This window comes from Halomonas sp. S3-1-1 (assembly GCF_023757625.1).
GTDB lineage: Bacteria > Pseudomonadota > Gammaproteobacteria > Pseudomonadales > Halomonadaceae > Vreelandella.
The window spans coordinates 861045-916309 of record NZ_JALGBZ010000002.1 but is presented as its reverse complement, the minus strand read 5'-3'; the positions used below and the strand labels follow the sequence as shown (position 1 = coordinate 916309).

At 63.0% G+C, this 55265-nt stretch carries 57 protein-coding genes and 1 other RNA gene (2 of these 58 cut by a window edge); 19 read left to right on the top strand and 39 right to left on the bottom strand.

Features of this window, described 5'->3' with window-relative positions:
- From ftsZ to rsmI, 16 genes are all read right to left on the bottom strand, one after another.
- Positions 1-1008, bottom strand: partial view of a cell division protein FtsZ gene (ftsZ, locus tag MQW23_RS09155; protein ID WP_252107575.1) — the 5' portion only. Its footprint begins 168 nt before the window's first position; the window shows 1008 of its 1176 coding nt (coding positions 1-1008); the start codon lies at positions 1006-1008; the stop codon falls past the left edge of the window.
- A gap of 34 nt (positions 1009-1042) precedes the next feature.
- Positions 1043-2332, bottom strand: coding sequence for a cell division protein FtsA (gene ftsA / locus MQW23_RS09150; protein WP_252107574.1), 1290 nt, complete (start codon positions 2330-2332; stop codon positions 1043-1045).
- 506 nt (positions 2333-2838) lie between these two features.
- The gene (locus tag MQW23_RS09145) at positions 2839-3552 is read right to left on the bottom strand and encodes a cell division protein FtsQ/DivIB (protein WP_252107572.1); all 714 of its coding nucleotides are present in this window, start codon (positions 3550-3552) and stop codon (positions 2839-2841) included.
- A gap of 22 nt (positions 3553-3574) precedes the next feature.
- Positions 3575-4510, bottom strand: a complete 936-nt coding sequence (locus MQW23_RS09140; protein ID WP_252107570.1) for a D-alanine--D-alanine ligase — start codon at positions 4508-4510, stop codon at positions 3575-3577.
- Positions 4507-5967: a UDP-N-acetylmuramate--L-alanine ligase gene (gene murC / locus MQW23_RS09135; RefSeq protein WP_252107683.1), complete on the bottom strand. Its 1461-nt coding sequence runs from the start codon at positions 5965-5967 to the stop codon at positions 4507-4509. The genes MQW23_RS09140 and murC overlap by 4 nt, the downstream gene beginning before the upstream one ends.
- A 5-nt stretch (positions 5968-5972) precedes the next feature.
- Entirely contained in the window at positions 5973-7070 is a 1098-nt protein-coding gene (gene murG / locus MQW23_RS09130; protein WP_264297475.1) for an undecaprenyldiphospho-muramoylpentapeptide beta-N-acetylglucosaminyltransferase, read from the bottom strand.
- Positions 7071-7084: 14 nt separating this feature from the next.
- On the bottom strand, positions 7085-8266 hold the full coding sequence (ftsW, locus tag MQW23_RS09125; RefSeq protein ID WP_252107568.1) for a putative lipid II flippase FtsW: 1182 nt from the start codon (positions 8264-8266) through the stop codon (positions 7085-7087).
- Positions 8263-9636, bottom strand: coding sequence for a UDP-N-acetylmuramoyl-L-alanine--D-glutamate ligase (murD, locus tag MQW23_RS09120; protein WP_252107566.1), 1374 nt, complete (start codon positions 9634-9636; stop codon positions 8263-8265). The genes ftsW and murD overlap by 4 nt, the downstream gene beginning before the upstream one ends.
- A 34-nt stretch (positions 9637-9670) precedes the next feature.
- A complete protein-coding gene (gene mraY / locus MQW23_RS09115) occupies positions 9671-10753 on the bottom strand; it encodes a phospho-N-acetylmuramoyl-pentapeptide-transferase (protein ID WP_252107564.1) in 1083 nt (360 codons plus the stop codon).
- Positions 10754-10772: 19 nt separating this feature from the next.
- Entirely contained in the window at positions 10773-12116 is a 1344-nt protein-coding gene (locus MQW23_RS09110; protein ID WP_252107563.1) for a UDP-N-acetylmuramoyl-tripeptide--D-alanyl-D-alanine ligase, read from the bottom strand.
- Positions 12116-13609 (bottom strand): UDP-N-acetylmuramoyl-L-alanyl-D-glutamate--2,6-diaminopimelate ligase, encoded by a 1494-nt coding sequence (locus MQW23_RS09105; protein WP_252107561.1) that lies wholly within the window; start codon positions 13607-13609, stop codon positions 12116-12118. The genes MQW23_RS09110 and MQW23_RS09105 overlap by 1 nt, the downstream gene beginning before the upstream one ends.
- Before the next feature lie 15 nt (positions 13610-13624).
- Positions 13625-15331: a peptidoglycan D,D-transpeptidase FtsI family protein gene (locus MQW23_RS09100; protein WP_252107559.1), complete on the bottom strand. Its 1707-nt coding sequence runs from the start codon at positions 15329-15331 to the stop codon at positions 13625-13627.
- Positions 15328-15660 (bottom strand): cell division protein FtsL, encoded by a 333-nt coding sequence (ftsL, locus tag MQW23_RS09095; RefSeq protein ID WP_252107555.1) that lies wholly within the window; start codon positions 15658-15660, stop codon positions 15328-15330. The genes MQW23_RS09100 and ftsL overlap by 4 nt, the downstream gene beginning before the upstream one ends.
- Positions 15661-15662: 2 nt before the next feature.
- A complete protein-coding gene (gene rsmH, locus MQW23_RS09090) occupies positions 15663-16613 on the bottom strand; it encodes a 16S rRNA (cytosine(1402)-N(4))-methyltransferase RsmH (RefSeq protein WP_252107548.1) in 951 nt (316 codons plus the stop codon).
- A 45-nt stretch (positions 16614-16658) separates the two neighbouring features.
- Positions 16659-17006: RNase P RNA component class A (rnpB, locus tag MQW23_RS09085), an RNA gene on the bottom strand.
- A 76-nt stretch (positions 17007-17082) separates the two neighbouring features.
- Positions 17083-17940, bottom strand: coding sequence for a 16S rRNA (cytidine(1402)-2'-O)-methyltransferase (gene rsmI, locus MQW23_RS09080; RefSeq protein WP_252107546.1), 858 nt, complete (start codon positions 17938-17940; stop codon positions 17083-17085).
- 128 nt (positions 17941-18068) lie between these two features.
- Between rsmI and MQW23_RS09075 the strand changes: the two genes are divergently transcribed.
- From MQW23_RS09075 to MQW23_RS09060, 4 genes are read left to right on the top strand one after another with little or no spacing between them, the layout of a single operon-like run.
- Positions 18069-19571 (top strand): penicillin-binding protein activator, encoded by a 1503-nt coding sequence (locus MQW23_RS09075; protein WP_252107544.1) that lies wholly within the window; start codon positions 18069-18071, stop codon positions 19569-19571.
- Positions 19561-19932 carry a YraN family protein gene (locus MQW23_RS09070; protein ID WP_252107542.1) on the top strand — a complete coding sequence of 124 codons (372 nt, stop codon included), beginning with the start codon at positions 19561-19563 and terminating at the stop codon, positions 19930-19932. Before MQW23_RS09075 ends, MQW23_RS09070 begins: the two co-directional genes overlap by 11 nt.
- Positions 19933-19951: 19 nt before the next feature.
- Entirely contained in the window at positions 19952-20545 is a 594-nt protein-coding gene (locus MQW23_RS09065; protein ID WP_252107541.1) for a phosphoheptose isomerase, read from the top strand.
- A 45-nt stretch (positions 20546-20590) separates the two neighbouring features.
- A complete protein-coding gene (locus MQW23_RS09060) occupies positions 20591-21163 on the top strand; it encodes a BON domain-containing protein (RefSeq protein WP_252107539.1) in 573 nt (190 codons plus the stop codon).
- 101 nt (positions 21164-21264) lie between these two features.
- Here the strand turns inward: MQW23_RS09060 and MQW23_RS09055 are convergent, their stop codons facing one another.
- The 5 genes from MQW23_RS09055 to zapE all read right to left on the bottom strand — a co-directional run bounded on the left by MQW23_RS09055 (position 21265) and on the right by zapE (position 24867).
- Positions 21265-21747: a ClpXP protease specificity-enhancing factor gene (locus MQW23_RS09055; RefSeq protein WP_252107537.1), complete on the bottom strand. Its 483-nt coding sequence runs from the start codon at positions 21745-21747 to the stop codon at positions 21265-21267.
- Positions 21748-21795: 48 nt separating this feature from the next.
- Positions 21796-22422 carry a stringent starvation protein SspA gene (gene sspA, locus MQW23_RS09050; protein WP_252107536.1) on the bottom strand — a complete coding sequence of 209 codons (627 nt, stop codon included), beginning with the start codon at positions 22420-22422 and terminating at the stop codon, positions 21796-21798.
- Positions 22423-22625: 203 nt separating this feature from the next.
- On the bottom strand, positions 22626-23015 hold the full coding sequence (gene rpsI / locus MQW23_RS09045) for a 30S ribosomal protein S9 (RefSeq protein ID WP_252107534.1): 390 nt from the start codon (positions 23013-23015) through the stop codon (positions 22626-22628).
- A 13-nt stretch (positions 23016-23028) separates the two neighbouring features.
- Positions 23029-23457, bottom strand: coding sequence for a 50S ribosomal protein L13 (gene rplM / locus MQW23_RS09040; protein WP_252107532.1), 429 nt, complete (start codon positions 23455-23457; stop codon positions 23029-23031).
- 228 nt (positions 23458-23685) lie between these two features.
- Positions 23686-24867 (bottom strand): cell division protein ZapE, encoded by a 1182-nt coding sequence (gene zapE, locus MQW23_RS09035; protein WP_252107531.1) that lies wholly within the window; start codon positions 24865-24867, stop codon positions 23686-23688.
- A gap of 222 nt (positions 24868-25089) precedes the next feature.
- On the opposite strand from zapE, the gene MQW23_RS09030 reads away from it, so the two are divergent.
- The gene (locus MQW23_RS09030; protein ID WP_252107530.1) at positions 25090-25605 is read left to right on the top strand and encodes a ZapG family protein; all 516 of its coding nucleotides are present in this window, start codon (positions 25090-25092) and stop codon (positions 25603-25605) included.
- Between the two features lie 68 nt (positions 25606-25673).
- Here the strand turns inward: MQW23_RS09030 and MQW23_RS09025 are convergent, their stop codons facing one another.
- Positions 25674-26435: a Nif3-like dinuclear metal center hexameric protein gene (locus tag MQW23_RS09025; protein ID WP_252107529.1), complete on the bottom strand. Its 762-nt coding sequence runs from the start codon at positions 26433-26435 to the stop codon at positions 25674-25676.
- A 178-nt stretch (positions 26436-26613) separates the two neighbouring features.
- On the opposite strand from MQW23_RS09025, the gene MQW23_RS09020 reads away from it, so the two are divergent.
- Complete coding sequence (locus tag MQW23_RS09020; protein ID WP_252107528.1) at positions 26614-27855, top strand: S1C family serine protease; 1242 nt, start codon at positions 26614-26616, stop codon at positions 27853-27855.
- Positions 27856-27909: 54 nt separating this feature from the next.
- On the opposite strand, the gene hisD is transcribed toward MQW23_RS09020, so the two are convergent.
- The 9 genes from hisD to MQW23_RS08975 form a co-directional block, all read right to left on the bottom strand.
- Positions 27910-29223, bottom strand: coding sequence for a histidinol dehydrogenase (gene hisD, locus MQW23_RS09015; protein ID WP_252107527.1), 1314 nt, complete (start codon positions 29221-29223; stop codon positions 27910-27912).
- 10 nt (positions 29224-29233) lie between these two features.
- Positions 29234-29890, bottom strand: a complete 657-nt coding sequence (hisG, locus tag MQW23_RS09010; protein ID WP_252107526.1) for an ATP phosphoribosyltransferase — start codon at positions 29888-29890, stop codon at positions 29234-29236.
- A gap of 27 nt (positions 29891-29917) precedes the next feature.
- The gene (gene murA, locus MQW23_RS09005; RefSeq protein ID WP_252107525.1) at positions 29918-31180 is read right to left on the bottom strand and encodes a UDP-N-acetylglucosamine 1-carboxyvinyltransferase; all 1263 of its coding nucleotides are present in this window, start codon (positions 31178-31180) and stop codon (positions 29918-29920) included.
- 10 nt (positions 31181-31190) lie between these two features.
- On the bottom strand, positions 31191-31442 hold the full coding sequence (locus tag MQW23_RS09000) for a BolA family protein (RefSeq protein WP_252107524.1): 252 nt from the start codon (positions 31440-31442) through the stop codon (positions 31191-31193).
- Between the two features lie 103 nt (positions 31443-31545).
- Positions 31546-31884: an STAS domain-containing protein gene (locus MQW23_RS08995; RefSeq protein WP_252107523.1), complete on the bottom strand. Its 339-nt coding sequence runs from the start codon at positions 31882-31884 to the stop codon at positions 31546-31548.
- Complete coding sequence (locus tag MQW23_RS08990; protein WP_252107522.1) at positions 31881-32540, bottom strand: MlaC/ttg2D family ABC transporter substrate-binding protein; 660 nt, start codon at positions 32538-32540, stop codon at positions 31881-31883. Before MQW23_RS08990 ends, MQW23_RS08995 begins: the two co-directional genes overlap by 4 nt.
- 68 nt (positions 32541-32608) lie before the next feature.
- Positions 32609-33073: an outer membrane lipid asymmetry maintenance protein MlaD gene (mlaD, locus tag MQW23_RS08985; RefSeq protein ID WP_252107521.1), complete on the bottom strand. Its 465-nt coding sequence runs from the start codon at positions 33071-33073 to the stop codon at positions 32609-32611.
- 15 nt (positions 33074-33088) lie between these two features.
- Positions 33089-33889: a lipid asymmetry maintenance ABC transporter permease subunit MlaE gene (gene mlaE / locus MQW23_RS08980; RefSeq protein WP_252107520.1), complete on the bottom strand. Its 801-nt coding sequence runs from the start codon at positions 33887-33889 to the stop codon at positions 33089-33091.
- Entirely contained in the window at positions 33889-34710 is an 822-nt protein-coding gene (locus MQW23_RS08975; RefSeq protein WP_252107519.1) for an ABC transporter ATP-binding protein, read from the bottom strand. Before MQW23_RS08975 ends, mlaE begins: the two co-directional genes overlap by 1 nt.
- Positions 34711-34982: 272 nt before the next feature.
- Between MQW23_RS08975 and MQW23_RS08970 the strand changes: the two genes are divergently transcribed.
- The 11 genes from MQW23_RS08970 (at position 34983) to MQW23_RS08920 (ending at position 42826) form a co-directional block, all read left to right on the top strand.
- The gene (locus MQW23_RS08970) at positions 34983-35969 is read left to right on the top strand and encodes a KpsF/GutQ family sugar-phosphate isomerase (RefSeq protein ID WP_252107518.1); all 987 of its coding nucleotides are present in this window, start codon (positions 34983-34985) and stop codon (positions 35967-35969) included.
- 35 nt (positions 35970-36004) lie between these two features.
- Positions 36005-36535 carry a KdsC family phosphatase gene (locus tag MQW23_RS08965; protein ID WP_252107517.1) on the top strand — a complete coding sequence of 177 codons (531 nt, stop codon included), beginning with the start codon at positions 36005-36007 and terminating at the stop codon, positions 36533-36535.
- An 83-nt stretch (positions 36536-36618) separates the two neighbouring features.
- Complete coding sequence (gene lptC, locus MQW23_RS08960; protein ID WP_252107516.1) at positions 36619-37257, top strand: LPS export ABC transporter periplasmic protein LptC; 639 nt, start codon at positions 36619-36621, stop codon at positions 37255-37257.
- 2 nt (positions 37258-37259) lie between these two features.
- Positions 37260-37751 carry a lipopolysaccharide transport periplasmic protein LptA gene (lptA, locus tag MQW23_RS08955; RefSeq protein WP_252107515.1) on the top strand — a complete coding sequence of 164 codons (492 nt, stop codon included), beginning with the start codon at positions 37260-37262 and terminating at the stop codon, positions 37749-37751.
- Between the two features lie 10 nt (positions 37752-37761).
- A complete protein-coding gene (lptB, locus tag MQW23_RS08950; protein ID WP_252107514.1) occupies positions 37762-38511 on the top strand; it encodes an LPS export ABC transporter ATP-binding protein in 750 nt (249 codons plus the stop codon).
- A 105-nt stretch (positions 38512-38616) separates the two neighbouring features.
- A complete protein-coding gene (locus tag MQW23_RS08945; protein WP_252107513.1) occupies positions 38617-40029 on the top strand; it encodes an RNA polymerase factor sigma-54 in 1413 nt (470 codons plus the stop codon).
- Positions 40030-40110: 81 nt separating this feature from the next.
- The gene (gene hpf / locus MQW23_RS08940) at positions 40111-40419 is read left to right on the top strand and encodes a ribosome hibernation-promoting factor, HPF/YfiA family (RefSeq protein ID WP_252107512.1); all 309 of its coding nucleotides are present in this window, start codon (positions 40111-40113) and stop codon (positions 40417-40419) included.
- Positions 40420-40423: 4 nt separating this feature from the next.
- Positions 40424-40888, top strand: coding sequence for a PTS sugar transporter subunit IIA (locus MQW23_RS08935; protein WP_252107511.1), 465 nt, complete (start codon positions 40424-40426; stop codon positions 40886-40888).
- A gap of 89 nt (positions 40889-40977) precedes the next feature.
- Complete coding sequence (gene rapZ, locus MQW23_RS08930; protein ID WP_252107510.1) at positions 40978-41877, top strand: RNase adapter RapZ; 900 nt, start codon at positions 40978-40980, stop codon at positions 41875-41877.
- 68 nt (positions 41878-41945) lie between these two features.
- A complete protein-coding gene (locus MQW23_RS08925) occupies positions 41946-42215 on the top strand; it encodes an HPr family phosphocarrier protein (RefSeq protein ID WP_252107509.1) in 270 nt (89 codons plus the stop codon).
- A 71-nt stretch (positions 42216-42286) separates the two neighbouring features.
- Entirely contained in the window at positions 42287-42826 is a 540-nt protein-coding gene (locus tag MQW23_RS08920) for a BUD32 family EKC/KEOPS complex subunit (protein WP_252107508.1), read from the top strand.
- 69 nt (positions 42827-42895) lie between these two features.
- On the opposite strand, the gene pmbA is transcribed toward MQW23_RS08920, so the two are convergent.
- Positions 42896-44236, bottom strand: a complete 1341-nt coding sequence (gene pmbA, locus MQW23_RS08915) for a metalloprotease PmbA (protein WP_252107507.1) — start codon at positions 44234-44236, stop codon at positions 42896-42898.
- Positions 44237-44329: 93 nt separating this feature from the next.
- Between pmbA and yjgA the strand changes: the two genes are divergently transcribed.
- Positions 44330-44860 carry a ribosome biogenesis factor YjgA gene (gene yjgA, locus MQW23_RS08910; protein WP_252107506.1) on the top strand — a complete coding sequence of 177 codons (531 nt, stop codon included), beginning with the start codon at positions 44330-44332 and terminating at the stop codon, positions 44858-44860.
- A 22-nt stretch (positions 44861-44882) separates the two neighbouring features.
- On the opposite strand, the gene tldD is transcribed toward yjgA, so the two are convergent.
- The 7 genes from tldD to MQW23_RS08875 are packed head-to-tail and all read right to left on the bottom strand — an operon-like array spanning position 44883 to position 54782.
- The gene (gene tldD, locus MQW23_RS08905) at positions 44883-46334 is read right to left on the bottom strand and encodes a metalloprotease TldD (protein WP_252107505.1); all 1452 of its coding nucleotides are present in this window, start codon (positions 46332-46334) and stop codon (positions 44883-44885) included.
- Positions 46334-50176 carry a YhdP family phospholipid transporter gene (locus tag MQW23_RS08900; protein ID WP_252107504.1) on the bottom strand — a complete coding sequence of 1281 codons (3843 nt, stop codon included), beginning with the start codon at positions 50174-50176 and terminating at the stop codon, positions 46334-46336. The genes tldD and MQW23_RS08900 overlap by 1 nt, the downstream gene beginning before the upstream one ends.
- Positions 50176-51639 carry a ribonuclease G gene (gene rng / locus MQW23_RS08895; protein ID WP_252107503.1) on the bottom strand — a complete coding sequence of 488 codons (1464 nt, stop codon included), beginning with the start codon at positions 51637-51639 and terminating at the stop codon, positions 50176-50178. Before rng ends, MQW23_RS08900 begins: the two co-directional genes overlap by 1 nt.
- A gap of 54 nt (positions 51640-51693) precedes the next feature.
- Complete coding sequence (locus tag MQW23_RS08890; protein ID WP_319022798.1) at positions 51694-52296, bottom strand: Maf family protein; 603 nt, start codon at positions 52294-52296, stop codon at positions 51694-51696.
- Positions 52293-52787 carry a rod shape-determining protein MreD gene (gene mreD / locus MQW23_RS08885; RefSeq protein WP_252107502.1) on the bottom strand — a complete coding sequence of 165 codons (495 nt, stop codon included), beginning with the start codon at positions 52785-52787 and terminating at the stop codon, positions 52293-52295. The genes MQW23_RS08890 and mreD overlap by 4 nt, the downstream gene beginning before the upstream one ends.
- Entirely contained in the window at positions 52780-53721 is a 942-nt protein-coding gene (mreC, locus tag MQW23_RS08880; protein WP_252107501.1) for a rod shape-determining protein MreC, read from the bottom strand. The genes mreD and mreC overlap by 8 nt, the downstream gene beginning before the upstream one ends.
- Positions 53722-53744: 23 nt before the next feature.
- A complete protein-coding gene (locus tag MQW23_RS08875; protein WP_018915723.1) occupies positions 53745-54782 on the bottom strand; it encodes a rod shape-determining protein in 1038 nt (345 codons plus the stop codon).
- 238 nt (positions 54783-55020) lie between these two features.
- Here MQW23_RS08875 and gatC point away from each other — a divergent pair, with 238 nt between their 5' ends.
- Positions 55021-55265, top strand: partial view of an Asp-tRNA(Asn)/Glu-tRNA(Gln) amidotransferase subunit GatC gene (gene gatC, locus MQW23_RS08870; protein ID WP_252107500.1) — the 5' portion only. 43 nt of this gene lie beyond the right edge of the window; only the first 245 of its 288 coding nucleotides appear in the window; it begins with the start codon at positions 55021-55023; its stop codon lies beyond the right edge, outside the window.

Here is a 55265-nt window from a genome sequence, read left to right as displayed (position 1 = left end):
CTCGGAAGCAGCGCGGCGAGCCGGCTCGCGGGCAGCCTGCTTGGGCTTGGTGCCGTCGAGGCCCGCGGCGACTACGGTCACGCGCAGCTCGTCGGACATTTCCATATCAATGGAGGTGCCCACCACGATGGTCGCTTCCTGAGAGGCGAACTCCTGAACCGTTGCGCCGACATCGTTGAACTCGCCGATCGACAGATCCGGGCCAGCGGTGATGTTGACCAGAATACCGCGAGCACCGTGCAGGTCGATATCCTCGAGCAGGGGGCTTCGAATCGCCTTTTCGGCGGCTTCGCGAGCGCGGTTCTCGCCGGTAGCCCCGCCAGTACCCATCATCGCCATGCCCATCTCGGACATGACCGTGCGCACGTCGGCGAAGTCGACGTTGATGATACCGGGGCTGGTGATCAGCTCGGCAATGCCTTGAACGGCGCCAAGCAGCACGTCGTTGGCCGCGCTGAAGGCGGTCAAGAGCGTGGCGTTCTTACCCAACACCGACAGCAGCTTCTCGTTGGGAATGGTGATCAGCGAGTCGACGTGTTCGGAGAGCTCTTTCATGCCCTCTTCAGCAGCGCGCATACGCTTGGGCCCCTCGAAAGGGAACGGACGCGTGACCACCGCCACCGTTAGAATCCCCAACTCCTTGGCAACCTGCGCCACCACCGGCGCGCCGCCGGTACCGGTACCGCCACCCATGCCGGCGGTGATGAACACCATGTCTGCACCGTCGAGAAGCTCGGCTATACGCTCGCGATCTTCCATCGCGGCCTGGCGCCCGACTTCCGGGTTCGCCCCGGCCCCAAGACCCTTGGTGATTTCGCCGCCCAGCTGCAAAACCGTTTTGGCGGAAACGCGCTTGAGCGCCTGGGCATCGGTATTGGCGCAGATGAACTCGACGCCTTCGATGTTGCTTTCCACCATGTGGTTGACGGCGTTACCGCCACCGCCGCCCACACCCACTACTTTGATGACCGCACTGCTCGAGGGTGCGTTATCTACCAATTCGAACATAAGCCCCGTCTCCTGAACCGCGCTTGCGGCCCTATCAGAAATTTCCTTTGAACCAGCCTTTGATTTTCGCTAGCGCCGAATGATCGTCCCTGCTATCACGCTGGACGTGCTCGCCGCGCCCCTTGTGGGGTGCGCTTGCCCGTCCATGGCTCTCAAGACCCTGTCCGTGGCGGGACTCCTGCAGTGCATAGTGCAAAAGCCCAACGCCTGTCGCATAGATGGGATTGCGAACCACGTCCGCCAATCCCCGCACGTTCTGCGGGCAGGCGATACGCACCGGCATATGGAAGATCTCCTCCGCCAGCTCACTCACCCCTTCCATGCGCGATGTGCCGCCGGTCAACACGACCCCGGCGGCCACCATGTCTTCGTAGCCACTACGGCGTAATTCATCGCGTACCAGCGTAAAGAGCTCTTCGTAGCGCGGCTCGACCACTTCCGCCAATGCCTGGCGCGAAAGGTCGCGCGACGCTCGATCGCCAACGCTTGGTACCTTGATCATTTCATCGCTTGCGGCCAGCTGGGTCAGCGCGCAAGCGTACTTGACCTTGATCTCCTCGGCGTGCTGCGTCGGCGTTCGAAGCGCCATCGCAATATCGTTGGTGACCTGGTCACCGGCGATGGGAATGACCGCCGTATGGCGAATCGCCCCTTCGCTGAAAATGGCCATATCGGTCGTTCCCCCACCGATATCCACCATGCAAACGCCCAGCTCGCGCTCGTCTTCGGTCAGTACCGCCATGCTGGAGGCCAACTGCTCCAAAATGATGGCGTCGACTTCCAGCCCACAACGGCGCACGCACTTCTCGATATTTTGCACCGCGTTCAAAGCCGCGGTGACCAGGTGCACCTGCGCCTCCAGGCGCACGCCGGACATACCCAGCGGCTCGCGAATACCGCCCTGGGCATCGATTGAGAACTCCTGGGGCAGCACGTGAAGCACCCGCTGACCTTCGGAAATCGCACGGGCGCGGGCCGAGTCGATAACACGATCAATGTCAGAAGGAGTGACTTCGCGTTCCTTGATCGCAACGACGCCATCTGAATTCATCGAGCTAATATGACTACCGGCAACGCCGACGTAGACCGAATGAATATCGCAGCCGGCCATGAGCTCGGCTTCTTCGACCGCCCGCTGAATCGATTGAACCGTCGATTCGATATTGATCACGACGCCGCGCTTCATTCCCCTTGATGGGTGAGAACCTATACCCGCAATTTCGATGCCGCCATCGTCGGTGGGTTGACCGACAATCGCGACGACCTTGGACGTTCCAATGTCCAGCCCGACAACCATATTGGATGCGTTGGGTGAGCCTGCCATGAGTCGGGTTATCTCCTTATAGTAATCTTTTAACCGATAAACGATCGATGGTCGGCAACCGTTTATCTACCAATGAACATCAATATGGATCGGATGAAACGATCAGGGGCGTCTGCCTGACCCGTTAAATCCAAAAAGCGCCGCGTTTATAAACGCCTTGTTAAAAACAAATCATCACCACTATCACGACTTTTCTCTAAAACACACTGTACATCGACGCCAACACATGTTTATTTATACATGCTTTTATAAAAAGCGAGCTTGAACGCATCCCCCGTTAAAGCCGCCCCAACTCGATCATCTCTCGTCTTGAACCGCTTGACTGGCCAAAACGCGTTATAAGAGACGCTCGAAAGCCATCATATAGAAACGTCCACCAATATACGACTGGTCCCGCCCACGATAATGGGCTTGGCGAAGAATTTAAACCCCAGTAATGGCTTTTCCTTGTTGGCAAACGCTCACTTTTAAGTAAACGTCGGCAACGTTTAATAATGAAGGTGTCGCTACTCTTCGCCGCCGTCGAATTCGGTTTCGCCGTGCCAAGCGACCGCCACACCGTTGGGATAGCGCAAATCGATATAGCGAATCTGGTCGCCCTGACGCGAAAGCTCGCGCTGCCATGAGGCGGTGAGCCGCGCCAAACGCGTGCCGTGTTCGCGCCGCCCAAGCATCACCCAAGCACCGTTATCGAGCTGGAGCCGCCAGGCACCGCGCGGCTCGAGACGCAGCTGAGAAAGCGAAAGTGACAATGTCGCGAAGTGGTTCGTCAGGCGCTGGTAGTAGTCGAGCACCTCTTCACTGCTGCCCACGGGACCCGCCAGGTCGGGGAGGTTCGGCGGCACCTCGAGAGGGGCAAACGCGAAGGGCTCGCCTTCCGGGTTGAGCAGGAAATCGTCGTTCCAGCGCGCGATCGGCTGCTGCTCGACGAGTTCGAACACCAGCGCGTTGGGCCACTCACGCGAGATACGCACCTCGAAAAGCCAGCCGATGGTGAGTGCGCGCTCACGAAGCTCGCCAAGATCCGCCGATAGCCAAGTGGCGTTTTGTACCAGCGGCGCCAGCTGGGTGCGCAGATAGTCGGCGCTGACATACTCCCACTCGCCGCGAATCGAGACGCGCTCGATGGGCCGGTCGAGCCAGAGCCACAGCGCCCTGCCCCCGCCGCCGAGCAGCAGCGCGAGCAGTACGATCCCAAGCCAGGCGTTACGCTTTTTCATATGGTTTCTTCACCGGAACGTCTCACCGGGCTGCGGCGGTCTGGAGAATGTCGAGGACCAGCTCGTCGAAGCCGATGCCGGCGTGAGCCGCCGCCTGGGGTACGAGGCTGTGATCGGTCATGCCGGGCACGGTGTTGACCTCGATGAGCCAGAACGCGCCGTCCTTGTCGCGCATCACGTCGATACGGCCCCAACCGCGGCCGCCCATGGCGCGAAACGCCTTTAGGCACAGCGCCGCCAGCGCCTGCTCGTCGGCATCAGAAAGCCCGCAGGGCAAATGGTAAAGCGTGGTGTTCGAGTGGTACTTGGCTTCGTAGTCATAAAACCCGCCGGGTACCTCCACGCGAATGGCGGGCAGCGTTTGTTCGCCCAGAATCGCGACGGTGTACTCCTCGCCTTCGATGAAGCGCTCGGCCATCACCTGGGCGTCGAAGCGGGCCGCCTCCGTGTAGGCGGCTTTGAGCTCGGCCTGGCTTTTGACGATGCTGATGCCCAGCGTCGAGCCCTCGTGTACCGGCTTGACGATCATCGGCAGACTCAGCGCATCGACCACCGCCGACCAGTCGGCGTCGTCACTTAGCGTGATGCTCTCCGGCGTCGGCAGACCCTGGGCGCGCCACACCTGCTTGGTGCGCTCCTTGTCCATACCGAGCGCCGAGGCGAGTACGCCGCTGCCGGTGTAAGGGATATTCAAAAGCTCCAGCGCCCCTTGCAGGGTACCGTCCTCGCCGCCGCGCCCGTGAAGCGCGATGAACACTTTTGAGGGTGCCAGCGCTTCCAGCCCGGCAAGCCCGCCCTCGCGCGGGTCGTACCCCTGGGCGTTGACGCCCTGACGCTTGAGCGCCTCCAGGACCGCCGCACCACTTTTGAGTGACACCTCGCGCTCGCCGGACGTGCCGCCCAGCACCACCACCACCACCACGTTATCTGTCGCGCTGCCCACTGCCGTTACGCTCATAGTTCAACCTCATCCAACGCAAGCCCGGCCTTCGCCAGCGCCAGCGAAATACCGCCGACGTCCCCGGCGCCCTGAGTAATCAAAATGTCGTCCGGGCGCAGCACCCGTTTCAAAAGCGCCGCCAGTTCCTGTTTGTGCTCGACGAACAGCGGATCGACCTCACCGCGCTGGCGAATGGAGCCGGCAAGCGTTCGCCCTTCCGCGCCTGGAATCACCGCCTCGCCAGCGCTGTAGACGTCCAATAGCACCAGCGTATCGACCTGGGAGAGTACGCGCACGAAGTCCTCGAACAAGTCGCGTGTGCGGCTATAGCGGTGCGGCTGGTACAACATCACCAGCCGCCGTTTGGGCCAGCCCGCGCGCACTGCCTGAATCACCATGTCGACTTCCCGCGGGTGGTGGCCGTAGTCGTCCACCAGCATGACCTCGCCGCCTTGATTCGGCGCGGGAAAGTGGCCGTGTACCTGAAAGCGGCGTCCAACCCCGGCAAAACTCGCCAGGCCCGCGAGAATCGCCTCGTCGCTGACGCCGGCGTCGGTGGCTACTACGATCGCCGCCATGGCGTTCTGCGCGTTGTGGCGGCCAGGCATCGCCAAGCGCACGTCAAGCGGGGCGGCGCCGTCGGGCCGTTGCGCGGTGAAGCTCACCTCGCCTTCGCGCTGGCTGAAATCGGTAATGCGGTAGTCCGCCTCCTCGTTAAAGCCGTAGGTCACGAACTGGCGCTTGACCTGCTCACACAGGCCCTGAACGTGCGGGTCGTCAGTGCAGAGTACCGCAAGGCCGTAGAACGGCAGGTTGTGCAGAAACTCGATGAAGGTGGTCTTGAGCCGCTCGAAGTCGTTGCCGTAGGTCGCCATGTGGTCGGCGTCGATGTTGGTGACGATCGAGACCATCGGCTGCAGGTGCAAAAACGACGCATCGGACTCGTCCGCCTCTGCCACCAGGTAATCACCTTCACCCAAGCGCGCGTTGGCGCCGGCGCTGGTGAGCTTGCCGCCGATCACGAAGGTCGGGTCGAGCCCGCCTTCGGCCAAAAGCGTTGCGGTGAGGCTCGTGGTGGTCGTTTTGCCGTGGGTGCCGGCCACTGCGATGCCGTGGCGAAAGCGCATCAGCTCGGCAAGCATTTCGGCGCGGCGCACTACCGGCACCCGGTGCTCGTGGGCCCAGCGGATTTCCGGGTTGGTCTCGTCGATCGCACTCGACACCACCACGACGTCGGCGCCTTGAACGTTCTGCTCGGCGTGGCCGATGAAGACCTCGACGCCGCAGCCGCGCAGGCGCTCGATAACGGTCGACACGCGCATGTCGCTACCGCTGACCGCGTAGCCCTGATTGGCGAGCACTTCGGCGATACCGCACATGCCCGCCCCGCCAATGCCCACGAAGTGCAGGCGCTTGATGCGCCGCATGCCGGGGCCGCTGGGGCGTACGCTGTGCGATGGCTTGTCGGTAATCATATCGGTCACGCCGAATCTCCTTGCTTCACTAACGAAAGGCATCCTGCCGTCAAACGCTCCAAAGCGTCCAGGTGCGCCGCCTGGCGCGCGCAAGCGGCCATCTCGACCAGGGTGTCACGGGTCAGTAGCTCGTCCAAAAGCGCGGTCAGCCGCTCCGGGGTCAGCTCACTTTGCACCACGCAGCGCGCCGCCCCGGCCTCGACCAGCACCTCGGCGTTGACACGCTGATGATCGTCCACGGCGAAGGGAAACGGCACCAACAGCGCCGGTTTGGCCGCCGCGGCAAGCTCCGCCACGGTCAGGGCGCCGGCGCGGCAAACGACCAAGTCCGCCCAGTTGTAGGCCGCCGCCATATCATTGATGAATGGCTCGACCCGTGCCTTTACGCCAAGCGCTTGATAGCTCTCGAGTGTCGCCGCGTCGCGCTCCCGCCCCGCCTGGTGCCATACCTCGGGGCGATTACCCTCGCCGAGTGCTGCCAGCGCTACCGGCAGGCGCTCGTTGAGGGCGACCGCCCCGAGCGAGCCGCCCACCACCAGCATTCTAAGCGGGCGCGTGCTGAACTCCACAGCGGTGCGCGGGGTCTCGCCAAGCGCGGCGATTTGGCCGCGCACGGGGTTGCCGATCACCTCGGCTCGGGGGCCAAAGGCATTGTCGAAGGCGGCGTAGGTTTTGCTGGCCAGCCGCGACAGTACCCGATTGGTTAACCCCGCCACGGCGTTTTGCTCGTGGATCACCAGCGGTACGCCGCAGAGTTTGGCCGCAAGCCCGCCGGGGCCACTGGCGAAGCCGCCCAGACCCACAACGACGTCCGGCTTGAAGCGCTTGATGACGCGGCGGGCATCCAGCACGGCGCGGCTCAAATTCAGCGGCGCCTTGAGCCAGCCCGCCACCCCCTTCCCGCGAAGCCCGCTGATCGCCACGGTATTGAGCGGTATGCCGGTTTCCGGCACCAGACGGTTCTCGATACCGCGGGGACTACCCAGCCACTGTACTTCCACGTTTTGGGCCATGAGTGCTTGGGCGAGTGACAGCGCGGGGATGACGTGGCCGCCGGTCCCGCCGGCCATGATTAACATGCGTCGACGTGCGTTCGTCGTCACAAACGACTCCTTACTCAAGATAAACGCGGCTCGAAGCGTGATTTATAGGGGGTAGAGGCGCGCCGCGGGCGGTGGCGGGTTTCCGCGTCCACGCGCAGCAGCAGGCCGATCATCATGCCGGTGACCAGAAGGCTCGAGCCGCCGTAGCTAATCAAGGGAAGCGTCAGCCCCTTGGTGGGTAAAAGCCCGGAGCTCACCGCCATGTTGATAAAGGCCTGGGCGGCGATTATGAAGCCGATGCCGTAGCTCACATAGGCGCCAAAAAGGTGGCCGGCGAGCTCCGCCTTTCGGCCAATGAGCATCGCGCGGGTAACGAACAGCGTGAACAGCGCCACCACGCAAACCGCGCCGATCATACCCAGCTCCTCGGCGATGACCGCGAAAATGAAGTCGGTGTGCGCCTCGGGCAGGTAATGAAGTTTTTGTACGCTGTTGCCAAGGCCGGTGCCGGAAATGTGGCCGCGGCCAAAGGCGATCAGCGCCTGAGTCAGCTGATAGCCGGTGGCGAACTGATCCGCCCAGGGGTCGAGAAAGCTCGTCCAGCGCGCCAAGCGGTAGGGTTCCATCACGACCATCATCACCGCGCCGAAGGCTAGCACGCCGCCGCTGCCGATCAACAGCACCATCGAGGCGCCGCTCATCATCAGCATGCCGATCACGCAAACGGTATAAACCACCATGCCGCCGAAGTCCGGCGCAAAAAAGAGCAGCCCAGCAGGCACGGCAAGCACCGCGATCGGCCGCCACATGCTGAACGCACGGGTGCGAAGCTCGTAAGTGAAGCGCGACATGAACGCCGCCATGTAGAAAATCAGCCCCACCTTGCCAAGCTCGGAGATCTGCAGGCTCGGCAAGGGACCGGGCAGCGAAATCCAACGCTTGCTGCCGTTGACCTCCTGGCCTACCAGCAACACCATGACGAGCATGAAAATACTGGCCACCAGAATTAGCGAGGCATTTTGGCGCCAGGCCTCCAGCGGTACGCACAGCATGAACAGACACGCCGCCCCGGAAACCAGCAAAAACAGGGCGTGCTGGCGTGAGTAGTAGTAGCTGTTCTCCAAAAGCCCGACGGAGGCGGAGCTCACCATCACCCAGCCAAGCCCGGCGAGGGTAACCACGGCCACGATCAGCCATAGGTCGCAGGGCAGATTTTTCGTACTTATTGCATTCAAGAAGCGCTGGCGCCGGCTCATGCGTTCACCTCACTACGTTGTCGTGACACCCACTGGCGAAACGCCTCACCGCGCGCCTCGTAGTTGGCAAACTGATCCAGACTCGCGCAGGCCGGCGATAGCAGCACGCAGTCACCAGACTTTGCCACTTCGAGCGCGGCTTCCAACGCCTGCTCCAGCGTCTCGACCTCACGAACCGCCACCGTCGGCGCCAGGGCGGCCTTGAGACGCTGGGCGTCGGCGCCGAACACCAGCACCTGGCGGGCATAGCGCGCCAGGGGAGCGGCCAGCGGCGTAAAATCCGCCCCCTTACCGACGCCGCCGGCCAGCAGCACCAGCCGGCCTTCTAGCGTAGCGCCGATGCCTTCGATGGCGGCAAGTGTGGCGCCGACGTTGGTACCCTTGGAGTCGTTGACGAAGCGCACCCCGTTCAGGGTGTCGATCACTTCGCTACGATGGGGTAAGCCCTTGAACATTTCGAGCACCGCGCACATCGGCGCACGGGAGAACCCAAGCGCCTCGCCAAGTGCCAGCGCCGCTAGGGCGTTCATGTAGTTGTGCCGCCCGGCCATGCCAAGCGCGTCAACGCGCATCACGCGATCAGTTCCCTTGGCAAGCCACTGGTGGCCCTCGAAGGTGACTAGCCCCCACTCGCCTTCACCCGGGGCATCGCCGGTAAAGCGCACGACCGGAACGGTGTCATCAGCCCAAGTGAGCGGGTCGTCGGCATTAACGACGGCAAGCCCTGCATCGATGAAGATACGCGCCTTCGCCTGGCGGTAGCGCTCGAGGGTGGCGTGGCGGTCGAGATGATCTTCGCTCAGGTTCAAAAATGCCGCCGCCGCCGCGCCCAAGCGCGGCGTGGTTTCGAGCTGAAAACTCGAAAGCTCGAGAATGTAAAGCTCGCCGTCAGGATGGGCTTCCAGCAGATCGAGTGCCGCGGTCCCCAGGTTACCACCCACCGCGGCTTTGACGCCCGAGGCCCTGGCCATCTCGCCCAGTAGCGTCGTGACGGTAGATTTGGCGTTGGCGCCGGTGATAGCGGCGACAGGCGCGCTCACCGCTCGCTTGAACAGCGCGATTTCGCCGACAAGCCTGGGCTCGTTGGTCGCCGGGTTGTGCTCGTCCAAAAGCCCTTCCAGGCCCGGTGTGAGCGGATCGACGCCCGGGCTTATCACCACTTCGAAAGCACGGCTGAAATCGACCGCGTCGAGCGGGCCGCAGTAGGTGGCAACGCCCGGGTACTCGACCTTGAAGGCGTCCAGCCCGGGCGGCGTGGCGCGGGTATCGAGCAGCGCAAAGGGTCGGCCCAGGCGCGTCAGGTGGCGGCAAATCGCCCGCCCCGAAACGCCCAGGCCGATCACGGCGGTCACTCCCTCGGGTATGTGCATGGGTTGGCTCCTTGCGTTACGACCCGCGTGAAGGCTAGCGCACCTTGAGGGTGGCAAGCCCCAGCAGCACCAGTACCACGGTGATGATCCAGAAGCGCACGATCACGCGCGGCTCAGGCCAGCCCTTTAGCTCGTAGTGGTGATGAAGCGGCGCCATGCGGAAAATGCGCCGGCCGGTGAGCTTGAACGAGCCCACCTGCAGGATGACCGAGAGGGTCTCGACCACGAAGATACCGCCCATGATGAACAGCACGATCTCCTGACGCACGATCACCGCGACCACGCCCAGCGCCGCCCCCAGCGCAAGCGCGCCCACGTCGCCCATGAAGACCTGAGCGGGATAGGTGTTGAACCACAAAAAGCCCAGACCCGCGCCGGCGATGGTCGCACAGAACACCGCGATTTCGCCGGTGCCGAGAATGAAGGGAATATGCAGATAGTTGGCGAACACCGCATTGCCGCTGGCGTAGGCAAACACCGCCAGACCCATGGCGACGAGCACCGTCGGCATGATCGCCAAACCATCCAGACCGTCAGTCAGGTTGACCGCGTTGGAGCTGCCGACGATGACGAAATAGGTCAGCACGATATAGAAAAGACCCAGCGGCAGCGCGAAATCCTTGACCAGCGGCAGCAGCAGACTGGTCTCGGCGGCGCTAGTGGCATTGAGATAGAGAATCAGGGCAGCGCCCAGCCCCACCACCGACTGCCAGAAATATTTCCAGCGCGCGGGCAAGCCCCGAGGATTTTTCTCGACCACCTTGCGATAGTCATCGACCCAGCCGATCGCGCCGAAACCCAGCGTCACCGCCAGCACCACCCAGACGTAGTAGTTGGCCAGATCGCCCCACACCAGCGTGCTGATCGCGATCGACATCAAAATCATGACCCCGCCCATGGTCGGCGTACCGGCCTTGGAAAGGTGCGACTGCGGGCCATCGTCGCGCACCGATTGGCCGATCTGACCCTCGACGAGCCGGCGAATGACCCAAGGGCCTAGCCACAGGCAGATCATCAGCGCGGTGATGGCGGCAAGAATGATGCGAAGCGTGAGGTAATTAAAAACCTGAAAGGCGCTTTGATATTGAGCTAGAAAGTTCGCCAGGTGAAGTAACATGAACGGCGTTTACCCTGTTTCAACCGAGCAGCGCGGCAATGACGCGTTCCATGCCCGCACTGCGTGACCCTTTGACCAGCAGCGTGGCGTTGGGCGGCAGCGTATTAATAAGATGACGCGCAAGCGTCTCGTGGTCGTCGAAGTGGTGCCCGCGACCAAAGGCATCGCTCGCTGCTCGCGTGGCGTCGCCGCAGGTCAGCAGCGTATCAACCCCCAGCGCTTGTGCGAAGCGGCCGACCTCGGCGTGAAGCGCCTCGCTCTCATCGCCAAGCTCGCCCATTGCCCCCATGGCGAACCAGTGCGGACCGGGAAAGCGCGTGAGCGTCTCGAGCGCGACCTTCATCGCCCCCGGGTTGGCGTTGTAGGTGTCGTCCAGAAGCGTCGTGCCGTTGGGGCCTTCGATCACGCTGAGCCGCCCTTTCAGCGGCGCGAAAGCGCACAGCGCCTCAACAACGCGCCTTGGCGCCACGCCCACGGCAAGCGCAGCGGCGGCGGCGGCCAGGGCGTTGCTGACGTTGTGCTTGCCGGCAAGCTTGAGCCGCACCTCGCCTAGCGACGCGCCGTTTTGAACAAGCGTGAAAGCATACCGCCCTTGCGAGTCGCAGGAAAGAGCCCGGGCGCAGACATCCGCCTCGGCTTCGACGGCGTAGCTCACCACCGGCCCAGGAGCGAGCGCCGCCCAAGTGGCGAAGTAACGATCCTCCGCGTTGAGCACGGCAACGCCTGCAGGCGTAAGCCCGAGCAAAATTTCGCTCTTGGCCTGGGCGATCTGCCCCATACCACCAAATTCGCCGACGTGGGCGCCGGTCACGTTGGTGATAATGGCAACGTCCGGCGCGGCGAGCCGGCTGGTCCAGGCGATCTCGCCCAAGTGGTTGGCGCCAAGCTCCACCACCGCCGCCCGATGCTCGGGAGCCAAGCGTAGAAGCGTCAGCGGCGCGCCGAAGTCGTTGTTCAGATTGCCTTGCGTTGCCAGCACCTGGCCGAGTGGGGCGAGCAGCGCCGCGATCATCTCCTTGACCGTGGTCTTGCCACTGTTGCCCGTCACGGCCACCAGCGGATGAACGAACCGCTGGCGCTGCGCGCGACCCAAAAGCCCTAAAGCCAAGCGGGTGTCAGCGCAGACGACTTGGGGCAGAGCGCTCTCAATAGGCGTTTCGACCAGCGCCGCCGCGGCGCCCTGCTCGAGCGCCTGGGCCAAAAAGGCATGGCCGTCAAAGCGCTCGCCTCTAAGCGCTACGAAAAGCGCTCCGGGAGCGATCTGGCGCGTATCAGTGGTGACGCTCGAAAAGCGGCAATCCGGAAAGTCATCGGCGAGCGTGACGTTGAGCGCCTGTGCGACTCGCTGTGAGCTCCACTGCATCAGCGCACGCTCCGAGCGGCCAGCGCCTTTTGCACCTCAAGATCGTCGCGGTAGGCGTGACGGACGCCGTCGATCTCCTGGTAGGGCTCGTGCCCTTTACCGGCGATCAGCACCACGTCCTGGGGACCGGCCGTTGCGACCACCTCAGCGATGGCGGCTCGGCGATCCCCGACCTCGCGAAACGAGGCGTTCTCACTAAAGCCTTCGATGATCATACGGCGGATTGCGTCGGCGGGCTCGCCGCGCGGATTGTCATCGGTAATGACGCAGTGATCGGCGAGAGACTCCGCGACGCGCGCCATTTCCGCACGCTTGCCGGTATCGCGCTCGCCGCCGCAGCCAAAGACGCACCAGAGCTTGCCGGCATCGCCCAGATGCTCGCCAAGCGCGCCCAAGGCGGCGCCGAGGGCATCCGGGGTATGGGCGTAGTCGATGACCACGCTCGGGGCGCCCTCCTCCTTGAGCAGTGCCATACGACCGGGCACCGGCGAAAGTTTGGCGGCGGCGTCGAAGAGTGCTGCCAGCGGCTCGCCTAGACCGTAAAGCGTGGCGATGGCGAGCAGCACATTGTCGAGGTTGAACCGCCCCATTAGGCCGAGTTCGAGCGTCTTTTCGCCTTTCGGCGTGGCGATCAGCGCGTTCTGGCCCAACGCGTGGGGATGCCAGCCAACGACGCGCAGCGTGCACGCCTGGTCTTCACCGACTGCCAGCACGCGCACGCCTTTTTCGAGCCCGGCCAGCATAAGCCGGGTCAGCGGGTCCGCGGCGTTGACCACGGCGAGGGTGATTTCGGAGCGGCGAAAGAGCCTGGCCTTGGACGCCGCGTAGGCGGCCATGCTGCCGTGGTAATCCAGATGATCGCGGCTCAAGTTGGTAAACACGCCAACGCTGATCGGACAGCCGTCGAGGCGACCCTGGTCGAGCGCGTGGGACGAGGCCTCCAGCGCCACTCGGTGGGCGCCGCTTTGGGCAAGCCCTGACAGCGCGTGCTGAAGTGCCAGCGGCCCCGGCGTGGTGAGGCCGCTATCGTTTAGACGGTCGAGCCGGCCGGTGCCGAGTGTGCCGATCACCCCCGCGGGGGTATCCAGTTGCTCGCTGAGCGCGGCAATGTAGTGGGTTACCGAGCTTTTGCCGTTGGTGCCGGTCACGCCAATGAGGTCGAGCCCACCGGGCACGGCGAAGAGAGTGCGGCCGAACTCACCCAGCCGACGCGCCAGATGCGGAAGATGCAGCACCTGCCCTTCCAACTGCACGCTCGGGCTATCGGCGTGGGCGAGCACCAGCGCCGCGCCCTGGCTGAGCGCCGCCTCGATAAACTCACGGCCATCCCGGGCGCTGCCGGGCACTGCGACGAACACGTCGCCGCTTTTAATCGCGCGGGAGTCGCTGGTGATGCAAAACTCGTCGGTAAGTACCGGCAGCTTAGGCGGCAGCTGCTGGGGCGGCCACCCTCGGGTCAACGCCTCCCAAAGGCGGGCGGGGCTGGACGTCATCTTGTCTCCTTCACGCTATGGCACTTCGTAATCGGGCGGCACGTCGAGCAGACGCAAGGCGTTACCGGTGACGCTGGAGAAAACCGGCGCGGCGACCGCGCCGCCGTAGAACTGCCCGGCCCGCGGATGATCGATCATCACCACCGTGACGATACGCGGATCAGAAATCGGCGCGATACCGGCGAACACGCTGCGATAAGCGTTTTCGGCGTAACCCTGCTGACCGGTCTTGCGCACCGTGCCGGTCTTGCCGCCGACACGATACCCTTCAACCCGGGCGCGGCGCCCGCCGGAGTTGGGCCCAACGGAGCTTTCCAGAATGTCGAGCAGGTCGTTGGCAACGCTTGGCTGGATCGCCGGGATGCCCTGGGGCGGCTCGGAAAGGCGCAGAATCGACGGCGGCATGCGCACACCGTCGTTGGCAAGTGCGGTATAAGCGCTGGCGAGCTGCACCGCCGAGGCCGAAAGCCCGTAGCCGTAGGAGAGCGCGGCACGCTCGCTGCGCGACCAGCGTACCGGCGCCGGCAGGCTGCCCGTGGACTCGCCGGGAAAGCCGGTGCCCGGGCTCTGGCCAAAGCCGAGCTGGTTGTATTTTTCCCAGATCGCAGTGTCGTCGAGCTGGAGCGCGAGCTTCGACATGCCGATGTTGGAGGACTTCTCCAGAATACCGGCCAAATCGAGCTTGCCGTGGTTGCTGACGTCGCGAATGGTGAAGCGGTCGATGCGCATCCAGCCAGGCGAGGTATCGATGACCACGTCACGATCGACTACGCCGCTCTCCAGCACCGCCGCCATCGCCAGCGGCTTCATCACAGAGCCGGGCTCGAACACGTCGACCAGCGCCTGGTTGCGAAGCCCCCGGGGGTCGAGGCCGGCGCGGTTGTTGGGGTTGTAGGACGGCAGGTTAGCCATTGCCAGCACTTCGCCGGTGCGCACATCCATGGTCACCAGCACGCCGCCGTCGGCTTCGTTCTCCGCCACCGCCGCACGCAATTCGCGATAAGCCATATACTGGATACGCTGGTCGATAGAGAGCGTCAGTTCGCCGCCGGGCTGGGCGTCGCTGATCACGCCAAGCTCGCGCACCAGCCGCCCGCGCCGGTCGTTGAGCACGCGGCGCTGGCCCGGGTGACCGGCCAAAAACGGTTGGTAGGCAAGCTCGAGGCCTTCCTGGCCCACGTCGTCGACGTTGGTCACGCCCAGAAGCTGGGCGGCGACTTCACCGGCCGGGTAGTAGCGCTTGTACTCGCGCTGCTGATACACGCCGGGCGTGCGCAGATCGAGAATGCGCTGGGCCGCCTCTGGCGTCATCTGGCGGCGCAGATACATGAATTCGCGGCTTTCGTAGCGCTCGACGCGCGCCTCGAAATCGTCGAGGCTCACCCCTAGCGCTTGGGCGAGCATGACGCGCTGGATGCCATCCGTAGGCAGCTCCTGGGGGTTGGCCCAAAGCGTCACTACGGGCGTCGAGATCGCCAGCGGCTCGCCGTTTCGGTCGGTGATCATGCCGCGGTGGGAAGGAATGACTTCGTGGCGCAGCGTGCGCGCGTCGCCCTGGCTTTGCAAAAAGGGCCGGTCGATGACCTGCAAAAGCGTAATGCGCCCGACCAGTACACAGGCTGCCACTGCCACCAGAATCAGAATGAAGAGAAAGCGCCCGCCCGCCAGCGGCGGCGCTATGGGGTGCTGTCGGGACGAGCCTCCCCGGCGGCGTTGATTCATGGCCGAATCACCTCGACATCGTCTACATCGGGAATGCGCATTTCAAGACGCTCGGTGGCGATCTGCTCGACTCGGGCCGGCGTCGACCAGGCGCCCTCTTCGAGCAGCAGCTGACCCCACTCGGTTTGCAGTTGGTTCTTCTCCTGCTCGAGGCGCTGGAGCTGGGCGAACTGGGTTCGCGTCATGTGGGTGGTCACCACCACGGCTAGAGCGGTCAGCAGACAGGCCAAAAACAGCGCGGTGATGATCAGTGGCCACACGCGCAGGCGTAGCTTGAACGGCCACTCGCTGCGCATGACAGACCACCAGTAATCGATTCGATCCAGCATGGCTAGCCTCGCTTTTTGGCTGCCCGCATCACGGCGCTTCGCGCGCGCGGGTTTTGCGCCACTTCGTTCTCGCTTGGCCGCACGCCCTTGTTGAGCGCCTCGAGCCGGCGATTGATCTGGTCGTCACGAATCGGCACGCCGCGGGGCAGGTCGGTATCGCCGCGCACGTGGTGGCGAATGAAGCGCTTGACCCGGCGATCCTCGAGCGAGTGAAAGCTGATCACCACCAGATGACCGCCCGGCGCCAGCGCCTCGAGCGCCGCCTCGAGGGCGGCGTCGAGCTGATCGAGCTCGCCGTTCAAATGAATCCGCAGCCCCTGGAAGGCCTTGGTAGCCGGGTGGCGCCCCTTCTCCCAGGCAGGATGGGCGGCCTTGAGGACTTCTGCCAGATCCAGCGTATGAGTGAAGGGTTTTTCCGTGCGGCGGGTTACGACCGCGCGCGCCAGCCGCTTGCCAAAGCGCTCCTCGCCAAGGGTCTTGAACACGTGGGCGATATCGGCTTCGCTTGCGCGCGCCAGAAAATCCGCCGCGCTCTCGCCCTGGGTTGGGTCCATGCGCATATCGAGCGGGCCGTTGCGCATGAAGCTGAAACCGCGCTCCGGGTCGTCGAGCTGGGGCGACGACACGCCAACGTCCAACAGAATACCGGCGAGTTTGCCGTGAAGGCCGAGCTCTTTGGTGTACTCGCCCAAGCGCGCGAACTCGCGCCGGGTGATCGCAAAACGTGCGTCGTCGATGTCATCGGCGGCGGCGATCGCCTGAGGGTCGCGGTCCATGGCCAGCAGCCGGCCGTTTTCGTCAAGGCGCGAAAGAATCAGGCGCGAATGGCCGCCGCGGCCAAAGGTACCGTCCAGATAGACACCGTCGGTTTGATGAACGAGGGTATCGACCGCGCCGTCCAGCAACACGCTGGTGTGGCGAAAGTCGGAAGCGGTCTGGCTTGCAGAGGACATGTTACGCACGCTGTGTTGAAAGACCCTGGCGGGTCTTTTATGGAAATGGGGAGTCGGCCGGTAAGCCGGGTTCTGTCGTGGACAGTCATTCCTCTAGGCGCTTTGTCGCCAAAGCGCTCAAGCAACCTACCCGGACCCAGCGCGGGCCACGCCAATGGGTCCCTATTTGGTCTTGCTCCGAGTGGGGTTTACCTTGCCACGCACTGTTACCAGGCGCGCGGTGCGCTCTTACCGCACCCTTTCACCCTTACCGGTCCACAAGGAACCGGCGGTCTACTCTCTGCTGCACTTTCCGTCGGCTCGCGCCGCCCAGGCGTTACCTGGCACTCTGCCCTATGGAGCCCGGACTTTCCTCCCCTGCGCACGCGCAGCGGCGACTGTCTGGCCAACTCCGGCGGCAAGCATACCAGCGCCCTGCCCGCGCCTCAATGCCCGGTTTTCATTACGCGTTTCAAGGCCCTAACCTGCCTTATGAGTCGGGTTTCATCATTTGGAGCCGTGCGTACCACTCTTTCTTGCGCCCGCCCAGAAGGTTCGCCGCAATCGCCGCGCCTTGCTTTACGCCCACGCCTTCATCGAGCAGCGTTTTCAACAGCGTTTCGTCGTCGATACTCTGCTCGCTCGCTTTTTGAACCGCCGGCGCGCCGCCGATCATGACCACGAACTCGCCGCGCGCCTGATTGGGGTCCGCGGCCAGAATATCCAGAAGCTTTGACGCCACGCCCTGCAAGAAGGTCTCGAAGGTTTTGGTCAGCTCACGGGCCAGCACGATGGGCCGCTCTGGCATCTGCTCGGCGAGCGCCTCGAGGGTCGCCACGATCCGGTGGGGAGATTCGTAGAACACCAGCGTCTCTTCGCGCTTTTGGTAGCTTTCCAACGCTTGGCGCCGGGCGCCGGCCTTGGCGGGCAGAAAACCGGCGAAGGTAAAGCGGTCGGTGGGTAGACCCGCCCCGCTCAGCGCGGCGGTCAGCGCACACACCCCCGGAATGGGGACGATATGGCGGTTGCGCGAACGCAGCGCTCTTACCAGAATGAAGCCCGGGTCACTGATCAAGGGCGTGCCGGCATCGCTGATCAAGGCGATACTTTCGCCGGCCTCGAGGTAGGCGTCCAGCGACTCCACCCGGTGCGCTTCGTTGTGCTCATGAAGCGACAGTAGAGGCTTATTGATCCCCAAGTGACTTAAAAGCCGTGCGCTGTGCCGGGTGTCCTCGGCGGCGATGCGCGATACGCTTTCAAGAATCCGGGCGGCACGCGGCGTCAGGTCCTCCAAATTCCCAATTGGCGTGGCAACCACGTACAATGTGCCCGGAGGCTGGTAGCTCATATTGGCTCCTGATTGACTATTCTGGATTGACTCGTAGCTCTCGCTGATGGTGCGCTATGCTTGTGCAAGGATTAAGGGACTCGTCCTCGGCTTTAAACAGCGCCAACGAAAAAACCAAGGAAGCATACATGAAACGTTCACTCCGTGGCCTGCTCGCCACTGCCTTTACGGCTCTATTGATCAGCGGCTGTGCCATCCAACAGCCCGGCGGCGTCGACCGCATATCCGACGAAGACGCCGGGCGACTGCTGAGCCAGGCCGAACAGCAAGGCCCCGAGCAGGCCTCGTTGAGCCGGCTCGAAGCCGCCACCATTTTGGCAGGCCAGGGCGATCGCGAAGCGGCGTTCGATGCCGCCGCCGCGGTGGACGAGGCAAGCCTGTCCGAGCGTGACCGGGTACGCTGGGCGCTGCTGTTTTCCGAGCTCGGCCGGGCGCTCGACGACCCGCGCGCCGTGCTGCGCGCCACTCAGGTGCTGGACGACGAGCTGCCGATGCAGGGTAACGAGCAGCAAACCCTGCGCGAGCGTGCCCAGTGGGCCCGTCAGGCAATGGGCGAGCCGGGCCGTATCCAGGCTACCCTGCCGGCACTGGAGGGGGAAGACATTCGCCGGATCATGGTGGCACTGCCGCAGTCCGGGCCGCTCAGTAGCGTTGCCGATACCATCAGTAACGCCATGCGCGAGCACAGCAAGATCCGCGGCCAGGGCGTCGAGCTTACTTTCGTCGACTCCTCGCAGTACTCCGCGGACGAACTCTATAGCCGCGCCCAGCAAATGAACGCCCAGCTGATCGTCGGCCCGCTGGACAAAGAAGACGTTACCCGGCTCGAGCAGCGCCAAAGCGTTCCGCTTCCGACGCTGGCGCTGAACTACGGCAGCGGCGCGCAAAACCAGGCCGCCGGCCTTTTCCAGTACGGCCTCTCCGCTGAAGACGAAGCCCGCCAGGCGGCGCGGCGCGCCTACCAGGACGGCCGCCGCCAGGTAGCGGTTATGGTGCCGGACAACGACTGGGGCCGCCGCGTGGGCGAGGCGTTCTGGAACGAGTTTCACCAACTCGGCGGTGAAGTCCCCAATGCCGTTCGCTATAACCCGAGTAACGACGTCTCGAGCGCGGTGGAAACGGCGCTGAACGTCAGCGGCGGTCGCGCTCAGCTGGGTAATATCGATGGCCTATTCCTGCTCGCGCTGCCCGAGTACGCGCGCCAGGTGCCGCCGATGATGGACTTCTATTACGCCCAGAAGCTGCCGATCTACGCGACCTCGCACCTGCACGAAGGCACCCAAGAACGGCGCCTGAACCAGGACCTCGATGACGTAATGTTCGTCGATATCCCGTGGCAGATTCCGGACGCCGCGGTAGGCGGTGCCGAAGCGCTGCCCTTCTACTCGAGCTACCATGCGCTTCACGGCGAAGCCGACGCCTCGCTTTTCCGCCTGCAGGCGATGGGCGTCGATGCTTACGAGCTTGCCACGCACCTGTCGGACCTTTCCTCCATTCAAGGCTTCAACGGCAGCACCGGCACGCTGTCGATGTCCGGCGACGGCCGTATTCACCGCGAACTGCCCTGGGCGCGCTTCCAGAACGGCCGCCCCGCGCCGATTCTGTCGCCAGGACTTTTGGGTGACGAATAAGCCGCAAACTGCGCGCCGTCGCGGCGCCGCCACCGAGCAGCTTGCGGCTCGGTGGCTCGAAGAGCGGGGCTTAACACTCGTCAGCGCCAACTATCAGGTCAAGGGTGGTGAGCTCGATTTGATCATGAGAGATGGCGATACGCTGGTATTCGTCGAGGTCAAGTACCGCGCTACGACGCGAGGCGGCCATCCGCTCGAAACCATCACACCACAAAAGCAGCACCGCCTGATTCGGGCGGCGTCGCTCTATTTAGCGCGCATGGCTGTCTCGACACCCTGTCGTTTTGATATTCTAGCGATCACCGGTCACCCACCTGCTCTCGAGTTTCACTGGGAGAAGGCGGCGTTTGACGCATACTGACTTACACCAGGAAGCCCTCATGGACTTTCAATCCCGCATTTTAAGCCACTTCAATTCAAGCATTGATACCAAAACCTACGCCAGCGAAGTGCTGCCTCCGTTCATCGAAGTCGCCAGCCAAATGATGGTGCAGTGCCTGGTCAACGAGGGCAAAATTCTTGCCTGTGGCAACGGCGGTAGCGCCGGCGATAGCCAGCACTTCTCGGCGGAGCTTTTAAACCGCTTCGAGCGCGAACGCCCGAGCCTGCCAGCGCTGGCGCTAACCACCGATACCTCCACACTCACCTCGATCGCCAACGACTATAGCTACAACGAGGTCTTCTCCAAGCAGATTAGGGCGCTGGGCCAGCCTGGCGATATACTGCTGGCGATTTCAACCAGCGGTAACTCCGCCAATATCGTTCAGGCGATTCAGGCGGCTCATGATCGCGATATGGCGGTGGTTGCACTGACCGGGCGCGACGGTGGCGACATGGCCTCGCTCTTGGGCCAGGACGATTGCGAAATCCGCGTGCCGGCCACTTCCACCGCACGCATCCAGGAAGTACATCTTCTGGCGATCCACTGCCTGTGCGATCTCATCGATGAGCAGCTATTCGGCGGCGGCGCTTAGGCGCACCGTATACACGATACTTTTTTATACTTTCAGGAGTTGGCGATGGCCCTTTGTAACGCGTTTCGTTCCTTTTGCTTGATCACCGCCTGCAGTGCGGTACTGCTGGCCGGCTGTGCCAACAACTCGGCGTCGAACCCGTCCAACTACGCCCAGCGCAGCAACGATGTCGAGGCGGTCGACGCCACCATCGAGCGCCAGGTCGAGCGAGCCCTGGATCAGGCAGATGCTCGCCTGGGCGATGCGCGCATTCGCGCCCACAGCTATAACGGCACGGTACTGCTGGTCGGCCAGGTGCCGAGCGAAGAGCTGCGCACCATGGCAGGTGAAGTGACCGGCGACCTGCGCGGCGTCAACCAGGTACACAATCAGCTGGCGATCGCCGCCAACCTGCCCGCGAGCCAGCGTTTGACCGATACCTGGCTGACCACCAACGTGGTGAGCCATTTGGCCACCAACGAGCACATCGATTCATCGAAGCTCAAGGTGACCACCGAGAACGCCAGCGTCTACCTGATGGGCATGGTGACCCGCCAGGAAGCGGATCGCATCGTCAACGAGGCCTCTGCCGTCAGCGGCATCCAGCGCATCGTCAAGGTATTCGACTACATCGATTGATCGGCGCTTTGCCGGCCAACATCGCCGGCACGCTGACATGGCACACAAAAAAGCCCCGCACACGAATCGTGTGCGGGGCTTTTTCGTTGCGAAGAGAGCGGCTATTTGACGACGCGAAGCGTTGGCTTCTTTTTGGCCTTGCCCTCTTCCTTCTTCTTTTCCTTATCCGGCGCATCGACCTGACTTTCGTCGGCGGGGCCGGTAACGCTTAGCTGCGGGCCAGCGCTTTCGTCGATGTCCGAGGTTTCGAGCTCCTCATCGTCGCTATCGAGCTCCGGCTCCTGGCCAAATACCATGCCCGCGCCGTTTTCACGGGCATAAATGGCGATCAGCGCGTTGATCGGCACCATGACCTGCATCGGCTGGCCGCCAAAGCGCGCGCTGAAGCCGATGGCCTCGTTCTCCATGAACAGATCGCGCACCGCCGTTGGGGCGACGTTCAACACAATCTGGCCGTTTTGCACGAACTGACGCGGCACCTCGACGCCTGGCTGGGTCGCATCGACCACCAGGTGCGGGGTCAGTTCGTTGTCCAGAAGCCACTGATACAGGGCCCGGGCAATATAGGGACGGCTCGATTTCATAAGACTCCCCTTGTATCCATAACGCCCCGCGAGCGGGGCCCAAAGCTTTTACGCGCGCATCTCTTTTTCGCGCTCGTTCAGGGCGGCCTTGAACGCATCGCGCTCGAATACCCGCTCCATGTAATCCATCAGCGGCTTGACCTGCTTTTCGGGAAGCTCGATGTTGAGCTCCGGCAAACGCCAAAGGATCGGCGCGAGGCAGCAGTCCACGAGGGTAAACTCTTCGCTCATGAAAAAAGGCATGTCCTCGAAGATCGGGGAGATACCGATCAGGCTTTCACGAAGCTCCTTGCGCGCCTTCTCGGCCTCTTTTTTACCGCCGGTGCGAATCTGGTCGAGCATCGGGCACCACTCACGCTCGATGCGGTGCATCCAGAGACGACTCTGGGCGCGAGCAACCGGGTAAACGGGTAGCAGCGGCGGATGCGGGAAACGCTCGTCCAGGTACTCCATCATCACCTTGGACTCGTACAGCACCAGATCGCGATCCAAAAGCGTGGGTACGCTGTTGTAGGGGTTGAGATCGGCTAATTCCTGCACCGGCTGATCGTCGCTAACGTCTACGATATCGACGGCGACCCCTTTTTCAGCCAAAACAATGCGCACTCGATGGCTAAAATGATCGTCATTACCGGAGTAAAAGATCATAGAAGACCGCTTGGCCACAACACCCATGAAAGCATCCTCGCATCAAAACAATAGACAATAATAACATGCCAGCGCTCGCCTGGGGGAGACGGACCCGCGCCATCCCCAAGCGCCCAGGGCACCTTAACATTTTCAGCGCGACTTGGGCCCGGACGGCGTCAACGCAACGACCTGACACAAAAAACGCCCAGGCCAAGGGCCTGGGCGTTTTATTCGCAGCGCGTAGAAAATTAACGCTTGGAGAACTGCGGACGACGACGTGCTTTACGCAGACCGACTTTCTTACGCTCGACCTGACGCGCGTCGCGAGTCACGTAGCCGGCGGCACGCAGCGCAGGACGGAAGTCTTCGTTGTACTCCATCAGCGCGCGGGTGATGCCGTGACGAATGGCGCCGGCCTGGGCCGAACCACCGCCGCCTTCGACGGTCACGTAGACGTCGAACTGATTCAGAGTTTCGGTCAGCTCGAGCGGCTGGCGAACCACCATACGACCGGTAACGCGACCAAAGAACTCGTCAAGCGCACGGTTGTTAACGGTGATGTTGCCGGAACCCGGCTTGAGGAACACACGAGCGGTGGAAGTCTTGCGGCGCCCGGTACCGTAGTATTGCTGTGACATGGCGAAGATTTCCTTAAATGTTCAGTTCAAGCGGCTGTTGGGCGGCGTGGGGATGCTCGGTTCCCGCGTACACTTTGAGCTTGGAGTGCATGGCACGACCCAGCGGACCTTTCGGCAGCATGCCCTTGACGGCAAACTCGATGATGCGCTCCGGCGCATGATCCTTGAGCTGGTTGAAGGTCATGGAACGCAGACCGCCCGGGTAACCGGTGTGACGGTAGTAGTTCTTGTCAGTGGCTTTCTTGCCAGTGACCTGAATCTTCTCGGCGTTGATGACGACGATGTAGTCACCGGTATCAACGTGAGGTGTGAATTCGGGCTTATGCTTGCCACGCAGGCGGCGAGCGATTTCGGTAGCCAGACGACCGAGCGTTTTGTCCGTGGCATCGACAACATACCAGTCGCGCTGGACGGACTGCGGCTTAGCACTGAACGTCTTCATGGATGAAATTCACCAGATAAAGTGTATTGGGTAACGCGACCGCAAAGGCCGTGCACCATCCCTATTTTTTTTGGTTACGACCCGACAAACACGGTCAGTAACGGTTAGCGAGGCGGCATTCTACACGAGCAGTGCCGACAAGTTAAGCGTCCGGGCGAATTTTTATCCGAGCAGCAACTTGGACGCGCAGAGCTTATGAATCATGGTTTTTGCGTCAGAACGTGTGAATCAAGGTTTGTGCGCCAGCGCCAGGTACTCCTGAGACTGCATCTCCTGAAGCCTTGACAGCGTGCGTTCGAACTCGAACGCGAGCTTGCCATCCGTGTAAAGCGACTCCACCGACACCTCCGCCGACATCAAAAGCTTCACCCCTCGATCATAGAACTCGTCGACCATATTGATGAAACGCCGCGCCTGGTCTTCGGTTTTAGCGCTCATCTGGGGCACGTTCGACACCAGCACGGTATGAAACTCCCGGGCAAGCTCGATGTAGTCGTTCTGGCTGCGCGGGCCGTCGCAAAGCTCACGGAACTCGAACCAAGCCGTCCCTTCATAAAGCCGACGCGTTTTGAGCACGCGATGGTTGACCTCCAGCGGCGCGCCCTCCTCCCCGCCTTGACCGGCAATCTCCTTGAAGCTTCGCGTAAGCTCCTTTTCGGCGGCCTCGTCGCAGGGGGTATGGAAGATTTCGGCGCGCTGTAGCGCGCGCAAGCGGTAATCGACGCCAGAGTCGACGTTGACCACTTCGCAGTGGCGGTTGAGCAGATCGATGGCGGGGAGAAAGCGCGCGCGCTGCAGGCCATCCTTGTAGAGATCGTCCGGCACGATGTTGGAGGTCGCCACCAGTACGACGCCGCGCTTGAACAGCGCCTCCAGCAGGTTGGCCAGAATCATCGCATCGGTGATGTCCTTGACGAAGAACTCGTCAAAGCAGATCACGCGCGCTTCAGACGCAAATTTGCCGGCGATCAGCTCCAGCGGGTTCTTCTCGCCCTTATAGTGATTGAGCTCGTTGTGTACCCGCTGCATGAAGCGGTGAAAGTGGGTGCGCATCTTCTCGGAAAACGGCAGCGCCTCATAGAAGGTGTCGACCAGATAGGTTTTGCCACGCCCCACCCCGCCCCAGAAGTAGAGCCCGCTGACCCGCGGCATTGGGGCCTCATTCGGGATTTTCTTCTTGCCGACGAACCCGGCCATGCGCGCCTTGAACCCCTTGTTGGCAACCACGGTCTTGGGCGTGGTCGAGGGTGTGGCCAGTAGGTCGTCGTAGAGGCGCTGCAGGTGCTCGACCGCGTTCTGCTGGGCGGCGTCGTACTGAAAATCATCGCGCTCGAGATCGCTTTTGTAGCGCGCCAGGGGCGTGGGCGGATGCGTGGCGGAAACCTTTGCCGAGGCGGCTTTCGATGACATTCAAACACTCTCCCGATTGGAAGCGCGGGCAGTCACGTAACTGCCGCAAGGCGGCTCATTGGATTAGCTCGCGATGCAACGCGCTGTAAATGCGACCTATTATACCCACGATGCCCCGTTGGCGCATCGGCGCATTGACCCATAAGGCCTACAGACGCCTATAATGAAGTTTGCGTGAGCACTGCGCTTGAACTGATCCAACCTGGTTTTAGGGAGAAAACTGTGGAAGCAACCTCACCCTTGTTATTCGTACTTATCGGCCTGGTCATTGGTTTTTTGATCGGCCTTTTGTGCTATCGCCTCATGAGCAAAGGAGAACGCCATCGGGCATCACTGAAACAAACGCTTTTGGAGCGTGAACACCAGATTGCCGAGCTGAAAAAGGCCCAGGGGCGTCACGTCAGCGAAGTTCGCCAGTGCCTCGAAGCGATTCGCAGCCAAACCGACGAGCTCGAGGACAAACTCGACGCCGGCGCCGAGCAGTGGGAGCTGGCCCACACCACGGCCGCCCCCTTCGATGAGACCACCCAGGTGACAAAGCCCGCCGCCCCGGCCAAACCCTTAAAACCCGCCGCGCCGACGCCGGCTGACGCGACGCCAAAGAACCCGCAAGCGTCAGAGACCCCAACAACGCCACGCGACTACGCCGATGGCAAGGGCGGCACGCTCTCCGAGGAGTATGGCCTGAAAGATGCCAAGCCCAAGGAACCTGCCGTGGATCAGCCGCCACGCTATTAACGGTTTATCGCAGGAAAGCAAAAAAAGCGAGGGCGTCGAGCCCTCGCTTTTTTCGTTTCAAGCAGGGATCACGCCGGGTTATCGATATCCACGAAGCGGTGAGTCAAGCCGTACTCGTCAGCCAGCCACTCGCCGAGCGCTTGGACGCCGTAGCGCTCGGTGGCGTGGTGGCCGGCAGCAAGGTAGTGAATACCCATTTCCCGAGCCAGATGCGTAGTACGCTCGGAAATCTCGCCGGAGACGAACGCCTGGGCGCCCGCATCGAACGCCTGAGTGATCATGTCCTGGGCGCCGCCGGTGCACCAGGCGATGCGCTCGATACTCGCCAAGCCCCGCGCCTCGATCACCGTAGGCGCGCGCGCGAGTACCGCTTCGACGCTGGCCGCAAGCGTTTGAATCGACTGCGCCTCGGGCAGCCGGCCGGACCAAAGAAGCCCCTCGCCCAGCTCGCCGTCGAGACACCCTTCCACCTTCCACCCTAGCCGCCGGGCGAGCTCGGCGTTATTACCAAGCTCCGCGTGAGCGTCCAGCGGTAAGTGGTAGGCCAGCAGGTTGATGTCGTGATCGAGCAGCGTTTTGATGCGCCGGTACTTCATGCCGGTCAGCGCCACCGGCTCGTTTTTCCAGAAGTAGCCGTGATGCACCAGTACCGCGTCCGCCTGCCAGGCCACGGCCTCGTCTAGCAGCGCCTGGCTTGCGGTGACGCCGGTCATGAGACGGGTGATGGACTCTCGCCCCTGAACCTGAAGGCCGTTGACGGTGTAATCCTTGAAGCGCGAGGCGCGAAGCTGATGGTCGAGGGCGCTGGCTAGCTGGTCGCGGTTAACCACGTCGTCTCCTTTTAGAGCTAAGCTACTGAGGAAGGTGGGCAAAAGTGTTACCCTACGGTTATTGCAGAGCTTTATGTTGTTGCAGAACCTTATAGTGTAAAGCCCGCGCCGCGTTACCGCGAACCGGCACGCGGCTGCCCTCGAGACTTGAGACCGCCAACGGCTGAGGATGTACCGCATGCACCGCTACGTGCTGCCCTATATATGGCCTATCGTGACCGGCGTCCTTTTGGCGGCGTTTTTACTTTTCGTTTTTCCGGACCACCTGCCCAACCCGTTTCGATCGACACCCGAGCCCGCGCCGCCGCAGGGAATGGTGCCGACCTCGCAGACCAGTAATGAGGCGCCAGAGCGCCCGCGCCCGGAAATTCGCCAGGCCGGCCCGCTCGATCGCAACCAGGGCCCGGCAAGCTACGCTGACGCGGTGGACCAGGCCGCCCCCGCGGTGGTCAACATCTACTCGTCTCGCATCGTCGAGCGCGACCAGCACCCGCTGATGTCCGACCCCTTCTTTCAGCAGTTTTTCCGCGGCGATGACCCGACCGCGCACCAGCGCATGCTGTCGAGCCTGGGCTCCGGGGTAATCATTAGCCAGGATGGCTATGTGCTGACCAATCACCACGTCATCAACGACGCCGACCAGATTCAGGTGGCGCTGCGCGACGGGCGCGAAACCCTGGCCGATGTCGTTGGCACCGACCCGGAAAGCGATCTGGCGGTACTGCGCATCGACCTGGACGATCTGCCGGTGATCGAGCTAAGCGACTCTCAGGAGGTCGCCGTAGGCGACGTGGCGCTGGCCATCGGCAATCCCTTCGGCGTCGGCCAAACGGTCACCATGGGCATCATCAGCGCGACTGGGCGAAGTCACTTGGGGCTCAACGCCTACGAGGATTTCATTCAAACCGACGCGGCGATCAACCCGGGCAACTCCGGCGGCGCGCTGGTCAACGCCGAAGGCGCGTTGGTGGGCATCAACACGGCGATTTTTTCGCGCTCGGGGGGCTCCCAGGGTATCGGCTTCGCCATTCCGGCGAATCTGGCCCACAGCATCTTGAACGAGCTGGTGACGCGCGGTCGGGTCATCCGGGGCTGGCTGGGAATCGAGGCGCAGGCACTGTCACGCGAACTGGCAGCATCATTTGGGCTGAGCACCCCGCAGGGCGTCATCGTGGCGGGCGTGGTAAGCGGCGGACCGGCGGCCCAGGCAGGCCTTCAGCCCGGCGACGTGCTGCTCTCCATCGATAACCAGGCCATTTTGGATGCCCGCGCAACCATGAGCGACATCGCCTCGATCGCGCCGGGCACCTCGCTGCCACTGACCGTGGTACGCAACGGCGAGAGCATCGAATTAACGCTGGAAGTGGGCGAGCGCCCCATGCCTACCGAAATGACCCTCGACCGGCGCGGAGAATCCTAGCAAAGGGCAGCGCCAAGCGCTGCCCAAAACTCCCGGGGTAAGCCTGACCGCTGATCAATCACGAATCCGGTATTCCGCCGAGCGGGCGTGCGCGGTGAGCGACTCGCCCCGGGCAAGCACGGACGCCGTTTTGCCCAGCGTCGAGGCGCCTTCGGCGGAGCAGTGGATGATCGATGAGCGCTTTTGAAAATCGAACACGCCCAAAGGCGATGAGAACCGCGCGGTGCCGGAGGTGGGCAGCACGTGATTCGGCCCGGCGCAGTAGTCTCCCAGCGCCTCGGCGGTGTAGCGGCCCATGAAAATCGCGCCAGCGTGGCGCACGTGCTCGACGAGCCGCTCGGGCTCGGCTATTGAGAGCTCCAGATGCTCGGGGGCAACGCGGTTGACCAGCGTCAGCGCCTCCTGCTCGTTTTGACACAGAATCAGCGCGCCACGCCGGGAGAGCGACTCGCGCACAATCGCTTCGCGCTCGAGCGTTGGCAACAGCCGCTCGATCGCATCTTGAACCGCATCGAGATGCTCGGCGTCCCAGCTGACGAGAATCGCCTGGGCGTCCTCGTCGTGCTCGGCCTGGGAGAACAAATCCATCGCCAGCCACTCCGGGTCGGTCTGCCCGTCCGAGACCACGAGAATCTCGGAGGGCCCGGCGATCATATCGATCCCAACCTGACCAAACACCGCGCGCTTGGCGGTGGCCACGTAAATGTTGCCCGGCCCGACGATCTTGTCGACCCGCGGCACGCTTTCGGTACCAAACGCAAGCGCCGCGACCGCTTGGGCGCCGCCGATGGTGAAGACGTAGTCCACGCCTGCCAGGTGCGCCGCCGCCAGCACCAGTTCGTTGAGCACGCCGTCCGGCGTCGGCACGACCATCACGATCTCGCCAACACCCGCTACGTGGGCGGGTATAGCGTTCATCAGTACCGATGACGGATACGCCGCCTTGCCACCGGGCACATAGATGCCGGCGCGGTCGAGCGGCGTCACCTTTTGGCCCAGTACCGTGCCGTCCGGCTCTTCATACTGCCAGCCGCTGGGCTTTTGGTGCTCGTGGTAGCATCGAATGCGCTCGGCGGCGACGTTGAGCGCCTCGCGCTGATCCGATGGCAGGCCGTCGAAAGCGGCCTTGAGCCGCTCAGGCGTTAGGCAAAGCTCGGACATGCTCGAAACACTGAGGCGATCGAAGCGGTTGGTCGCCTCGATCACCGCCTGGTCGCCGCGGGTTTTGACATCGGCGAGAATGGCGCTCACCCGCGCCTGAACCTCTTCGTTGGAGACCCCTTCCCAGTCGAGCAACGCGTTAAGCGCTGCATCAAAAGCGCCGTCGGCGGTAGAGAGCCGATTGATCAAGGCCGCTTTGTCACTCATCGAACACCTCTCAGGATTGGGCAGACGCTGCCTGGCGCTTTGAAACCGCGTCCTGCAGCCGTGAAAGCAAGGGCTTGATACGATCGTGCTTCATCGTCATGGCGGCCTTGTTGACCACCAGCCGCGTGCTGATCTCGGCGATCAGCTCCCGCGGTTCCATGCCGTTGGCGCGCAGCGTATTGCCGGTATCGACGATATCGACGATCTCGTCCGCCAGGTTCATCAGCGGCGCAAGCTCCATGGCGCCATAAAGCTTGATCACCTCGGCCTGAATGCCCTGCTCGGCGTAGTAGCGTCTGGCCACGTTGACGAACTTGGTAGCGACCCGGCGGCGCGCTTTCAAGGGCGCCTGCCCGGTGACGCCGGCGGTCATCAGTTTGCAGCGGGCAATGTCGAGATCGACGGGCTCGTAGAGCCCTTCGGCGCCGTGTTCGAGCAGCACGTCCTTGCCGGCGATACCCAAATCCGCGGCGCCCAGCTGCACGTAGGTAGGCACGTCGGTGGCGCGAATGACGACCAGCTTGACATCGCTCAAGTTGGTATCGAATAACAGCTTGCGGCTTTTGCCGAGATCCTCCGCCGGCGTAATGCCGGCGTCGGCCAGAAGCGGCAGCGTCTCTTCCAGAATGCGCCCCTTGGAGAGCGCCAGAATCAGTTGCTTACTCATGGTTTAGGCCAGTGGTTGGTCGCGTGGCTAGCCGGGAATGCGGCGAATCTTCGCCCCCAGCAACTGCATTTTTTCTTCGATGCACTCGTAGCCGCGGTCGATATGGTAGATACGGTCCACCAGCGTCTCACCTTCGGCCATCATCGCCGCAATCACGAGAGAGGCCGACGCGCGAAGGTCGGTGGCCATCACCGGCGCGCCGGAGAGCCGGTCAACCCCGGTGATCAGCGCCGCGTTGCCTTCGAGCGCGATGCTTGCACCCATGCGGTTGAGCTCCTGAACGTGCATGAAGCGGTTCTCGAAGATGGTTTCCACCACCCGCGAGTGACCCTCGGCCACGGCGTTCATGGCCACGAACTGCGCCTGCATGTCGGTGGGAAACGCCGGATACGGCGCGGTGCGAATATTGACCGCTTTCGGGCGCTTGCCGTGCATGTCGAGCTCGATCCAGTCCTCGCCGCAGGTGATATCAGCCCCCGCCTCTTCGAGCTTGGCGAGCACCGCTTCCAGAATATCGGCCCGCGTACGCGTCACTTTCACTCGGCCGCCGGTCATCGCCGCCGCGACCAAAAAGGTGCCGGTTTCGATGCGGTCCGGCATGACGTCGTGCTCGCAGCCGTGAAGCGACTCGACCCCTTCGATTACGATGGTATCGGTGCCGTGGCCCTGGATGTTCGCGCCCATCTTGATCAGACACTCAGCCAGATCCACGACTTCCGGCTCGCGGGCGGCGTTTTCCAGCACCGTTTTGCCCTCGGCGAGCGTGGCCGCCATGAGCAGGTTTTCAGTGCCGGTGACGGTGACGGTATCGAAGTAGATCGTCGCGCCTTTAAGACGGCCATCGACGCTTGCACGAATGTAGCCGGCTTCGACGCGGATGTTCGCACCCATCGCCTCCAGCCCGCGAATGTGCAGATCCACCGGGCGCGAGCCGATCGCACAGCCACCGGGGAGCGACACGTCGGCCTGACCGAAGTGGGCAAGCAGCGGGCCGAGCACCAGAATCGAGGCGCGCATCTTCTTGACCAACTCATAAGGCGCGTGACACTCGGTAACCTGGGAGCCGTCGAGCTGGATGCTCAGACGCTCGCCCATCACCGGCTCGACGCCCATGCGGCCCAAAAGCTCGAGGGTGGTGGTGATATCCTGCAAGTGCGGCAGGTTGCCGATCACGACCGGCCCTTTCGATAGAAGACTGGCGCAAAGAATGGGGAGTGCGGCGTTTTTCGCCCCGCTCGCCCACACTTCGCCGTCAGCGCGGCCGTTGCCGGTAATCAGGAGTTTATCCATGCGCCGCCCCTTATCGGGCGTTTTCCGACGCGGTTTGCCACTGCGCCGGAGTATAGGTTTTGATACTGATCGCGTGCAGCGCGCCGGAGGCGATTTCGTCGCTCAGCGCCTGATACACCAGCTGCTGGCGCTTAACCGGTGAAAGCCCTTCGAAGGCCTCCCCCACGGCAACCACCTGAAAGTTGCAACCTTCCCCCTGAATATGGAAATCACATCCGTCGATGCGGGATTCAAGCAGCGCTTTTACCTCGTTGGGTTGCATGAGACAGAAAACTCCTCTGGGGATGTCGGTGAATTGAAAATCGGTCGTGGAAAAACGGAGCCGACATCATAAAGAAAAGCGCCGCGCTTGGCGATGGGCGGGGTCAGGCGGTCAGCGCGTGATGGGGGTGAGCAATCAATTCATCGAGCTCGGCCAGAACGGCGAGCCGCATCAAAGGGGCAGAAAGCGTGATCCGCTCCACCTCGAGCTCGCGCTCGCGGCAGGTGCGAAGCCACTCGAGCAGCACGCTGATGGCGACACTCGACGCCATCTGTACGCCGGTAAAATCGAAGGCGACCCGGGAGGTCGCCTCGTTTTCGAGCCACTGCGTGCCCGCGGCGGCCACGTTGGCCGCCACGTTCATGGTCAAATCGCCTTCAACGACGAGTCCCTCGCCTGACTGGCTGAGGGTGACGCCATCGTGCTGTAACAGCTGGCTCACGCATCGCCTCCGCGCTCGAGCTCGTCGACACCCACTTCCGGCGCCCAGTTTTGAATGACCGCGTCGTAATCGCGGTTTTGCTGGCGCATTGCCTGGTCGAACTGGTTGCGGAACGTCAGCCCCAGGTTGATGCCGTTGACGATGACGTTGACGACCTTCCATTCGCCGTTGGCAAGGCGCAGGCTGTAGCTGACCGGATAGACCTGGCCGTTGGTGGCGATGACTTCCATATCGACGCTGGCCTGGTCTTCGTAGCGCTGGCCGCGCTGGTTATCGAGTACGCGCAGGTCTTCATAGTCGTAGGTGACCAGGCCCTTGGCGTAGGTGTCGATCAGCGTTTGACGAAACACCTGGGCGAAGCGGCTGCGCTGATCCGGCGTGGCGTTCTGGAAGTAGCTACCCATGACGCTGGCGCCGATGTAGCGAAAATCCGCTACTTCGTCGAGGGTGTCGTCGACGACATCCTTAAGCTCGTCGATGTTATTGGCGTAGTAGTCCTTGCGCCCTTCCAGGCGCGACATAAAGCTTGTGACGTTGTCACGAATCATCGCCTCTGGCGTTTGGCTTTGAGCGCTGGCAGTCAGCGGAAGCGCAAAGACTACCGCCGCCAGTAGCGCGGTCAGCCAGTAACGGAGCGGGTGTTGGATCGCTTGCATGGCACTTACCTCTTTGTGAGTAATGATTTACCGGTTGCGAGTATGGATCTAACTGCACGGATCAGCCGTTAGCTGCCCGCCATGTTGGACACGAACTGCTGGATGAGCTCCTCGAGCACCAGCGCCGACTGGGTATCGCGAATCACGCCGCCGTCCTCGAGCATCTCTGGCGAGCCGCCGACGCTAAGTCCGATGTACTGCTCGCCCAAAAGCCCCGCGGTCAGGATCGCCGCGGTCGAGTCCTGGGAGAGCTGGCCTTCCAGCTCGCTATCCAAACTGAGCACGACGCGGGCATCGTACCAGTCGGTGTCGAGATCGATGGATTCGACCCGGCCGACGGTCACGCCGGCCATGGTCACGCGGGCACGGGGCTTTAGACCGCCGATATTGGAAAAGTTGGCCTGAAGCTGAAAGGTTTGCGTTGGCGCCGACAGCGACAGCCCGCTGACCCGAAGGCCCAGGAACACGAGCCCGATAATGCCCGCAAGCATAAAAAGCCCCACGCCGAATTCCATGGTTTTACTGCGTTTCATCAACGTGCTCCGCTATCAAAGGCCGCCGAACATCACGGCGGTAAGTACAAAATCGAGCCCCAACACCGCTAGAGACGAGTACACGACGGTGCGGGTAGTGGCGCGGGAAATCCCTTCAGAAGTGGGCACCAGGTCATACCCCTGGAACACCGCGATCCAGGTCACCACCAGCGCGAACACCAGGCTTTTGATCATGCCGTTGCCCACATCGACGATGAAGGAGACGCTGGCCTGCATGTTGCTCCAGTAGGAGCCCTCGAACACGCCCAGCCACTCGACGCCGACGAGGTAGCCGCCATAAATGCCCACGACGCTAAAGCCGACGGTCAAAATGGGCAGTGCGACGAACCCGGCCCAGAGTCTGGGCGCGACCACGCGCTTGAGCGGGTCGACGCCGATCATCTCCATGCTGGTGAGCTGCTCGGTCGCCTTCATCAGGCCGATTTCGGCAGTCAACGCCGAGCCCGCGCGCCCGGCAAAGAGCAAGGCGGCCACGACCGGGGCCAGCTCGCGCAGCAGTGACAGCGCCACCATCTGCCCCAGCGCCTGCTCGGCGCCGAAGTCGACCAGAATAGTATAGCCCTGTAGCGCCAGCACCATGCCGATAAAGAGCCCGGAGACGAGCACGATGGCAAGCGACAGCACGCCCACGAAGTGCATCTGGCGAAGCCACAGCGAAAACCCTTCACTGGAAGGGACGCCGATGCCCGCCTGGGCGAGAAACGTGCCGGCCCGGCCCAATGCCTCGACGGTTTCGCACCCCTTGCGGCCGAAGCGCGTGATGCGGCGGCTGGCTTGCGTTAGTAGTGACCGCATCATCCTGTCCTTTTGGCGTGCGACTGGCCCAGCATGTCGCTATAAAATCCCGGTGCCGGGTAGTGAAACGGCACCGGGCCGTCCGGCTGGCCGTGAACGAACTGACTCACCCGCGGGTCTTCGCTGTTATCGAAGGTGTCCGGCGTGCCCTCGGACACGACCTGGCCGTCGGCGATCAGATAGAGGTAGTCGGCAATGCTCAGCGTCTCCTTAATGTCGTGGGATACCACCACCGACGTCAGCGCGAGCGCTTCATTGAGCCGCTTGATGAGCTGCACCAGCACGCCCATCGAGATCGGGTCCTGGCCAACGAAAGGTTCATCATAGAGCACCAGCTCCGGGTCGAGCGCAATGGCGCGCGCCAGCGCCACGCGCCGAGCCATGCCGCCGGAAAGCTCGGCAGGAGTCAGGTTCCGGGCGCCGCGAAGCCCGACGGCCTGCAGCTTCATGAGCACCAGATCGCGAATCATGGCATCAGGGAGGTCCGTGTGGACTCTTAGCGGAAACGCGACGTTTTCGAACACGTTCAAGTCCGAAAACAGCGCTCCGCTTTGAAACAGCATGCCCATGCGCTTTCGCAGCGTGAACAGCGCCTTGCGCGAAAGCCGGTGCACGTCCTGACCGTCGATCAAAACCCGCCCACGATCCGGCGTGAGCTGCCCGCCAATAAGCTTCAAAAGCGTTGTCTTGCCCGTACCGCTCGGCCCCATGATGGCGGTGACCTGACCGTGCGGAATACGAAGGTTCACGCCGCGAAAGATGTCGTGGTCACCGCGAGAGAAGTGCAGATTGTCGATTTCGATGAAGGGCGCGGGAGTCATGGGTGGATAAACCCTCCTCTTGGGGCGGATAGCTGACCAACTAACCGCAAACGCAGGAACGCGGGCTCATCAGGACCGGCTTGCTAAAAAAAACAGTGTTTTCGAATAGTAGCGAACATTGTACCTTTACGCCACCTGTCGCCGCGTTAGCCAATGCGCAAATCCTTGACGCCAAAGGCGCTAACGCCTTGTTAAAAATGGCCGTACCAGTGCGCCAGCGCAAAATGCTATTCTAGAGCGCTGCCCCCGACATCTTTTTTCAAGAGGCCCTCATGCCCGCGTTTCACGGCACCCCCGGCGCTTTACGCGAAAGCGCCCTGCGCACGCTTCAAATCGAGCAGACCGCCATTGGCGAGCTTCAGGAGAAACTGGACGAACATTTCGACCGGGCCTGTGCCCTGATTCTCGCCTGCCAGGGGCGCGTCGTGGTGACTGGCATGGGTAAATCCGGCCATATCGCCGGCAAGCTAGCCGCCACGCTTGCCAGCACCGGCACGCCGGCGTTCTTCGTCCACCCGGGCGAGGCAAGCCACGGCGATTTGGGCATGATCACCCGCGCCGACGTGGTCATCGCGCTGTCCAACTCTGGTGAAACCGCCGAGGTCACGGCATTGCTGCCGCTTTTAAAGCGCTTGGGAGTGCCCTTGATCAGCATGACCGGCCGGCCGAATTCTACGCTTGGCACCCACGCCGACGCCCATCTAAACAGCGGCGTTGCCCGCGAGGCGTGCCCGCTGGACCTCGCTCCGACCAGCTCGACCACCGCCGCCCTTGCGCTGGGCGATGCGTTGGCGGTGGCGCTTTTGGAAGCGCGCGGCTTCACCGCCGAGGATTTCGCGCTGTCCCACCCCGGCGGCAGTCTCGGCAAGCGCCTGCTTCTGCGCGTAAAGGATTTGATGCACAGCGGCGATCGCCTGCCGACGGTGCCGCTCGGCAGCCCGCTGCGCGATGCGCTGCTGGAGATCACCCGCCAGGGGCTTGGCTTTACCTGCGTGGTCGACGACCAGGGGCGCCTTGCCGGTGTTTATACCGACGGCGATCTGCGCCGCACCCTCGACGAACATCATGATCTTCGCGACGTCAGCGTCGATGAGGTGATGACCCGGCCAGGCAAGCGCGTAGGACCCAACATGCTCGCCGCCGAAGCGGTGCGCCTGATGGAAGATAGCCGTATCACGGCGCTGGCGGTCGTGGATGAACACGAGCGCCCAATCGGTGCCTTACACATGCACGACCTGCTTTCCAGCGGCGTGATTTGATCAACGTTTTCTCTACTGATGATAACGGAGTCCCCATGGCCGTACCCGACGCTCTCAACGACCGCCTTCGCAACGTTCGCCTGCTCGCCATCGACGTGGATGGCGTACTGACCGATGGACGCCTCTATTTCCAGGCCGACGGTATCGAGATCAAGGCGTTTCACACCCAGGATGGGCACGGACTCAAGCTCTTAAAACGCGCCGGCTTCCACGTTGCGCTGATTACCGGCCGCGACTCTCCCATGGTTAGCCAGCGCGCCGCCGCGCTCGGCATTACCCACGTCCATCAGGGGGTCGAAGACAAGCTCGCCACGCTCAAAGCGCTCTGCTCGCGGCTATCGCTGGATATCGATCAGGTGGCCTACTGCGGCGACGACCTGCCGGATCTCAAGTGCATCAAGCGCTCAGGCGTCGGCATCACCGTTCCCAACGCGCCGGACTACATGCACACGCACGCCGACTGGATCACCGATTCGCTCGGCGGCCACGGCGCGGTACGCGAAATCTGCGACACGCTGTTGATGGCTCAGGGCCATTGGGACGCGGTGATGGATACCTATTTATAATCCTTCGGCAGCGACTATCGCACGCGCCATTCACCGGCTTTCCTCGACGGAGGCCGCCCTTGAAACGACCCTGAGGTGACGCGATGCCGGGCTCGACGGCAAGACGAATCAAAAAGCGCCTTTGGCTTCCCGCCCTGGTCATCGCCCTGGGCGCCTGGCTTGTTTGGCTGGACCCCGGCGGCCCGGCAACCGTCGAGGTCGACCCGGACGTGCAGCGCGAAGAGCCTGGCCATGTGCTAGAAAACGCAAGCCTAACGCTTTTCGACGACACCGGCGGCGTTTCCCAACGCCTGGACACGCCGCGCCTGGTGCACACGCCCCAGCGCGCGCTGACCGAGATCGAGGCGCCGCGGGCAACGCTTTATGACAGCGAGCAGCGCCAGTGGCTTGCCAGCGCCGATCGCGGCACGCTGCAAAACGAGCGCCAGACGCTGATCATGGAAGGCAACGCCCGGCTACTCGCCCCGGACGAGGGCTGGCAGCTCGATACCGAACGCCTACACTACGAGGGTCTCGAGCGCCACGCCTATACCGAGGCGCCGGCGCTTTTGCAGCAGCCGCCCCAGCGCATGAGCGCCGAACGCATGGATGTTTGGCTCGATGAAAGTCAGGTACGCATGAGCGACAACGTGCGCGGCACACATCCGCCGGTTCAAGCGCGACAAGCCGCCGACTCGACACCTCAGGACCCTACCGTTTCGGATTCCACCTTGCAGGAGTAGTTATGCACGCTTATTTACGAATCGCACTGCTGAGCCTGGCCCTGCCACTGACCGCCCAGGCGCAAACCAGCCAGGCGCCCGTTGAAGTGGAAGCCGACCGGCTCGACCTCGACCAGCGTGCAGGCACCGCGGTCTATTCCGGCAACGTCAATATTCGCCAGGGCGAGATGCAGATTCGCGGCGACCGCGTGGAGATCACGCGAAACGACGCCGGCGAGCTCTCCCAGGCCACCGCTACCGGCGAGCGCGCCTACCTTCGCAACCAGCTCGAAGGCGAGCCGGCGCCAATGGAAGGCTGGGCGCGGCGCATCGTTTATCACGTCAGCGAGCGCCGGGTCGAGCTGATCGACCAGGCCGAGCTCACCCAGCGCAGCGACCGCTTTCAGGGCGGGCGGCTCGAGTATTTCATCGACCGCGAAGTGGTTCAGGCGCGCTCCGACGTCAGCGGCGGTGAGAACCAGCGCATCCGCATGACGCTGCAGCCGGCGCAATAGGAGATTCACCGTGTCGAGCACCCAACCTGAAGCGGTCAAAACGCTTCACGCCCGCCACTTGGCCAAGAGCTATAAGCGCCGCCGGGTGGTCAAGGATATCAACCTGGAGATCACTCAGGGCAGCGTCGTGGGCCTGCTCGGCCCAAACGGGGCGGGCAAGACCACCTCGTTTTACATGATCGTCGGGCTGGTCAAGGCGGATGCTGGAAGCGTAGGTATCAACGAGCTGGATTTGACCCGAGCACCGATGCACGAGCGCGCCATCGCCGGTATCGGCTACCTGCCCCAGGAAGCGTCGATCTTTAGAAAGCTCTCGGTGGCCGACAACATCATGGCCATTCTGGAGACGCGCAAGGAGCTGGACCGAGCCGACCGCCAGGCGCGCCTGGAGCAACTGCTGGAAGATTTTCACATCACCCACATTCGCGACAATTTGGGTATGAGCCTTTCCGGCGGCGAGCGGCGCCGAGTAGAAATCGCCCGGTCGCTGGCCACCGACCCGGCCTTCATCCTGCTCGACGAGCCCTTCGCCGGGGTGGACCCGATTTCGGTCGGCGAGATCAAGTCGATCATCCTCGCACTCAAGGCGCGCCATATCGGCGTGCTGATCACCGACCACAATGTCCGCGAGACGCTGGATATTTGCGACATCGCCTATATCGTCGGCGACGGCCACATCATCGCAAGCGGTAACGCCGAGGCCATTCTAAACAACCAGAAGGTGCGCGAGGTTTATCTGGGGGCGGATTTTCGTCTCTAACCCAGTGACAACCATAAAGTTCCGGCTAGTGGCATATTTATTGCACTTGCGTCGAACCCCGTCTCGCTCTAGTGTGGAGCTTTACGAGTAACGAGTGGTTCTTCGATGGTCATGAAAGCTTCTCTACAGCTGCGCGTCGGTACGCAGCTGACCATGACACCGCAGTTGCAGCAGGCCATCGCCCTGCTGCAACTCTCGACGTTGGACCTGCGCCAGGAGATCCAGCAGGCGCTCGACGCCAACCCGCTTTTGGAGCAGGAAGACGAGTTCGGCGAAGAGAAAACCCTGGAAACGCCGGAAACCGAGTGGGAAGAGAGCATCCCTCAGGAGCTTGCCACCGACAGCGAATGGTCCGACACCTACCAGGACATGGCCGCAGGCGGCAGCGGCGAAGGCCCGGATTTCGAGCGCCAGGCCGCAGGGCAAAGCCTCCAGGGGCACCTTCTGTGGCAGCTGGCGATGACGGATACCAGCCCCCGGGACTACGCCATTGCCGAAAGCCTGATCGACGCGCTGGACGCCAACGGCTATCTGACCCAGCCGCTCAACGACATTCGCGAAGGCCTCAAGGCCCAGGGGCTCGATGGCCTGAGCCAGCGGGAGGTGGAAAACGTCCTGCTACGCGTGCAGCAGTTCGAGCCCACCGGTGTGTTCGCCCGCGATTTGCGCGAGTGCCTGTTGCTGCAGCTGGCGGCACTGGCTGACGACACCCCGCTTTTGATGCAAGCGCGGCGCCTGGTGCGTCAGTTTCTAGAGGCACTGGGCAAAAACGATCTGCGCCTATTGAAACGCCGCCTGAGCCTCGACGACGAGCAGCTCGACGACGTCGTCCGGCTGATTCGAAGCCTCGACCCGCGCCCGGGCAGCGCCTTCGGCGCCACCAACCAAAGCTACATCACCCCGGATCTGGTGGTTCGCCACGACCAGGAAGGCTGGCATCTCGAGCTCAACCCGGAGGCGCTGCCCAAACTGCGTGTGCAGCCGGACTACGCCAGCCTCATCAAACGCGCCGACAAGAGTCAGGACAACCAGTTTTTGAAGGAGCACCTGCAGGAGGCGCGCTGGCTGATCAAGAGTCTGTCAAGTCGAAACGACACCTTGCTTCGCGTTGGCCGCGAAATCATCACTCGTCAGATCGGCTTTCTCGAGCACGGTGAAGAGGCGATGAAGCCGCTGATTCTCGCCGATATCGCCGAAGCGGTGGAGATGCACGAATCGACGATCTCGCGGGTAACGACGCAAAAATATATTCACACGCCCCGCGGTGTGTTCGAACTCAAGTACTTTTTCTCGAGCCAGGTCAGCGGACAGGATGGCGGCGACAGCCATTCCAGCACCGCGATCCGCGCCCGGCTCAAAAAGCTGATTCAAGAGGAAACGCCGGGCAAACCACTGTCGGACAGCCACTTGGTCACTCTGCTTGAGGCCAACGGCATCAACGTGGCCAGACGTACCGTGGCCAAATACCGCGAAGCGATGGGCATTCCCTCCTCCAGCGAGCGGCGCCGTTTACGTTAAACGGGAAACTTGCCGGCAGGGCTTTGCAATGACGGAAAAAGGGTTACAATCGAAGAACAGTCCTGGATTAGGAGCACGTCGATGCAAGTGAACATTACCGGTCATCACCTGGAACTGACAGACGCCCTGCGTGACTACGTCAACGAGAAACTCGAGCGTATAGAACGCCATTACGGCAACATCACCACCGTGCAGGTGACGCTGTCGATCGAAAAGGAGCGCCAGCAAGCCGCCTGTACGCTGCACGCTTCCGGCGCCGACGTACACGCCGAAGCCGAGGACAGCGACATGTATGCCGCCATCGACGCCCTGGCCGACAAGCTCGACCGCCAACTGGTAAAACACAAGGAAAAAGCACAGGCCCGCGCCCAGGGCGCTGGCGTGCGTTAATTCAATGACCCTGGAAACCATACTCCCCCCGGAGCGCGTGCTGTTCGGCGTCCCCGGGGGCAGCAAAAAGCGTGTGCTGGAGTTCTTCAGCACGTTCATCGCCCAAAACACACCGAGCCTGGATAGCCAGGAAGTCTTTAGCCGGCTGATTGGCCGCGAGCGCCTTGGCAGCACCGGCATCGGCAACGGGGTCGCGATTCCCCACGCCCGAAGCCCACACTGTAGCGCGCCGATTGCCGGCTTTTTAAAGCTCGCCGAGCCGGTGGATTTCGACGCCATCGACGGCGACCCGGTCGATCTGGTGTTCGTGCTGCTGGTACCGGAAGAGGCGGACGATACGCATCTGGCGCTTTTGGGCCAGGTCGCCACCATCATGAACGACGCCACGACCCGTGCGCAGTTTCGTAAGTGTGAAAGCCAGCGCGAGCTTTTAGAGCTGGTCACCGCCCGCATTCGCGAGCACGCATAGCGGTAACTGCGCCCTCGTTTTCCCGGCCTTTCAATCGAGCTTACGCCCGGCGTGCCGATTAGAGCGCTCACTGACCGAAGAGAGACATGATGCAACTTGTGATCATCAGCGGCCGCTCCGGGTCGGGGAAGTCCATTGCGCTGCAGGCGCTGGAAGATTTGGGCTACTACGCCATCGACAACCTGCCGGCGATGCTTTTGGGCTCGCTGGTCGAGGAGCTTGGCCAGCAGGGTGAGCGCACGCACCTGGCGGTGAGCATCGATGCGCGCAATCTGCCCACCGCGCTCGAGCGCTTTCCGGCGCTGCTTCAGGACATCAAAAGCGGCAGCACCCGCGTTCAGGTCATTTATCTGACCACCGATGCGCGCACGCTGCTCGAGCGCTACTCCGCTACCCGGCGGCGCCACCCGCTCACCCGCGACAGCGATATGACCCTGGAAGAGGCGATCTCCCAAGAGGAGCAGACGCTGTTCGGCATTCGCGAGCTGGCGGATCTGATGATCGACACGTCGCGGCTCACGGTGCACGATCTGCGCCGACGCATCACCGACCAGCTGGGGCACCAGCGCCAAAGCCAGCTTACGCTGACACTTGAGTCCTTTGGCTACAAACGCGGGGTGCCGCTGGACGCCGATATCGTCTTCGACATTCGCTGCCTGCCCAACCCCTACTGGGATCCAACGCTGCGCCCCCACACGGGTCGCGATAGCGAAATCATCGGTTTTCTGGAGACCTACCCAGTGGTCGGCGACATGCGCCAGGACATTCTCGACTGGCTCGAGAAGTGGCTGCCCGCCTACCAGAATAGCCAGCGCAGTTACATGACCGTCGCGGTCGGCTGCACCGGCGGCCAGCACCGCTCGGTCTATATGGTCGACCGGCTGGCCCAGGATCTGGCCGCCTCGCGCGGGGGCGTTCAGGTTCGCCACCGCGAGCTGGGGCTTCACTTTAGCCTGGACGACACGATGGATTCGCCCGCAGCCAATTGAGACCACCTCACCAACATCGCGCCAGGGCCGGACGCCAGGGCGAGAACAAGCAACAAATAGGGACACAGGTGCCAGAAAGACGTTTGACACTGACCAACCAGCGTGGCCTGCACGCCCGCGCCGCCACCAAACTCGTGACCTGCGCGCAGCGTTTCGAGTCGAAGGTGTACGTCTACCGGCAGACTCAGAAAGCCGACGCCGCCAATATCATGTCGCTTTTGATGCTGGCCGCGCCCTGCGGCACCGAGCTCGTTGTCGAAGCCACCGGTGACGACGCCGAGGCGGCGCTGGACGCCCTCCAGGCGCTGTTCGAGGCGCGCTTCGACGAAGACGCCTGATCCTTCCCTGGGCGCTACGCCTTTTCATCGATCGGTTCGCAGCGGCCGATGCTCATCTATCGGGCCCGATTATGCAGCTCATTCAAACCGGCAAGTACTCCCGGGTTTATTTCGACCCGGCCCGCGATCACTTCATCAAAACCTTTCACCCCAAAGCCTTCGACCGGCTGCGCTATTTAACGCGGGTTCGCCCCTACCCCGGCCACAACTTCGCCCTGGTAGCCGCGCGTCTTGAGGCGCTCGGTATCGCCACGCCGCGTATTGTCGAAGCCCGCTCCTACCGGCTGGTCACCGATAACGTTCACGGCGAGCCGCTCAGGGCCCACATTCTCGACTCCCCGAATCTCCAGGAACAGTATCTTGACGCGCTGGTCGCCTTCGATCGCGAGGGTATTCACTGTCGCGGCCTGCATACCGAGAATTTTTTGGTCCATGAGGGGCGCATGGTGGCCATCGACCTCGACGCCTATAAGCTGCCGCGCTGGCGGCGCTACCCCCGGCGGGAGTATCTGGACTGCCTGAGCCGCTCGCTCGCCGGGCCCGAGTACTTTTTGTTCGAGCGCCTGCTCGAGCGCCTGAACCTCGACGCACAGTATCGCCCCAAAAGCTGATTTGAAAGGACGCCCATAAAAAAACCCGCGACACCGCTCGGGCGGTCGCGGGCTATCATTGCCGGGTGTCTAGTCGCCGGCGACGGTCATGGCATCGACCAGCCAGCTGCCGGTGTAAATGCTACCTCGGGTGTCGATGTCGTCGCCCAGCGCCTGGAGGCCCTTGAACATCGTCATCAGGTTACCGGCGATGGTGAACTCCTCGACCGGATACTGAATCTGACCGTTCTCGACCCAAAAACCCGCGGCGCCGCGCGAATAGTCGCCGGTCACGCTGTTCACGCCCTGGCCCATCAGCTCGGTCACCAGCACGCCGCGCCCCATGCGCGAAAGCAGCGCCTCCAGGCTCTCCTGCGGTGCCTCGAGGCGAATATTGCGCGCCCCGCCAGCGTTGCCGGTGGTGGTCATACCCAGACGCCGCGCGCTGTAGGACGAGAGCATATAGCTTGCGATGCGCCCGTCTTCGATAAAGCGGTTGTGGCGGGTTTGCACGCCTTCACCATCAAAAGGCGAGCTTGCCATGGCGCCGACTTCCAGCGGGCGCTCCTCGAGGCTGAACCACTCGGGAAACAGCGGCTCACCGAGCTTGTCGCACAAAAAGGAGGCTTCGCGGTAGAGCGCGCCTCCGGCCAGCGCCCCCATCAAGTGGCCCACCAGCCCGGATGCCAGGGAAGGATCGAACAGCACCGGGAACGTGCCGGTGGGCGGGCGTTTGGCGCCAAGCCGGCGCAGGGTACGCCGGGCCGCTTCGCGCCCCACGCTTTGCGGGTCTCTCAGCGCGCGCGGGTCGCGGGCACTGGTGTAGTCATAGTCGCGCTGCATGCCGTGCTCATCCTGGGCGATCAGCATGCAGGAGAGCGAGTGGCTGCTGCCCTTTTGCGTGCCCACGAAGCCGTGGCTGTTGGCGTAAACCCGCACGCCCTCGCCGCTTGAAAGCGAAGCGCCTTCGGACTGATGAATACCGGCCACCTCGCTTCCGGCGCGCTCGCAGGCAAGCGCAAGCTCGGTGGCGCGCTCGGTATCCAGCGCCCAGGGGTGGTGCACGTCGAGATCCGGCAGGTGGGTGGCCATCAGCGAGGCCTCGGCGAGCCCCGCCGCCGGGTCCTCGCCGGTATAGCGCGCAATCGACAGCGCCTTCTCGACCGCCGCCTTGATCGAGGCGGAACTCGCGTCACTGGACGACGCGCTGCCCTTGCGGCTGCCGACGTAAAGCGTCACCGCGATGCCCTGATCGCGAGAAAGCTCGACGGTTTCGACCTCGCCTTGGCGCACGCTCACCGACAGCCCCTGGTCGACGCTGGCGCCAACCTCGGCCTGGTCGGCGCCCAGCTTTTTGGCCAGCGTCAAAGCCTCTTCGGCCCGCGCGACGAGCTCCTGCTGCTGCGCGGCCGCGTCGAATGCCTGTGCCATAACGTTCTCCTTATCGCCGCTGTCGCGGGCGGATCAATGTAAGGGTCGCAGCTGGTATACTAGCCGGCGACAAATCTATCAAGTGAGTGACGTATGCCTAAAAAACGCCCTGCGGTCGAGCCTTTCGAGGAGCTCGACGACGCCCCGGAGCGGCCCAGCAAATCCCAGCTCAAGCGCGAAATGCACGAGCTGCAGGCGCTGGGCGAAACGCTGATCGCGATGCGGCCCGCCGAGCGTGCGCGCTTTCCGCTTTCTGATGACATGCTCGCCGCCATCGATGAAACCTCGCGCATTCGCTCCCACGAAGGTCGCCGACGCCACATGCAGTACGTGGGCAAGCTGGTGCGCAAGGAAGACCTCGAGGCGATTCAGGCGGTATTCGACGCCATCGACGCGGAAAAAAATCAGCGCGATCACGCCTTTCACCGCCTCGAGAAGTGGCGCGACCGGCTGATCGACGAAGGCGACCCGGCGGTCGATGCTTTCATGGCAGAGCACCCCGCCGCGGATCGTCAGATCATTCGCCAGCTCGTTCGCAACGCCCGCAAGGAGCGTGAGCAGGAAAAGCCGCCGGTCAGCGCCCGCAAGCTCTTCAAACACCTTCGCGAAACGCTCGTTCTCTAATTCTATCTCACCACCGGGCGCGTCAGGACTGGGTGCCGCCCACGGTCAGCTCGTCGAGCTTGAGCGTGGGCTGGCCCACGCCCACCGGCACGCCCTGGCCTTCCTTGCCGCATACGCCGACGCCGGTATCCATCGCCATGTCGTGGCCGATCATCGACACCCGGCCCATCGCCTCGGGGCCGTTACCGATCAGCGTCGCACCCTTGACCGGCGCGGTCACCTTGCCGTCCTCGATCATGTAGGCCTCGCTTGCCGAGAACACGAACTTGCCTGAGGTGATATCTACCTGGCCGCCGCCAAAGCTCACCGCGTAGATGCCGCGATTGACGCTTTTGATGATCTCTTCCGGGTCGTCCTGGCCTGCCAGCATCACCGTATTGGTCATGCGCGGCATGGGCAGATGCGCAAACGACTCGCGCCGGGCGTTGCCGGTCGGCGCCATGCCCATCAGCCGCGCGTTGAGCTTGTCCTGCATGTAGCCGGTGAGAATACCGTCCTCGATCAGCGGCGTGTTCTGGCCGGGCGTGCCTTCGTCGTCGACGCTCAGCGAGCCGCGCCCGTCCATGATCGTCGCATCATCCACCACGGTCACGCCCTTGGCCGCCACGCGCTCGCCCATGCGCCCGGAAAACGCCGAGCTCCCCTTTCGGTTGAAGTCACCTTCCAGGCCGTGGCCGACGGCTTCGTGGAGCAAAATGCCCGGCCAGCCCGCGCCGAGCACCACCGGCATTTGGCCCGCCGGCGCGTCGATTGCCTCCAGGTTGACCAGCGCCTGGCGCACCGCTTCTTTGGCGTAAATCGCCGGCGCGCCCTGCTCTTTTAACGTAGCCATGGAGTAGCGCCCTCCGCCGCCGGCACCTCCGCGCTCGCGGCGCCCGTTTTTGGCGGCGATCACGCTGACGTTGAAGCGCACCAGCGGGCGAATGTCCGCGGCGAGCGTGCCGTCGCTTGCGCGCACCAGCACGACTTCATAGGTGCCGGAAAGCGAGGCGCTGACCTGGCTGACACTCGGGTCCGCCGCCCGCGCCACGCGGTCGGCCTCCATCAGCATGGCGACCTTCTCTTCGGCGCTAAGACCTGCCAGCGGATCGATCCCGGCGTAAAAATGCTCGGCGTGAGTGATTGCTACCGGCTGGCCGGCGCGCTTTTGACCGCTGCGCACGATGCCCGCCGCGGTACGCCCGGTATCCAGCAAGGCGCTTTCGTTAATCTGGTTGGAGTAGGCGAAGCCGGTCTTCTCGCCGGCCAAAGACCGTACGCCCACGCCGCCGTCGATGTTGTAGCTGGCCTCTTTTACGCGGCCATCTTCCAGCACCCAGCCCTCCTGCCAGGTGCGCTGAAAGTAGAGATCCGCGTAGTCGATGCCTGCGCCGAGCGCGACGTCGAGTCCGGTGTCCAGCGACTGTAAATCCAGCCCCCCGGGCGTCAACAGGATAGAGGCGGCAAAATCCAAATCACTCGTGTGTGCGGTCATTAGGGGCCTTTTAGCGTAACCCGCGGCGAGGTCCAGGGACCCTGCACGCGAAAATGTAAAGTGGTCGCTCGGTTCAGCGTCTCGCCAAACAGCTGGTCGGCAACGAACAGCGCCGCGCCCGCCACCGGCGCGCCCACCGCGAGCGCAGCGATGGGAAGCGTCTGGCTAACGGGCAGTGTGACGCCAAGCTGCTGGTCGAGTTCACGTTGGAGCAGGTTAACATGTCCATTGAATCTTAACGTGGCGGCCGGCGCCTCGATTTGCAAGGGCTCGCGAAGCGTCAAACGCCCGCCTGCCACCGTGGCGCTGCCGCTAATCTGATCAAACGCCATGCCTTCGCCGGTCACGTCGGTAAAATCGAGCCGTAGCCGCCGCAGCAGGTTGTCGAAATTCAAAAGCCCGACGAGTTTGGCCGAGGGCGAGTTCATCGACACGAAGCGGCCATCGCGAATATCGGTATCGAGCTCGCCGGTCGCGCGGGCCAGATCGACCTGCCAGGGAGCGCCGGGCCACTCGAGCGACGCGTTGGCGCGGGTCACGCGACTAGTCATCGGCACCGGCTGATCGAGTTCCTCGAGCGCGGTGCCAAGGTCCCCGCCGCGCACGGCGATGTCCGCTTGGGTCTGATGTTCCTGCCAGAAAAGCTCGCCGGTCAGCGACAGCTCGCCAAGCGTGAGCCCCACCGGCGACAGCGCAAAGCGCCGCGCTCCGGTTTGCCAGTAGGCGGTGAGAGGGCCGATGCGGTGATCGTTCAGGCTGATGCCGGCAAGCCTCAGGCGCCCGTTGGGCACTTCGGAAAGCCAAGCCGGCGCGCTGAACGCCTCGGGCTGCGAGGTCTCGACCGCCGCAAACCAAGAGTCCGGCGCCGAGACTGGTTCATCATCCTCGAGCGAAAGCCCCATCAGCCGATCGGCGTCGAGCGAGGCCACGGTAATCTCCAAAGGCCGCTCCAGCTCGGGCTGGTACGCCACCCGGCCGGAGACGATATCGCCGCCAACGCGAGCGTCGAGCGCTCGATCGGCCAGCCGCGCCGAGAGGCTCAGCGCCCCCACGCAGCGCTGATCGACACTCAGACACGGGGTATCGAACATCATACTCACCGGGGTATCGAAGCGGGGAATCTCCGGCGGTCCATCGCTTTGCCCACTGCCCTCGGTCAGCGGGGCGAGCGCACGCTGCCAGTCGAGCACGTCGAGCCGCGCAAGATCCGCCTCGAGCGTAAGCCCGTCGCCGGGACGCACCTCGGGCAGCGTCGCCGTGCGGCCAATGGCCACCGCCCCTTCGACGGCGTCGTTCAACAGCAGTCGGGCCTCGAGCACCTCGCCCAGCCGAGCGTGGAGCGCGCCATTCTCGACATCGCCTTCGACCTGGAGCGGCCAGGGCGTAGCGCGGGATTTGTTAAACGGTGAGGGCAAGCGGCTTTCGACGCCGATCAGATCGCTTTGAAACCCTAGCCACACGCTGGGCTCCAGACGGATGCGGCCGTTCCAGTCGGCGCGGCCATTCAAAAGCGCTCCGGCGCGCTCGCCATCCACCCCGGCCAAGGTGAAAAGCGCGGCGGTATCGACCGCGCCGCCAAGCGAAATACCGCTTTCCGGCACGTCGAAATCGGCGCGAACGGGCCCGTCGAGCAGCCGCCCTTGGGCGCTGCCCAGCAGCGCAAAGCGCTCGCCGCGCTGCTGCCAGTTAAGCTCGCCGCCGATGTCGGTCAGCGGGGCCTGTTCAAAAGCGGCGTGGCTTAGCCGCGAAAGCGATGGACGTGCATCGATGTCGAGCGCGAGCGTGTCGGGTTCGTCGAGCTCGAGGGTAAGCTGCAGGTCGCCATCGATTTCGCCGCTGGCGCGCACGTCGCTTAGAAAAGACGTGTCGACGTCCGGAATGGCCTGAATGAAATCGATCATCGAGGCCGCGCTGCTGGCGAGCTTGCCATCGACCGCCAACCGGTCATCTTTGAGCGTCACCTCGCCATCGCGTGCCTGAACCCCCAGGCTCTGGGCGCGGTCGACGCGAGCGCTGAGCGTCTGGCCTTTAAAGCTCAGCCGGCCGGCGGCGTCCTCGATCATCGGCCAGCCCTCACCGATCGGCAAGAAACCCTGCTCGATATCAAATGCCAGCGCCACGGTAGGTGGGTTGCCCGCGCGGTTTTCGCCGATGGGAAGCCCTAGGCGCAGGGAGCCGCTGGGCACGAACCCGCCCACGTCGTTTGAAAGCCACTCCAGAAGGCCCTCGTCCAGCGTTTTGACCGGCAGCCACTGGGGCAGCGGCGTGGCGATGGCGTCGACGTTGGCGAAATCGATGTTGAGGCCGAACTGCCCGCGGCCCTGGCCGTTAATCAAGCCAAAGCCTCCGGTGATCTCGGCGCCGTTCCAGTCGATATCGAGCTCGCGGCCGCTGACCATGGTGTTGGGGCCATCGTAGACCCACTCCACCACGCCCCGGGCGTGGCGAAGCGCCATGGGTTCGGCGAACACCTCGGGAAAATTGAGCTGGCTTTCGCCGTCGCTTGAGAACGTCACCCGGCCGCGCCGGTCCCGCGCCTGTACCCAGGCATCGAGCGGTCCACCCCCCGGCGCCTGCTGCCAGGGCTCGACGCTGACGTCGTTGAGCGCGACGTCTACGCCCCAGTGGCCGTCACGCTGACCGAGGGCAATCCCCTTCACCTGGCCGCTGGGCGATAGCGTTTGCAACACCCGGGTCAGCGACTCGGGCAAAAAGGCGTACTCGCGCCAGGCGGTCAGCGAGGCCAGTTCAAAAGCGCTGGTGCGCATAGCCCAGCGGCCGGGCTGGTGGGTGAAATACCAGTGGCGCGGCAGCGCCGGACCTTCGCTGACGTTGTCCGGCTGCGCCCACTCGACGCTTTTAGCGTCGCCGCTAAGCCAAGCCTCGCCGCCGTTGCCGTCGCGCTCCCACTCGCCGCTGGCCTGAATGTCGCGGAGCACGGCGAACTGCTCCTGCTGTCTGAGCGTCAGTTGGGGAATACCGACGCCGGCGCGCACCCGATCGAGACGTCCCCCGAACCACTCGCCCCAGAGCCGCACGGACCCGCCGGCCTGCTCGATGTAGGGCATGTGATCGGCACGAAACACGTCGCCGAGCGCCACCAGATGATCGAGCTGAAGCTCCAGCTGTACCGCGGCGGAGAAGTCGCTCGGCCCGCCGGGGCCTGGCTGCATTTCCGCCTGCACGATCAGCGCGGGCCGGGCGCTCTGGTCAGACGGCGTCTTCGCATCGAGAATATTGACCGTGCCCTCGAAGCGGGCGAGTTCCTCGCTACCGCCGAGCAGCAAACGCGGCGCGGCCAGTGTCAAGTTGTCATCGCGCCCGTGCAGGGTAAGCTGGCTATCGCGCAACCAAAGCCGCTGCTTGAGCACCAGCGCAGTCCAGCGATCGATCCGGTTGAGATCAACGTTGGGTTCCTGAGCGAACAACAGCGGAAGCGTTGCCGGGTCGGGCCATCCCCAGCTGCCATCATCGAGCTGATAGAGATGAGCGTCGAGTTCGCTTACCCGCACGTCGCTGAAAATCGGCGCCAACGCCTTGAGCGAGGCCCAGGTGTCAAGGCGCAGATAGGCACTCGGCAGCGTCAAAAGCGGCGCCTGATCGGTGCTGGCCGTAAGTCCTTCAAGGCGCAGCACCGGATCGTTTCGCTCGAGCGACAGCGCCAGATGCTCGATGGTCACCGGCGCGCCGATCTTTGCCTCGAGCAGGGATTCGATCGAAGGAATCAGGCTGTCGGCCTGGCTGAACAAAAGCCGCAGCACCAAAAGGGCTACGGCGATCAGGGCAAGGAGCGCGGCTACAAGCATCAGCAGCCCGCGTAGTAGATAAGCCACTGGCGTCATTACATCAGCACGATATCGTACTGTTCCTGGGAGTAGTGCTGCTCGACCTGAAAGCGGATGGTCTTGTCGATGAACGCCTCCAGGTCCGCGACCGCCGCGGACTCTTCGTCGAGCAGCCTATCGACCACCGGCTGGGAGGCCAGCACACGGTAGGTATCGGCGCTATAGGCGCGCTCTTCGCGCAGAATCTCGCGAAAGATTTCGTAGCAGACGGTTTCCGGCGTTTTCAGCGTGCCGCGCCCGCCGCAGGTCGAACACGCCTCACAAAGCGTCTGCTCGAGACTTTCACGGGTGCGCTTGCGAGTCAGCTGCACCAGCCCAAGCTCGGTCACGCCGGTGCACTTGGTCTTGGCGTTATCGCGCTCCAGCGCCTTCTCTAGCACCCTGAGGACCTGGCGCTGGTGCTCGACGTCCATCATGTCGATGAAATCGATGATGATGATGCCGCCCAGATTTCGAAGGCGCAGCTGGCGGGCGATGGCCGTGGCCGCCTCGAGGTTGGTCTTGAAGATGGTCTCTTCGAGGTTACGATGGCCCACGTAGCCGCCGGTGTTGACGTCGATGGTGGTCATCGCCTCGGTCGGGTCGATTACGAGATACCCGCCGGACTTGAGCTGCACCTTGCGCGCCAGCGCTTTTTGAATCTCGTCCTCGACGCTGTAAAGATCAAAAATCGGCCGCTCGCCTGGGTAGTACTCGATGCGATCCACCGCGTAGGGCATGAACTCTTCGGCGAACTCGACCAGCTTGACGAAGTTCTCTCGCGAGTCGATGCGCACCTTCTCGATGTCGTCGCGCATCACGTCGCGCAGAATACGCATGAATAGCGGCAGGTCGTCGTAAATGACGCTTGGCGGCGCGGCACTCACCTTGCGCTCGCTCACCTTGCGCCAGATGCGCAGCAGAAAGTACATGTCGCTTTCGAGCTCATCATCACCCACGCCTTCGGCGGCGGTGCGTACGATGAAGCCGCCGGTGATCTCGAGACTTTGCGCTTCGATGCTTTTGTCGAGCAGGGCCTTGAGCCGCTCACGCTCGCCTTCGTCCTCGATGCGCTGGGAGACGCCGTGGTGGGGCGAGTCCGGCATATAGACCAGATAGCGCGACGGAATGGAGAGATGCGTGGTCAACCGCGCGCCCTTGGTGCCGATCGGGTCCTTGGTGACCTGCACCACCAGCGCTTGGCCCTCGTGCAAAAGCGCGCCGATCGGCGGGTGAGGTTCGCCGGCGCTCGCCTCGGCCATGACTTCGTGGGCGTGAATGAAGGCGGCGCGCTCGAGGCCAATATCGACAAAGGCAGCCTGCATTCCAGGCAGAACACGCACCACCTTGCCTTTGTAGATATTGCCTACGATCCCGCGCCGACGCGAGCGCTCGATCAGCGCCTCCTGCAGCACGCCGTTTTCGACCAGCGCCACGCGGGTTTCCATGGGGGTCAAATTGATCAGGACTTCACCGCTCATGCGCTCTTCCTTATGGGCTCGCTGGCCTCAAGGGGGTTCCATGTCCCAACCACTTTACAGGCGAGCCGACCAAACGGACACACCCTGACGCGAAAGTAACGCCGCCGTCTCAAAAAGCGGAAGCCCGACCACCGCGGAGTGGCTGCCCCGAATTTCCTCGACAAATACGGCGGCCAAACCTTGAATCGCATAGCCCCCCGCCTTGTCCTGGGGCTCACCGGTCTCCCAATAGCGCGCGATTTCAGCATCACTGATCGCTCTCATGCGCACCTCGGTGGTGACTACCTCTGTGAGCGTACCCGCGGGGCCGATCACGGCGACCCCGGTCATGACCTGATGGGTGCGGCAGGAAAGTGCGGCGAGCATCTCGCGACCGTGAGCAGCGCTTTCAGGCTTACCCAGCACTCGGCCATCCAGCACCACGGCGGTGTCGGAGCCGAGCACGGCAAGCGAAGTCGCACCAGCGTATACCCGGGCCTTGGCGATGGCCAGCCGCTCGACGTAGTCGTGGGCCGACTCGTTTTTCAAAGGCGTTTCGTCGATGTGGCTGGCGCGTACCTCGACCGCCACGCCAATGGATTCCAAAAGCGCCTTGCGCCGGGGCGAGGCAGAGGCCAGGCACAGCGCTGGGATGTTGTGAGCACTGCCAACGCTCACGACGTGCCTCCATCCGCTCGGCGCTCGAGCGCGACGAGCATGGTGGCAAGCCAAGGCCACAGCACGCCGCTGATCAACGCCGAGATCAAAAACGTAAGGTGGATAGTAAAGTTGCCGTTGAGCACGCGAAGCCACTGCTCGATGAGCTGCACGAGTCCCAGCAGCACCAGCACCAGCACCGCCTGCTGAACCAGCGAGTAGGCGCGAAAGCGCGGATACACGAGAGCGGCCAGAAACGCGAGCGTGGTGTACACCAGCGCGTGCTGACCCAGCACGCTACCCTCGATCAGGTCCAGCATCAGCCCGATCACGAAGCCGTGCAGCACGCCCACGCGGTCCGGCACGCGCATGCACCAGTAGACCAGCATCAAACCGATCCAGTCCGGGCGAAACGCCTGCCAGCCGTCGGCCAGCGGCATGACCTGCAGGCAAAGCGAAAGCAGCAGACTTAGCCATACCACCACCAGCGGAATCACCGGCGCTCTAGCCATTGGGCACCTCCGAAGAAGCTGCCTCAATAAGGCGCTCTGAGGCGTGGATCGCCGCCGGCGAAATCGTCATCGAGGCGTCCCACAACAGTGACTCGTCCTCCTGCTCCAGCGGCGGCGGGAACAGCAGCAAGAAGTGGCGCGAGCGGGTCAGCTGCGCCGACGGTACCGCGCTCACCTGGGCAAAAGGCTGGCCCGGGTCGTGATAGACCTCGGTAACTCGCGCCACCGGGTAGCCCGGCGGAAAGCGCCCGGCAAGCCCGGAGGTGGTCAAGAGATCGCCTTCACGGATATCGGCGGTATCCGGCACGTGAAGCACGCTGACACTGTCGTAGCGCCCGGTACCCTGCACGATGAAGCGCAGCCCGTTACGATTCACCTGCACCGGCAAGGCGTGGCTGGCATCGGCCAGCAGCAGCACCCGGCTGGAATAAGCCGAGACCGCCGTGACCTGGCCGACCAGGCCGAAGGCATCGATCACCGGCTGGCCGACGTAGGCGCCGTTGCGGTGGCCGCGGTCGATGACCATTTGGTGGCTGAACGGGTCGTTATCGAGCGACAAGAGCTCCGCCGACATGTAGGGAATGTCGGTACGTTCGGCGGCGCTCAAAAGCTCGCGCAGCTCGGCGTTTTCGGAGGTCAGGTTGGCCAAGCGCTGGCCGCGGTGGGAAAGCGTCAGAATCTGCTCGCGAAGAAGGCGGTTTTCATCCACCAGCGCCTGCTGGTCGGAAAGCACCAGGGAACCCCAGTTCAGCAGGTCGCTTGGAAGGCTAACGACCCACTGAACCGGCGCCACGACCATGGTGAGCTGAGCGCGCACGTCTTCCATGCGTGTAAAGCGCTGGTCGACAAACATCAAAGCACTTGCCGCCAGCACGCAAAAGAAGAACCGGTAGCCCGGAATGGGGCCGTGCGAAAATAGCGGTTTAATAGGCAACCCCTCGCAGTAAACCGCTGGAATCAGTCGCTCGAGAGCAGCTCAAAAGTATGCTGATCGATCATTTCCAGCGCTTTACCACCGCCGCGCGCCACGCAAGTCAGCGGGTCTTCAGCGACGATGACGGGAAGGCCCGTCTCTTCGGCGATCAGCTTGTCCAGATCGCGCAAGAGTGCCCCACCGCCGGTCAACACCAGACCGCGCTCGGCGATGTCCGAGGCAAGCTCCGGCGGCGACTGCTCGAGCGCGCTTTTGACCGCGGCAACGATCGAGCCCAGCGTCTCCTGCAGCGCCTCGAGAATCTCGTGGGAGTTGAGCGTGAAGCTTCGCGGAATACCCTCGGCCAGGTTGCGCCCGCGAACGTCGATCTCGCGCAGCTCACCGCCGGGGTAGGCGCAGCCGATCTCTTCCTTGATACGCTCGGCGGTGGCTTCACCGATTAGGCTGCCGTAGTGGCGGCGCACGTACGCGGTGATCGCCTCGTCGAAACGGTCACCGCCCACGCGGATGGACTCCGAATACACCACGCCGTTGAGCGAGATGATCGCGATTTCAGTGGTACCACCGCCGATATCGACGACCATCGAGCCTTGCGCTTCCTCGACGGGAAGCCCGGCGCCGATCGCGGCGGCCATCGGCTCTTCGATCAGAAATACTTCGCGGGCGCCCGCGCCTTCGGCGGATTCACGAATGGCGCGGCGCTCGACCTGGGTCGACATGCACGGCACGCACACGAGAACGCGGGGGCTGGGAGTCAAAAAGGTGCTTTGATGCACTTTACGAATGAAGTGCTGGAGCATCTGCTCGGTCACGGTGAAGTCGGCGATGACGCCGTCCTTCATCGGACGGATCGCAGTGATGTTGCCCGGCGTGCGGCCCAGCATTCGTTTGGCATCGGCGCCGACGGAGGCGACGCTTCGCATATTGCCCGATTGGCGAATGGCGACAACGGAAGGCTCGTCCAGGACGATGCCACGACCGCGTACATAAATCAGTGTGTTGGCCGTACCCAGATCGATCGACAGATCGCTGGAAAACAGCCCCCTCAAGCGTTTGAACATGGATGTTGTTACCTAGTGCAGACCGGGAACCCTGTGCGGATGCAAACGGTATCACCGCAACCCCTTGGCAGCAAGCACGAGTCGCTCCCCTGCCCGTTGTGCGGATTGTGTGGTACCTTTTGCGGCTATTTTATAGGCGTCGTCGATCGCGCTTTGCTGACCGACGACGTCCTGTTGACCGTACGTATACCGCCCAACGCGAAATACGTTCCATTACGTTTGTGAGGAAACCGCGATCATGGCACTTGAAGAATCTCACGTGCGCCGGGCCGCGCACTTGGCGCGGCTGGCGATCAGCGACGACCAGGCCGGCCGTTTTGTGGACGATCTCAGCCAAATTCTGGACATGGTCGACCAGCTTCAGCAGGTGAATACCGACGGCGTCGCCCCACTCGCGCATCCGCTCGACGCCACCCAGCGCCTGCGCGCCGACGAGGTCACCGATACCAATCAGCGCGACGAGTATCAGCGCTGCGCGCCGGC

What these genes read in the sequence shown, in the direction of transcription:
- ftsA (WP_252107574.1), bottom strand. Translation starts at nt 2,332, where the DNA reads ATGGCAGGCTCACCCAACGCATCCAATATGGTTGTCGGGCTGGACATT.
- MQW23_RS09145 (WP_252107572.1), bottom strand. Translation starts at nt 3,552, where the DNA reads ATGAAAAAGCGTAACGCCTGGCTTGGGATCGTACTGCTCGCGCTGCTG.
- MQW23_RS09140 (WP_252107570.1), bottom strand. Translation starts at nt 4,510, where the DNA reads ATGAGCGTAACGGCAGTGGGCAGCGCGACAGATAACGTGGTGGTGGTG.
- murC (WP_252107683.1), bottom strand. Translation starts at nt 5,967, where the DNA reads ATGATTACCGACAAGCCATCGCACAGCGTACGCCCCAGCGGCCCCGGC.
- ftsW (WP_252107568.1), bottom strand. Translation starts at nt 8,266, where the DNA reads ATGAGCCGGCGCCAGCGCTTCTTGAATGCAATAAGTACGAAAAATCTG.
- murD (WP_252107566.1), bottom strand. Translation starts at nt 9,636, where the DNA reads ATGCACATACCCGAGGGAGTGACCGCCGTGATCGGCCTGGGCGTTTCG.
- mraY (WP_252107564.1), bottom strand. Translation starts at nt 10,753, where the DNA reads ATGTTACTTCACCTGGCGAACTTTCTAGCTCAATATCAAAGCGCCTTT.
- MQW23_RS09110 (WP_252107563.1), bottom strand. Translation starts at nt 12,116, where the DNA reads ATGCAGTGGAGCTCACAGCGAGTCGCACAGGCGCTCAACGTCACGCTC.
- MQW23_RS09105 (WP_252107561.1), bottom strand. Translation starts at nt 13,609, where the DNA reads ATGACGTCCAGCCCCGCCCGCCTTTGGGAGGCGTTGACCCGAGGGTGG.
- MQW23_RS09100 (WP_252107559.1), bottom strand. Translation starts at nt 15,331, where the DNA reads ATGAATCAACGCCGCCGGGGAGGCTCGTCCCGACAGCACCCCATAGCG.
- ftsL (WP_252107555.1), bottom strand. Translation starts at nt 15,660, where the DNA reads ATGCTGGATCGAATCGATTACTGGTGGTCTGTCATGCGCAGCGAGTGG.
- rsmH (WP_252107548.1), bottom strand. Translation starts at nt 16,613, where the DNA reads ATGTCCTCTGCAAGCCAGACCGCTTCCGACTTTCGCCACACCAGCGTG.
- rsmI (WP_252107546.1), bottom strand. Translation starts at nt 17,940, where the DNA reads ATGAGCTACCAGCCTCCGGGCACATTGTACGTGGTTGCCACGCCAATT.
- MQW23_RS09075 (WP_252107544.1), top strand. Translation starts at nt 18,069, where the DNA reads ATGAAACGTTCACTCCGTGGCCTGCTCGCCACTGCCTTTACGGCTCTA.
- MQW23_RS09065 (WP_252107541.1), top strand. Translation starts at nt 19,952, where the DNA reads ATGGACTTTCAATCCCGCATTTTAAGCCACTTCAATTCAAGCATTGAT.
- MQW23_RS09060 (WP_252107539.1), top strand. Translation starts at nt 20,591, where the DNA reads ATGGCCCTTTGTAACGCGTTTCGTTCCTTTTGCTTGATCACCGCCTGC.
- MQW23_RS09055 (WP_252107537.1), bottom strand. Translation starts at nt 21,747, where the DNA reads ATGAAATCGAGCCGTCCCTATATTGCCCGGGCCCTGTATCAGTGGCTT.
- sspA (WP_252107536.1), bottom strand. Translation starts at nt 22,422, where the DNA reads ATGGGTGTTGTGGCCAAGCGGTCTTCTATGATCTTTTACTCCGGTAAT.
- rpsI (WP_252107534.1), bottom strand. Translation starts at nt 23,015, where the DNA reads ATGTCACAGCAATACTACGGTACCGGGCGCCGCAAGACTTCCACCGCT.
- rplM (WP_252107532.1), bottom strand. Translation starts at nt 23,457, where the DNA reads ATGAAGACGTTCAGTGCTAAGCCGCAGTCCGTCCAGCGCGACTGGTAT.
- zapE (WP_252107531.1), bottom strand. Translation starts at nt 24,867, where the DNA reads ATGTCATCGAAAGCCGCCTCGGCAAAGGTTTCCGCCACGCATCCGCCC.
- MQW23_RS09020 (WP_252107528.1), top strand. Translation starts at nt 26,614, where the DNA reads ATGCACCGCTACGTGCTGCCCTATATATGGCCTATCGTGACCGGCGTC.
- hisD (WP_252107527.1), bottom strand. Translation starts at nt 29,223, where the DNA reads ATGAGTGACAAAGCGGCCTTGATCAATCGGCTCTCTACCGCCGACGGC.
- hisG (WP_252107526.1), bottom strand. Translation starts at nt 29,890, where the DNA reads ATGAGTAAGCAACTGATTCTGGCGCTCTCCAAGGGGCGCATTCTGGAA.
- murA (WP_252107525.1), bottom strand. Translation starts at nt 31,180, where the DNA reads ATGGATAAACTCCTGATTACCGGCAACGGCCGCGCTGACGGCGAAGTG.
- MQW23_RS09000 (WP_252107524.1), bottom strand. Translation starts at nt 31,442, where the DNA reads ATGCAACCCAACGAGGTAAAAGCGCTGCTTGAATCCCGCATCGACGGA.
- MQW23_RS08990 (WP_252107522.1), bottom strand. Translation starts at nt 32,540, where the DNA reads ATGCAAGCGATCCAACACCCGCTCCGTTACTGGCTGACCGCGCTACTG.
- mlaD (WP_252107521.1), bottom strand. Translation starts at nt 33,073, where the DNA reads ATGAAACGCAGTAAAACCATGGAATTCGGCGTGGGGCTTTTTATGCTT.
- mlaE (WP_252107520.1), bottom strand. Translation starts at nt 33,889, where the DNA reads ATGCGGTCACTACTAACGCAAGCCAGCCGCCGCATCACGCGCTTCGGC.
- MQW23_RS08975 (WP_252107519.1), bottom strand. Translation starts at nt 34,710, where the DNA reads ATGACTCCCGCGCCCTTCATCGAAATCGACAATCTGCACTTCTCTCGC.
- MQW23_RS08970 (WP_252107518.1), top strand. Translation starts at nt 34,983, where the DNA reads ATGCCCGCGTTTCACGGCACCCCCGGCGCTTTACGCGAAAGCGCCCTG.
- MQW23_RS08965 (WP_252107517.1), top strand. Translation starts at nt 36,005, where the DNA reads ATGGCCGTACCCGACGCTCTCAACGACCGCCTTCGCAACGTTCGCCTG.
- lptC (WP_252107516.1), top strand. Translation starts at nt 36,619, where the DNA reads ATGCCGGGCTCGACGGCAAGACGAATCAAAAAGCGCCTTTGGCTTCCC.
- lptA (WP_252107515.1), top strand. Translation starts at nt 37,260, where the DNA reads ATGCACGCTTATTTACGAATCGCACTGCTGAGCCTGGCCCTGCCACTG.
- MQW23_RS08945 (WP_252107513.1), top strand. Translation starts at nt 38,617, where the DNA reads ATGGTCATGAAAGCTTCTCTACAGCTGCGCGTCGGTACGCAGCTGACC.
- hpf (WP_252107512.1), top strand. Translation starts at nt 40,111, where the DNA reads ATGCAAGTGAACATTACCGGTCATCACCTGGAACTGACAGACGCCCTG.
- MQW23_RS08935 (WP_252107511.1), top strand. Translation starts at nt 40,424, where the DNA reads ATGACCCTGGAAACCATACTCCCCCCGGAGCGCGTGCTGTTCGGCGTC.
- rapZ (WP_252107510.1), top strand. Translation starts at nt 40,978, where the DNA reads ATGCAACTTGTGATCATCAGCGGCCGCTCCGGGTCGGGGAAGTCCATT.
- MQW23_RS08920 (WP_252107508.1), top strand. Translation starts at nt 42,287, where the DNA reads ATGCAGCTCATTCAAACCGGCAAGTACTCCCGGGTTTATTTCGACCCG.
- pmbA (WP_252107507.1), bottom strand. Translation starts at nt 44,236, where the DNA reads ATGGCACAGGCATTCGACGCGGCCGCGCAGCAGCAGGAGCTCGTCGCG.
- yjgA (WP_252107506.1), top strand. Translation starts at nt 44,330, where the DNA reads ATGCCTAAAAAACGCCCTGCGGTCGAGCCTTTCGAGGAGCTCGACGAC.
- tldD (WP_252107505.1), bottom strand. Translation starts at nt 46,334, where the DNA reads ATGACCGCACACACGAGTGATTTGGATTTTGCCGCCTCTATCCTGTTG.
- MQW23_RS08900 (WP_252107504.1), bottom strand. Translation starts at nt 50,176, where the DNA reads ATGACGCCAGTGGCTTATCTACTACGCGGGCTGCTGATGCTTGTAGCC.
- rng (WP_252107503.1), bottom strand. Translation starts at nt 51,639, where the DNA reads ATGAGCGGTGAAGTCCTGATCAATTTGACCCCCATGGAAACCCGCGTG.
- mreD (WP_252107502.1), bottom strand. Translation starts at nt 52,787, where the DNA reads ATGGCTAGAGCGCCGGTGATTCCGCTGGTGGTGGTATGGCTAAGTCTG.
- MQW23_RS08875 (WP_018915723.1), bottom strand. Translation starts at nt 54,782, where the DNA reads ATGTTCAAACGCTTGAGGGGGCTGTTTTCCAGCGATCTGTCGATCGAT.